Source organism: Gordonia sp. GONU, assembly GCF_024733855.1.
Taxonomy (GTDB): Bacteria; Actinomycetota; Actinomycetes; order Mycobacteriales; family Mycobacteriaceae; genus Gordonia; species Gordonia amicalis.
The window spans coordinates 1-57,671 of the sequence record NZ_JANRHB010000013.1; the positions used below are offsets into that span (position 1 = coordinate 1).

Annotated in this window: 53 protein-coding genes and 3 pseudogenes (1 of these 56 running past the window's edge); 35 read left to right on the top strand and 21 right to left on the bottom strand. The window is 67.9% G+C overall.

The features are described 5' to 3' along the window. Positions 1–104, bottom strand: a pseudogene (locus NWF34_RS25380) (RNA polymerase sigma factor SigE); the annotation flags it as partial. 289 nt (positions 105–393) lie between these two features. On the opposite strand from NWF34_RS25380, the gene NWF34_RS13585 reads away from it, so the two are divergent. Further along, the gene (locus NWF34_RS13585) at positions 394–1,041 is read left to right on the top strand and encodes an O-methyltransferase (protein WP_006360466.1); all 648 of its coding nucleotides are present in this window, start codon (positions 394–396) and stop codon (positions 1,039–1,041) included. 113 nt (positions 1,042–1,154) lie between these two features. Here the strand turns inward: NWF34_RS13585 and NWF34_RS13590 are convergent, their stop codons facing one another. Genes NWF34_RS13590 through rfbD form a run of 3 tightly spaced genes read right to left on the bottom strand, consistent with a single transcriptional unit; the run spans position 1,155 to position 4,184 of the window. Then, positions 1,155–2,288 carry a sugar phosphate nucleotidyltransferase gene (locus NWF34_RS13590; protein ID WP_024497294.1) on the bottom strand — a complete coding sequence of 378 codons (1,134 nt, stop codon included), beginning with the start codon at positions 2,286–2,288 and terminating at the stop codon, positions 1,155–1,157. A gap of 44 nt (positions 2,289–2,332) precedes the next feature. Next, entirely contained in the window at positions 2,333–3,229 is an 897-nt protein-coding gene (locus NWF34_RS13595; protein ID WP_024497293.1) for a glycosyltransferase family 2 protein, read from the bottom strand. Between the two features lie 4 nt (positions 3,230–3,233). Further along, entirely contained in the window at positions 3,234–4,184 is a 951-nt protein-coding gene (gene rfbD / locus NWF34_RS13600; RefSeq protein WP_035760069.1) for a dTDP-4-dehydrorhamnose reductase, read from the bottom strand. Positions 4,185–4,509: 325 nt separating this feature from the next. Here rfbD and NWF34_RS13605 point away from each other — a divergent pair, with 325 nt between their 5' ends. The 4 genes from NWF34_RS13605 (at position 4,510) to NWF34_RS13620 (ending at position 8,700) form a co-directional block, all read left to right on the top strand. Next, positions 4,510–6,552 carry an LCP family protein gene (locus tag NWF34_RS13605; RefSeq protein ID WP_375295674.1) on the top strand — a complete coding sequence of 681 codons (2,043 nt, stop codon included), beginning with the start codon at positions 4,510–4,512 and terminating at the stop codon, positions 6,550–6,552. Next, on the top strand, positions 6,540–7,289 hold the full coding sequence (locus tag NWF34_RS13610; protein ID WP_258325305.1) for a TIGR03089 family protein: 750 nt from the start codon (positions 6,540–6,542) through the stop codon (positions 7,287–7,289). Before NWF34_RS13605 ends, NWF34_RS13610 begins: the two co-directional genes overlap by 13 nt. Positions 7,290–7,464: 175 nt before the next feature. After that, positions 7,465–7,839, top strand: coding sequence for a nitroreductase family deazaflavin-dependent oxidoreductase (locus NWF34_RS13615; RefSeq protein WP_024497289.1), 375 nt, complete (start codon positions 7,465–7,467; stop codon positions 7,837–7,839). A 6-nt stretch (positions 7,840–7,845) separates the two neighbouring features. Beyond that, positions 7,846–8,700 carry a dienelactone hydrolase family protein gene (locus NWF34_RS13620; RefSeq protein WP_258325306.1) on the top strand — a complete coding sequence of 285 codons (855 nt, stop codon included), beginning with the start codon at positions 7,846–7,848 and terminating at the stop codon, positions 8,698–8,700. Here NWF34_RS13620 and purE read toward each other — a convergent pair. Together purE and NWF34_RS13630 are read right to left on the bottom strand one after the other, a co-directional pair. Then, positions 8,697–9,209: a 5-(carboxyamino)imidazole ribonucleotide mutase gene (gene purE, locus NWF34_RS13625; RefSeq protein ID WP_006437231.1), complete on the bottom strand. Its 513-nt coding sequence runs from the start codon at positions 9,207–9,209 to the stop codon at positions 8,697–8,699. The two genes, NWF34_RS13620 and purE, sit on opposite strands and share 4 nt — an antisense overlap. Continuing rightward, entirely contained in the window at positions 9,206–10,465 is a 1,260-nt protein-coding gene (locus tag NWF34_RS13630) for a 5-(carboxyamino)imidazole ribonucleotide synthase (protein ID WP_258325307.1), read from the bottom strand. The genes purE and NWF34_RS13630 overlap by 4 nt, the downstream gene beginning before the upstream one ends. A 129-nt stretch (positions 10,466–10,594) precedes the next feature. Between NWF34_RS13630 and NWF34_RS13635 the strand changes: the two genes are divergently transcribed. After that, positions 10,595–11,155: a GtrA family protein gene (locus NWF34_RS13635; RefSeq protein WP_024497286.1), complete on the top strand. Its 561-nt coding sequence runs from the start codon at positions 10,595–10,597 to the stop codon at positions 11,153–11,155. Here the strand turns inward: NWF34_RS13635 and NWF34_RS13640 are convergent. The 3 genes from NWF34_RS13640 to NWF34_RS13650 are packed head-to-tail and all read right to left on the bottom strand — an operon-like array spanning position 11,127 to position 13,788. Beyond that, positions 11,127–12,497 (bottom strand): sensor histidine kinase KdpD, encoded by a 1,371-nt coding sequence (locus tag NWF34_RS13640; protein ID WP_024497285.1) that lies wholly within the window; start codon positions 12,495–12,497, stop codon positions 11,127–11,129. The genes NWF34_RS13635 and NWF34_RS13640 overlap by 29 nt on opposite strands. A gap of 38 nt (positions 12,498–12,535) precedes the next feature. After that, a complete protein-coding gene (locus NWF34_RS13645) occupies positions 12,536–13,216 on the bottom strand; it encodes a response regulator transcription factor (RefSeq protein WP_024497284.1) in 681 nt (226 codons plus the stop codon). Further along, positions 13,213–13,788: a PH domain-containing protein gene (locus tag NWF34_RS13650; RefSeq protein ID WP_232513094.1), complete on the bottom strand. Its 576-nt coding sequence runs from the start codon at positions 13,786–13,788 to the stop codon at positions 13,213–13,215. The genes NWF34_RS13645 and NWF34_RS13650 overlap by 4 nt, the downstream gene beginning before the upstream one ends. A 112-nt stretch (positions 13,789–13,900) precedes the next feature. Between NWF34_RS13650 and NWF34_RS13655 the strand changes: the two genes are divergently transcribed. Beyond that, positions 13,901–14,524 (top strand): hypothetical protein, encoded by a 624-nt coding sequence (locus NWF34_RS13655; RefSeq protein WP_258325308.1) that lies wholly within the window; start codon positions 13,901–13,903, stop codon positions 14,522–14,524. 33 nt (positions 14,525–14,557) lie between these two features. Here the strand turns inward: NWF34_RS13655 and NWF34_RS13660 are convergent, their stop codons facing one another. Beyond that, the gene (locus NWF34_RS13660; protein WP_258325309.1) at positions 14,558–15,349 is read right to left on the bottom strand and encodes a biotin--[acetyl-CoA-carboxylase] ligase; all 792 of its coding nucleotides are present in this window, start codon (positions 15,347–15,349) and stop codon (positions 14,558–14,560) included. A gap of 114 nt (positions 15,350–15,463) precedes the next feature. Here NWF34_RS13660 and NWF34_RS13665 point away from each other — a divergent pair, with 114 nt between their 5' ends. From NWF34_RS13665 to NWF34_RS13675, 3 genes are read left to right on the top strand one after another with little or no spacing between them, the layout of a single operon-like run. Further along, the gene (locus NWF34_RS13665) at positions 15,464–17,092 is read left to right on the top strand and encodes an acyl-CoA carboxylase subunit beta (protein WP_024497280.1); all 1,629 of its coding nucleotides are present in this window, start codon (positions 15,464–15,466) and stop codon (positions 17,090–17,092) included. Continuing rightward, complete coding sequence (locus tag NWF34_RS13670) at positions 17,089–17,340, top strand: acyl-CoA carboxylase subunit epsilon (protein ID WP_258325310.1); 252 nt, start codon at positions 17,089–17,091, stop codon at positions 17,338–17,340. Before NWF34_RS13665 ends, NWF34_RS13670 begins: the two co-directional genes overlap by 4 nt. A gap of 2 nt (positions 17,341–17,342) precedes the next feature. After that, positions 17,343–18,038 carry a nucleoside triphosphate pyrophosphatase gene (locus tag NWF34_RS13675; RefSeq protein WP_024497278.1) on the top strand — a complete coding sequence of 232 codons (696 nt, stop codon included), beginning with the start codon at positions 17,343–17,345 and terminating at the stop codon, positions 18,036–18,038. A 32-nt stretch (positions 18,039–18,070) separates the two neighbouring features. Here the strand turns inward: NWF34_RS13675 and NWF34_RS13680 are convergent, their stop codons facing one another. Next, positions 18,071–18,796, bottom strand: coding sequence for a metalloprotease (locus NWF34_RS13680; RefSeq protein WP_024497277.1), 726 nt, complete (start codon positions 18,794–18,796; stop codon positions 18,071–18,073). Here NWF34_RS13680 and NWF34_RS13685 point away from each other — a divergent pair. The 9 genes from NWF34_RS13685 (at position 18,795) to NWF34_RS13725 (ending at position 28,699) form a co-directional block, all read left to right on the top strand. Further along, complete coding sequence (locus tag NWF34_RS13685) at positions 18,795–19,106, top strand: hypothetical protein (RefSeq protein ID WP_006434575.1); 312 nt, start codon at positions 18,795–18,797, stop codon at positions 19,104–19,106. The genes NWF34_RS13680 and NWF34_RS13685 overlap by 2 nt on opposite strands. A gap of 190 nt (positions 19,107–19,296) precedes the next feature. Next, a complete protein-coding gene (locus tag NWF34_RS13690; protein WP_258325311.1) occupies positions 19,297–20,193 on the top strand; it encodes a sulfurtransferase in 897 nt (298 codons plus the stop codon). A 13-nt stretch (positions 20,194–20,206) separates the two neighbouring features. Beyond that, positions 20,207–20,656 (top strand): SufE family protein, encoded by a 450-nt coding sequence (locus tag NWF34_RS13695; protein ID WP_006434573.1) that lies wholly within the window; start codon positions 20,207–20,209, stop codon positions 20,654–20,656. Continuing rightward, positions 20,653–22,200, top strand: a complete 1,548-nt coding sequence (locus NWF34_RS13700) for a condensation domain-containing protein (protein ID WP_024497274.1) — start codon at positions 20,653–20,655, stop codon at positions 22,198–22,200. Before NWF34_RS13695 ends, NWF34_RS13700 begins: the two co-directional genes overlap by 4 nt. Positions 22,201–22,409: 209 nt before the next feature. Further along, positions 22,410–24,194 (top strand): acetyl/propionyl/methylcrotonyl-CoA carboxylase subunit alpha, encoded by a 1,785-nt coding sequence (locus NWF34_RS13705; protein ID WP_024497273.1) that lies wholly within the window; start codon positions 22,410–22,412, stop codon positions 24,192–24,194. 267 nt (positions 24,195–24,461) lie between these two features. Further along, positions 24,462–24,824, top strand: a complete 363-nt coding sequence (locus NWF34_RS13710) for a hypothetical protein (protein ID WP_024497272.1) — start codon at positions 24,462–24,464, stop codon at positions 24,822–24,824. A gap of 186 nt (positions 24,825–25,010) precedes the next feature. After that, complete coding sequence (locus tag NWF34_RS13715) at positions 25,011–25,460, top strand: hypothetical protein (protein WP_024497271.1); 450 nt, start codon at positions 25,011–25,013, stop codon at positions 25,458–25,460. A gap of 164 nt (positions 25,461–25,624) precedes the next feature. Next, on the top strand, positions 25,625–27,238 hold the full coding sequence (locus NWF34_RS13720) for a DUF222 domain-containing protein (RefSeq protein WP_375295673.1): 1,614 nt from the start codon (positions 25,625–25,627) through the stop codon (positions 27,236–27,238). Positions 27,239–27,328: 90 nt separating this feature from the next. After that, positions 27,329–28,699, top strand: a complete 1,371-nt coding sequence (locus NWF34_RS13725; protein ID WP_258325313.1) for an NAD(P)/FAD-dependent oxidoreductase — start codon at positions 27,329–27,331, stop codon at positions 28,697–28,699. Positions 28,700–28,717: 18 nt separating this feature from the next. On the opposite strand, the gene NWF34_RS13730 is transcribed toward NWF34_RS13725, so the two are convergent. Next, positions 28,718–29,845 carry a nitronate monooxygenase gene (locus NWF34_RS13730; protein ID WP_024497257.1) on the bottom strand — a complete coding sequence of 376 codons (1,128 nt, stop codon included), beginning with the start codon at positions 29,843–29,845 and terminating at the stop codon, positions 28,718–28,720. A 551-nt stretch (positions 29,846–30,396) separates the two neighbouring features. Further along, positions 30,397–30,858 (bottom strand): hypothetical protein, encoded by a 462-nt coding sequence (locus NWF34_RS13735; protein WP_024497256.1) that lies wholly within the window; start codon positions 30,856–30,858, stop codon positions 30,397–30,399. Between the two features lie 236 nt (positions 30,859–31,094). Here NWF34_RS13735 and NWF34_RS13740 point away from each other — a divergent pair, with 236 nt between their 5' ends. Together NWF34_RS13740 and NWF34_RS13745 are read left to right on the top strand one after the other, a co-directional pair. After that, the gene (locus tag NWF34_RS13740; RefSeq protein WP_258325314.1) at positions 31,095–31,217 is read left to right on the top strand and encodes a hypothetical protein; all 123 of its coding nucleotides are present in this window, start codon (positions 31,095–31,097) and stop codon (positions 31,215–31,217) included. A gap of 39 nt (positions 31,218–31,256) precedes the next feature. Next, positions 31,257–31,880: pseudogene (locus tag NWF34_RS13745) on the top strand (dienelactone hydrolase family protein); the annotation flags it as partial. Positions 31,881–32,011: 131 nt separating this feature from the next. Here the strand turns inward: NWF34_RS13745 and NWF34_RS13750 are convergent. Further along, the gene (locus NWF34_RS13750) at positions 32,012–33,334 is read right to left on the bottom strand and encodes an NAD(P)/FAD-dependent oxidoreductase (RefSeq protein ID WP_024497255.1); all 1,323 of its coding nucleotides are present in this window, start codon (positions 33,332–33,334) and stop codon (positions 32,012–32,014) included. Between the two features lie 128 nt (positions 33,335–33,462). On the opposite strand from NWF34_RS13750, the gene NWF34_RS13755 reads away from it, so the two are divergent. From NWF34_RS13755 to NWF34_RS13765, 3 genes are read left to right on the top strand one after another with little or no spacing between them, the layout of a single operon-like run. Continuing rightward, positions 33,463–33,978, top strand: a complete 516-nt coding sequence (locus NWF34_RS13755; RefSeq protein ID WP_024497254.1) for a 2Fe-2S iron-sulfur cluster-binding protein — start codon at positions 33,463–33,465, stop codon at positions 33,976–33,978. Next, entirely contained in the window at positions 33,975–34,973 is a 999-nt protein-coding gene (locus tag NWF34_RS13760; RefSeq protein ID WP_024497253.1) for a xanthine dehydrogenase family protein subunit M, read from the top strand. Before NWF34_RS13755 ends, NWF34_RS13760 begins: the two co-directional genes overlap by 4 nt. Beyond that, complete coding sequence (locus NWF34_RS13765; RefSeq protein WP_024497252.1) at positions 34,970–37,075, top strand: xanthine dehydrogenase family protein molybdopterin-binding subunit; 2,106 nt, start codon at positions 34,970–34,972, stop codon at positions 37,073–37,075. The genes NWF34_RS13760 and NWF34_RS13765 overlap by 4 nt, the downstream gene beginning before the upstream one ends. Positions 37,076–37,082: 7 nt before the next feature. Here the strand turns inward: NWF34_RS13765 and NWF34_RS13770 are convergent, their stop codons facing one another. Together NWF34_RS13770 and NWF34_RS13775 are read right to left on the bottom strand one after the other, a co-directional pair. After that, a complete protein-coding gene (locus NWF34_RS13770) occupies positions 37,083–37,820 on the bottom strand; it encodes a hypothetical protein (RefSeq protein WP_024497251.1) in 738 nt (245 codons plus the stop codon). 218 nt (positions 37,821–38,038) lie between these two features. Further along, complete coding sequence (locus NWF34_RS13775; RefSeq protein ID WP_024497250.1) at positions 38,039–38,626, bottom strand: NTP transferase domain-containing protein; 588 nt, start codon at positions 38,624–38,626, stop codon at positions 38,039–38,041. Positions 38,627–38,680: 54 nt separating this feature from the next. Between NWF34_RS13775 and uraD the strand changes: the two genes are divergently transcribed. The 3 genes from uraD to NWF34_RS13790 are packed head-to-tail and all read left to right on the top strand — an operon-like array spanning position 38,681 to position 40,160. Beyond that, positions 38,681–39,226, top strand: a complete 546-nt coding sequence (uraD, locus tag NWF34_RS13780; RefSeq protein WP_024497249.1) for a 2-oxo-4-hydroxy-4-carboxy-5-ureidoimidazoline decarboxylase — start codon at positions 38,681–38,683, stop codon at positions 39,224–39,226. Further along, on the top strand, positions 39,223–39,549 hold the full coding sequence (gene uraH / locus NWF34_RS13785) for a hydroxyisourate hydrolase (protein WP_024497248.1): 327 nt from the start codon (positions 39,223–39,225) through the stop codon (positions 39,547–39,549). Before uraD ends, uraH begins: the two co-directional genes overlap by 4 nt. Further along, positions 39,549–40,160, top strand: a complete 612-nt coding sequence (locus NWF34_RS13790; protein WP_024497247.1) for a nucleoside/nucleotide kinase family protein — start codon at positions 39,549–39,551, stop codon at positions 40,158–40,160. Before uraH ends, NWF34_RS13790 begins: the two co-directional genes overlap by 1 nt. Before the next feature lie 97 nt (positions 40,161–40,257). Here NWF34_RS13790 and NWF34_RS13795 read toward each other — a convergent pair whose 3' ends face one another. Further along, positions 40,258–43,647, bottom strand: a complete 3,390-nt coding sequence (locus NWF34_RS13795; protein WP_024497246.1) for a pyruvate carboxylase — start codon at positions 43,645–43,647, stop codon at positions 40,258–40,260. Positions 43,648–44,113: 466 nt separating this feature from the next. Between NWF34_RS13795 and NWF34_RS13800 the strand changes: the two genes are divergently transcribed. The 8 genes from NWF34_RS13800 to NWF34_RS13835 all read left to right on the top strand — a co-directional run bounded on the left by NWF34_RS13800 (position 44,114) and on the right by NWF34_RS13835 (position 53,805). Next, entirely contained in the window at positions 44,114–44,890 is a 777-nt protein-coding gene (locus NWF34_RS13800; RefSeq protein ID WP_024497245.1) for an SGNH/GDSL hydrolase family protein, read from the top strand. Positions 44,891–45,008: 118 nt separating this feature from the next. After that, a complete protein-coding gene (locus tag NWF34_RS13805) occupies positions 45,009–46,538 on the top strand; it encodes an MFS transporter (RefSeq protein ID WP_024497244.1) in 1,530 nt (509 codons plus the stop codon). A gap of 83 nt (positions 46,539–46,621) precedes the next feature. Next, entirely contained in the window at positions 46,622–46,858 is a 237-nt protein-coding gene (locus NWF34_RS13810) for a hypothetical protein (protein ID WP_024497243.1), read from the top strand. Beyond that, positions 46,858–47,670, top strand: a complete 813-nt coding sequence (locus tag NWF34_RS13815; RefSeq protein WP_024497242.1) for a xanthine dehydrogenase family protein subunit M — start codon at positions 46,858–46,860, stop codon at positions 47,668–47,670. Before NWF34_RS13810 ends, NWF34_RS13815 begins: the two co-directional genes overlap by 1 nt. Before the next feature lie 4 nt (positions 47,671–47,674). Continuing rightward, positions 47,675–50,443: a molybdopterin cofactor-binding domain-containing protein gene (locus NWF34_RS13820; RefSeq protein WP_024497241.1), complete on the top strand. Its 2,769-nt coding sequence runs from the start codon at positions 47,675–47,677 to the stop codon at positions 50,441–50,443. 186 nt (positions 50,444–50,629) lie between these two features. After that, entirely contained in the window at positions 50,630–51,058 is a 429-nt protein-coding gene (locus tag NWF34_RS13825) for a hypothetical protein (protein ID WP_024497240.1), read from the top strand. Between the two features lie 18 nt (positions 51,059–51,076). After that, positions 51,077–52,471, top strand: coding sequence for a hypothetical protein (locus NWF34_RS13830; RefSeq protein ID WP_024497239.1), 1,395 nt, complete (start codon positions 51,077–51,079; stop codon positions 52,469–52,471). Beyond that, entirely contained in the window at positions 52,468–53,805 is a 1,338-nt protein-coding gene (locus NWF34_RS13835; RefSeq protein ID WP_024497238.1) for a diacylglycerol kinase family protein, read from the top strand. Before NWF34_RS13830 ends, NWF34_RS13835 begins: the two co-directional genes overlap by 4 nt. Here the strand turns inward: NWF34_RS13835 and NWF34_RS13840 are convergent. From NWF34_RS13840 to NWF34_RS13855, 4 genes and pseudogenes are all read right to left on the bottom strand, one after another. After that, positions 53,767–55,491 (bottom strand): SulP family inorganic anion transporter, encoded by a 1,725-nt coding sequence (locus tag NWF34_RS13840; RefSeq protein WP_024497237.1) that lies wholly within the window; start codon positions 55,489–55,491, stop codon positions 53,767–53,769. The genes NWF34_RS13835 and NWF34_RS13840 overlap by 39 nt on opposite strands. 75 nt (positions 55,492–55,566) lie before the next feature. After that, positions 55,567–55,851: pseudogene (locus NWF34_RS13845) on the bottom strand (polyphosphate kinase 2); the annotation flags it as partial. 325 nt (positions 55,852–56,176) lie between these two features. Next, entirely contained in the window at positions 56,177–57,400 is a 1,224-nt protein-coding gene (locus NWF34_RS13850; protein ID WP_024497235.1) for an acyl-CoA dehydrogenase family protein, read from the bottom strand. Between the two features lie 112 nt (positions 57,401–57,512). Then, positions 57,513–57,671: the 3' portion of a histidine phosphatase family protein gene (locus NWF34_RS13855; RefSeq protein WP_024497234.1), read on the bottom strand. It continues 327 nt past the right edge of the window; only the last 159 of its 486 coding nucleotides appear in the window; the start codon falls outside the window, past its right edge; the stop codon is at positions 57,513–57,515.

Here is a 57,671-nt window from a genome sequence, read left to right on the forward strand (position 1 = left end):
TCATCCCATGACGGCATCAGCTGTTCGTCGCCGGTGGCGTCGAAACCTGCGGTGCCCGCCGGAACGGCGGGCACTTCGTCGGTGGAATCGCGGGAATCGGTCATGGTGGGTGGTCGGTTCCTCTCTCGTGAACACAGCCCGGTGACCCAGAGCACTCACCGTGTCGAACAACGTCTCACCGGTCCGGTATTCCCAACGCGCCGGGGCTTCACACCGACTCGCCGGGCAGTACCGTCAACCGGACGCACTCACCCTCTCGTATCGGAGTGTGGTCGCCGTATGAGTCCCCTGAGTGTTCCCTGAGGATGTGACGGGCTCCGACCGCGGCCCGGGATTCGCGCAGGTCGGCGTGCCATGTCCGCGTTGACCGGACCTGCGGTCTAACCTCGACGCGTGACCGAGTCAACCCCGTCCGCCGGCCCCGATCTGATCGCCTACGCCGAGTCGGCGATCGTCGAGGACGACGCCGTCATCGCCGCCCGCGCCCGCGCAGAGGAACTGGGTGCCACGCCCGTGAGCCCAGCGGTCGGTGCGCTGCTCGCACTTCTGGCCCGCACCGCCGACGCCAAGGCCGTGGCCGAGATCGGCACCGGCACGGGCGTGAGCGGTCTGTGGTTGCTCAACGGCATGGCCGCCGACGGGGTCCTGACCACCATCGACCCCGAACCCGAGCACCATCGTGCGGCGCGGGCGTCGTTCGCCGGGGCCGACATCTCCCCCGGCCGCACGCGCCTGATCAACGGCACACCCACCGACGTGCTGCCGCGCCTCTCGGACTCGTCCTACGATCTGGTCTTCATCGACGGTCCGTTGCTGGACCTGCCGCGGTTCGTGACCGAGGCCGTCCGCATGCTGCGCGACGGCGGTGTCGTCGTGGTGCACAACGCGACGGCCGACGGCACCGTGGGCGATCCGTCCCGCACCGACCCGCCGACCGCGGCCGCGCGCGAGGCGGCCCTGCTGATCGCCGACGACGAGCGCCTCCTGCCGGTCGTGATCCCGCTCGGGCCCGGTGTGCTCGCGGCGGTCAAGACCCGCTGACCACAACGCAAACCCACCCTTTTTCGGCAGGTCCACCCCCTGAGAGGGGGTGCTGGGTTTGCCGAAAAACGGTGGGTTTGCGTGGTCACACGCGTGCCGAGTTCGCGAACGCCTCACACGTCCGTCGAGAAGCGGATTCCGTTGTCCGGGATCTCGATTCCCGGCCACACGCGTGCGCCGCGCAGGAGTTCGCAGCGCGCGCCGATGTCCGCGCCGTCGCCGATGACGGTGTCGCGGATCAATGCCCGCGGACCGATTCGTGCGCCGAAACCGATGATCGAGCGTTCGACGACCGCACCGGCCTCGATGACCGCGCCGTCGAAGACCACCGCACCGTCGAGGCGGGCGCGGGGCCCGACCTCGGCGCCTCGGCCGACGACGGTGCCGCCGATCAGCAGGGCACCCGGGCCGACGCCGGCACCCTCGTGGACCAGCGACTCGCCGTGGCGGTCACCGAGCGCCGGTGACGGTGCGATGCCGCGCACCAGGTCGGCCGAGCCGCGGACGAAGTCCTCCGGGGTGCCCATGTCGCGCCAGTAGGCGTGGTCGACGTGGGCGTGGACGTGCTTGCCCTCGGTGAGCAGGCGCGGGAAGACCTCGCGCTCCACCGAGACGGGCACGCCATACGGGATCGACTCTATGATCTTGCGCTTGAAAACATATGTGCCGGCATTGATCTGATCAGTCGGCGGGTCCTGGGTCTTCTCCAGGAAGGCGGTGACGCGGCCGTCGCCGTCGGTCGGCACGCAGCCGAACGCCCGCGGATCGCTCACCCGGACGAGGTGGATGGTCACGTCCGCGTCGGCCGCGCGATGGCTGTCGATGACGTCGCGCACATCGGTGCCGCCGAGCACGTCGCCGTTGAACACGACGATGGTGTCGGCGGTCAGCTCGTCGAGGACGTTGCGGATGCCGCCGCCGGTGCCGAGCGGCTCGTCCTCGGTGACGTAGCGCAGACGCAGGCCCAGCTTGGAGCCGTCGCCGTAGTACTCGCTGAACACCTCGGCCTTGAACGAGGTACTGAGGACGACGTCGCGGATCCCGGCCGCGTGGATGCGCGACAGCAGGTGTGTGAGGAAGGGCAGGCCCGCGGTGGGCAGCATCGGCTTGGGTGCCGAGAGCGTGAGCGGACGGAGCCGGGTGCCCTTGCCGCCGACGAGGACGACCGCCTCGACGCCCTCGGCAACAGGCGCCGATCCGCCGACGGACGCGCGCCCCACCGACTCGCGCACGGTGTACTGATCCACTTGATCGGTCCCTTCTTCGTGATGTCCGGTATTCACTTCAGCACTCATCCGTTGTCTTCGCTCGTCGAGGTGTTCTCCGTCGACGTGGTCCGGCGGGCCGCTCGGACCGCAAGACGCGACCGCGCGGCCAGGCCGACGCGCAGCGCGAGCCGCAGCGGTGCACGCCACACACCGGGGTTGCGGTCGGCCTGGAACCGATAGGCACTCTCGTGGTGTGCGGGCAGCATCTTCTCGGGGTTCCGACCGGCGCTGTGTCCCTTGGTGTGCACGATCTCGGCGGAGGGGACGTAGACGTTCTGCCAGCCGGCCTTGCCCAGGCGGTCGCCCAGGTCGACGTCCTCCATGTACATGAAATAGCGGGGGTCGAAGCCGCCGACGGCGTCGAATGCCTCCCGTCGAACCAGCAGGCACGACCCCGAGAGCCAGCCGACCGCCCGTTCCGACGGCGCCTCGTCGTCGGCGCGATAGGCCGCAGTCCACGGATTCGATTTCCACACCGTGCCGAGGATGGCGTGACCGGTGCCGGAGACGAGGTCGGGAACGCGTCGCGCCGACGGGTAGATGGTGCCGTCGGGTTCCCGGATGAGCGGTCCCAGCGATCCCGCACGCGGCCAGCGCCGCGCAGCGTCGAGGAGTTCGTCGATCGAGCCCGGCTTCCACTCGACGTCCGGGTTGGCGATGAGCACGAACTCGATGTCGGGATCGATCTCGGCGACCCCGCGGTTCATCGCGCGGCCGTAGCCGAGGTTGCCGCCGGTGCGGACCAGCGTCACCGACTCGTAGTCCTTCTCGGCCTGTTCGGGTGCACCGTCGTCGGAGCCGTTGTCTGCGATGACGACCTGCGGCATCACATCGGTCACGGCGTCGAGACTGCGAAGGAAGGTCGCGAGGTGATCACCGGAGAAGTAGGTCACCGTCACGACGGCTAGCTGAGCGGGCACCGGCTCAGGGTAACGAACCGCCCGGCTCGGCTATCGACGCGTGCAGCGCGGCGCGCCAGTCCCGTAACGGCGTCAGCCCCGCCGCGGCCCAGGAGCGTCCGGAGAGCACCGAATACGCCGGACGCGGTGCCGGGCGCCGGAACTCCGCCGTGGTGGTGGGCAGCACGCGTGAACGTTCGGCGCCGACCTCCTCGAAGACGGCCGCCGCCACCTCGAACCACGTCGCACGGCCCGCATTGGTGGCGTGCAGGACGGTTCCGGTGACCTCGGGGCGGGGCCCGGCGGCCACCAGTTCCCACAGCCCGTCGGCGAGGTCGATGCAGTAGGTGGGCGAACCGAGCTGGTCGTCGACGACCGACACGGTGTCGCGTGTCTGCTCGAGTCGACGCATCGTCCCGACGAAGTCGCGGCTCTCGGGTCCGCCGGTGTAGACCCACGCGGTGCGCACGACGGTGGCACGCGGGTCCGCGTCGAGTGCGGCGCGTTCACCGGCGAGTTTGGTTGCCCCGTAGACGGTTGCCGGTTCGCCGCTCACGTCATCGGGCTCGTAGCCGTCGGGACGGTCGCCCGCTGAGCCCGGGCCGTCGAGCGGGGTACCGGGAAAGACGTAGTCGGTGGAGACATGGATCAACCACGCCCCCGCGGCGGCGGTCTGGGCGGCGAGCAGTGCCGGACCGGTGACGTTGACCCGGCGCGCACCCTCCGGATCAGACTCGGCTCCGTCGACGTCGGTGTAGGCGGCGCAATTGACCACGACGTCGTCGGCGCCGAGGTCGCCCAGCGCGGCCGCGACCGATGTCTCGTCGGTGATGTCGATGTCGGCGGAGGTCAGCGGACGCCACACCACGGAGTCGGGTGCCTGGGCAGACCTCTCCTGGAGTGCGGTGCCGAGCTGCCCGCCGGCGCCGACGATGTACACGGTGGGGGTGCTGGGCGTGACACGCATGGCCACCATCGTGCCGCAGACCCCGGCGTGCCACGACTCGGCCGTCCATCAACACGTGACGACCGCTACTCGACTTCTCGGCGTTGCGTTCTCGAATTCCCGAATCACTTCAGTAGCCTGGCGACAGCAACATCAGCTTTCACTCCTGCACCGACAATCCCATGGCGCGGACCGACCGGGCGCCACCGTCGAGCAGCACGACGACCACGAAAGGGACCGCGGACCAGTGGATTCACCATCCGACGGCGCACGTGGGCGGCCGCGCCCCCGGCGTGCGGTACCGCCGGAGCCGGGCAGCCGGCGCACTCCGGATGCCGATCACGGCCGACGGCCGGTGCGCGGCGAACGCACTGGTGAACCGGGGCGGCCGCCTCAGGGCGCCCGCCCGCGTCCCGCCGACCCCGAGCCCGGCGCTCCCCGACGCCGGGTGGTGCGTGGTGCTCCCACGACGCAGTCGCGAGCGGAGTCCGCACAACACGCACGGCGCCAGCCGCCGCCCGAACGGATCCCCGCCCGGGATGCCGAAGGCAGGCCTCGTCGACGCCCCGCGGAGCCGCGCGACCCCCGCAGGCGTGTGCCCCCGCAGGAACCGGCGTCTCCCCGCCGGCCGCGGCGCGGCGACGAACCTCTCGGCCGACGCTCGTCCGGCGAGATCCACACGCGGTCGGCACCCGCCGAACGTAAGCGTTCCGCGTCACCGGATCCCGCCCGCAAGCGCGTCCCTCGACCCGACGCCGAGAATGCTCCCGCGAAGAAGGCCGCGCCGAAGAAGGCCGCACCGCGGAGAACCCCACCGAAGAAGCCTGCAACCGGGAAGCACGCTTCGGCAGGAGCAGCTCGCAGTGCTGCCGCGGTGACCGAAAAGCCGTCGGCCACCGCGAGATCCACCGCACCGACCGCGCCGCCGACCGCTCCGCCCGGCACCGCCACTCACCCTCGCGCCGGATGGTCGTCGGGCGCCGGATGGGGCCGCGCGTTGATCGCGGTCGCATCGGTCGCCGTGCTGCTGTGCACCGGTTACGCGTGGAACACGATGTCCGACCTGGAGACCCGCATCACGCAGCTCGGCGGACTCGGTCTGGGTGGTGCGAAGGACGGCGCCGTCGACATCCTGTTGGTGGGCACCGACTCCCGTACCGACGCGAAGGGCAACCCGCTCTCGCCGGAGGAGGTCAAGCTCCTGCGGTCGGGCGAGGAGGTCGCCACCAACACCGACACCATCCTGCTGGTGCGCATCCCCGAGGACGGTTCGTCGGCCACCGCGATCTCGATCCCGCGTGACTCGTACGTCGACGTACCCGGTATCGGCATGAGCAAGATCAACGCGGCCTACGGCACCACCCGCGAAGGCGTGCGCGCCCGTGCCGTGGAAGCCGGGCAGTCGCCCGAGGAGGCGGAGAAGGAAGGCACGCTGGCCGGCCGGAAGGCGTTGGTGGACACCGTCGCCAACCTCACCGGCGTCCAGGTCGACCACTATGCGGAGGTCGGTCTGCTCGGCTTCGTCCTGCTGACCAATGCGGTCGGCGGCATCGACGTCTGCCTCAACGCCCCGGTCCGGGATCCGTTCAGCGGCGCGCGTTTCCGCAAGGGTGTCCAGACCCTCGACGGGCCCAGGGCATTGAGCTTCGTGCGCCAGCGTCACGGACTCCCGCGCGGCGACCTCGACCGCATCACACGTCAGCAGGCCTTCATGGCGTCATTGACCCAGAAGGTGTTGTCCGCAGGCACTCTCACCGATCCGGGAAAGCTCTCGGAGATGCAGAACGCGGTGGCGCGGTCGATCGTCATCGACGACGGCTGGAACATCATCAACTTCGCGGAGCAACTCAAGGACCTCAGCGGCGGACGCGTGAAGTTCTCCACCATCCCGATCGTCACCGAACAGGGCTGGAGCGAGGACGGTCTGCAGAGCGTCGTCCAGGTGGATCCGCAGGCGGTGAAGACGTACACCAGTGACCTCCTCACCCCGAAGCAGGCCGGAGCCGACGCCCAGCGCGGCGATTTCAAGGTCGACGTCGTCAACGCGGGCACCATCGACGGACTGGGTTCGAACGTGGCGAACATCCTGACCAACAAGGGTTATCAGTCCGGTGAGACCTCCAGCGGCAAGGCCGACACCAAGGACTCGGTGATCTACGCGAAGGAGAACGGCGACGCCGCGCGGCTGCTCGCCAAGGACCTCGGCGGCGTGAAGGTCGTCGAGGACCCGAACCTCGCCGACGACCAGCTCAAGGTGGTCCTCACCAACACCTACGCCGGACCGGGCGGGCTCGGCGACACCGGCGACCAGTCCGACAACACCCCGGCCAGTGAGCGTGTCGGCAACAAGCGCCCGCCGATCACCGCCGCGAACAAGGGGCCGATGTGCGTGAACTGAGCAGTCCGAACACCGTCGCCGACGCGATCTTCGGTGCGGTGGCCGATCATTCGCGTCCGCTGCTGACGTACTACGACGAGGCGACCGGCGAGCGCACCGAACTGTCGGCGGCCACCCTCGGCAACTGGGCGGCCAAGACCGCCAACTATCTCGTCGACGAGATCGGGGTGGGCGCCGGGGATGTCGTGGTGGTGGATCTCCCCGAGCACTGGCAGACCGCCGGGATCGTGATCGGCTCACTGTGGGCCGGCGCCGACGTCCACCTCGCGGACGCCGATGCCGCGGAGGCCGCTTCGGAGCCACGGGTGGTCTTCACCTCGCGCGACCGGCTCGACGACCATCCCGACGCCGACGAGGTCGTGGTGGCGTCACTCGATCCGTTCGCGCTGCCGTTGCGTGATCTCCCGCCCGGGGTCGGCGACTACGGGAGCGTCGTGCGGGTGCACGGCGACCAGTTCGTCTCGCGGTCCCCGGCGGTCGAGGCGCTCGACGGGATGCCGACCGCCGAGGTGGTCACCGAGGCACGCACCGTCGCGGAACGCGACGGCATCGCCGCCGGTACCCGCGTGGTGTCGACGCGTCCCTGGCACACCGCGCCCGGCGTGCTCGCACACCTGCTCGCACCTCTGGTCGCCGGTGGCAGTCTGGTGCACGTCGCGAACGCCTCCGCCGAGCGGGTGGCCGCGATCGCGGAGGTCGAGAAGGCCGGAGTCGTCCTCGGAACACCCTCCGAATAGCCGCAATTGCCGCACGGCCCGCGTCGCAATTACCGCACGGCCCGCGGGAGCGCAGTGCACAAGAACCTGCGGGATCGCAGTTGATACGGCCCTGCGAGATCGCAGTGCGCACGGCCCGCGGGAGCGCAGTGCACAAGAACCTGCGGGATCGCAGTTGATACGGCACAGTGGGGACATGCGACTGCCCAACGCACTGGCCCGTTTCAACAAGATCGTCACCAATCCGATCCAGCGGCAGTGGGCACCCCACCTGCCGCCCTTCGCGATGGTGGAGCACGTCGGCCGCAAGTCCGGAAAGACCTACTCGAATCCGGTGCTGGCCTGGGTCGATCGTGACAAACTCACGATCATCCTCACCTACGGCCGGCACACCGACTGGGTGCGCAACGTTCAGGCGGCCGGGTCCTTCGCCATCGTCCGCAAGAACGAGCGTTATCAGGTCACCGGTCCGCGCATCGTCCCGTCGGACTCCCCCGACATCGCCTCCGGCGCGAAGATCCCCGCACGGCTCTTCGAGTCGGCTCTCCTCGGCACCCTGCACAAGGCCTGAACCCCGGTGGCCGACGACCCGCTCGACGATTTCACCGCCGAGGACGTGACCCTGCGCGGCGACACCCGCCGCGTCTACCGCAAGGGCACGGGTCCCGCGGTCATCGTGATCGCCGAGATGCCCGGGATCAGCCCGAAGGTCGCCGACGTCGCGCGGCGCATCGCCGATCTGGGGGCGACCGCCGTCATGCCGTCGCTGTTCGGCGTCGACGGGCGCGATCCTCGCCCGGACAACCTCGGCCGGGTCGGCTCGATGCGGTCGATGCTGGGCACCATCGCCAAGACCTGCATCACCCGCGAATTCACCATTCTCGCAACGGGAAAGACCTCACCGGTCACGGCGTGGCTGCGCGAGCTCGCCGCCCGCGAGCACGACCGTTGCGGCGGTCCCGGGGTGGGTGCGGTCGGAATGTGTTTCACCGGCGGCTTCGCGCTCGCGATGGCCACCGACGAACGGATGCTGGCGCCGGTGCTCTCGCAGCCGTCGCTGCCGTTCGCGGTCCTCCCCGGACGCGCACGCGCGATCGACGTCGGCGACGCCGACCTCGCGAAAGTGCAGGCACGATGCGCCCGCGGCCTGGAGGTGATGGGTCTGCGTTTCGCCGGTGATCAGCTCTCGCCGCGTTCGCGATTCACCTATCTCCAGGAACTTCTCGGCGACTCGTTCATCGGCATCGAACTCCCCGACGACGCCGCGAACCCGGATTCGATGTTCCCCCGGCCGCATTCGGTGCTGACCGAGGACCTCTACGACGAACCCGGACAACCCACGAGGGAAGCCTTCGACCGGGTGCTGGACTTCTTCACCGACAAACTCGGCTTGTCGCCCGCCACTCCGGGATCGCCTGCGGCAGAGGGCTAGTCGCCGAGCAGTTCCTGCTGGAGCGCGGCGTCCTTGTCGAGGACCATCTGCTCGAGGCCCTTCTGGAACGACACCATCCGTTCCTGGAGGACGGGGTCGGAGGAGGCGAGGATGCGCACGGCGAGCAGTCCGGCGTTGCGGGCGCCGCCGACCGAAACCGTCGCGACGGGCACACCGGCGGGCATCTGCACGATGGACAGCAACGAGTCGAGGCCGTCGAGGTGTCGCAGCGGCACCGGCACACCGATCACCGGCAACGGCGTCGCCGAGGCGACCATGCCCGGAAGGTGCGCTGCCCCACCGGCTCCCGCGATGATGACCTCGATGCCGTTGGCGGCGGCACCGGCCGCGTAGTCGAGCATCCGCTGCGGTGTGCGGTGTGCCGAGACGACACCCACCTGGAATGGCACGTCGAACTCGGCGAGTGCCTCCGCGGCCGCCTTCATCGTCGGCCAGTCGGAGTCGCTGCCCATGATCAGGCCGACACGAGGGCCCCTGTTCTCGGTCATGAATGCACATCCCATCCGTCGGTCCACGTCGCGTGCGACATCCACTGCGCAGCACGCTCGGCGCGCTCGCGCACCGAGTCCATCGATTCACCCGGCCGGCCGACGATGTTCACGTGGCCGATCTTTCGGTCGCGCCGCTCACCCTTGCCGTAGAGGTGCACCTTGGCCTCGGGCATCCGCGCCATCAGGTGGTGCAGGCGCTCGTCCATGGACATCTCCGGTGCGCTCGGCGCGCCCAGGATGTTGGCCATCACGGTCAGCGGCGCGGTCGGCGCGGTGTTGCCGAGCGGGTAGTCGAGAACGGCGCGCAGATGCTGCTCGAACTGCGAGGTGACCGCGCCGTCCATCGTCCAGTGCCCGCTGTTGTGCGGACGCATCGCGAGTTCGTTGACGACGAGTTCGCCGTCGACGGTCTCGAAGAGTTCCATCGCCATCACACCGACCACGCCGAGTTCGCCGGCGAGACGCAACGCCATCTGCTGCGCCTGCTTCGCGACGTCGTCGGAGAGATCCGGTGCGGGCGCGAGCACGACGGCGCACTGGCCGTGACGCTGGATGGTCTCCACCACCGGCCACGCCGCACCCTGCCCGAACGGGGACCGGGCGATCATGGCCGACAGTTCGCGCCGCATCGGCACCTTCTGTTCGGCCAGCAGCGCCGGCGCGTCGGACGGGTACTCGTCGAAGACCGCGAGGGCCTCGTCGGCGCCGTCGACGAGCCAGACCCCGCGACCGTCGTATCCACCGCGGACCGCCTTGATGACGATCTCCCAGTCGTTGGCCGCGCCGAACTCGGCGAGACGCGCGCGGGCGGCCGTCCGGTCGCCGGCGAGATCGGCGAACTCCGGGACCGGCAGACCCAGCTCGGCCAGGCGAACCCGCATCGCCAGCTTGTCCTGGGCGAAGTGCAGCGCCTTCGACGGCGGGAGGACCGCCACTCCTTCGGCTTCGAGTGCCTGGAGGTGATGCAGCGGCACACCTTCGTGGTCGAAGGTCAGTGCGGCGGCACCGGCGGCGGCGCGGCGCAGGTCGTCGAGTTCGTCGTGTGAGCCGAGGACGATGTCGGCACTCACCTGCGCGGCCGGGTCCGAATCCGACGCGGCCAGCACGCGCAGACACTGTCCGAGTGTGATCGCGGCCTGATGCGTCATCCGCGCGAGCTGTCCGCCACCGATCATCGTGACCTTCGGCATACCCGACGCCGCGCCGGCGCTACGCGCCGCTTCCGGGGTGGGTGGCGCGGAATTCGAGGTCATCGGCCCGTTCACTGGCGCTCCATCCGCCTCGCGTGGATTCACGCGAACCATCGTGGCACGTCCGCTCTGTCATCCGCACAACCGCCCGGAGAACTCCCCCGGCGCTGTTGTTTCGTACACTCGGATCTTGTGCCATTGATCGACGAGCTGATCGCTCGCCTCCCAGCGCCGGTCCGACGGCTCGTGATGCGGCACCACGAACTCATCAAGTTCGCCATGGTCGGCGGTACCACCTTCATCTTCGATCTCGCGATCTTCTACAGCCTCAGCCTCACGATCCTCGAGCCGAAGCCGGTGATCGCCAAGATCATCGCCGGGGTGCTGGCGACGATCCTCAGCTACATCCTCAACCGCGAGTGGGCCTTCAAGAACCGCGGCGGCCGTGAACGCCACCACGAGGCACTGCTGTTCTTCTTCATCAGCGGGATCGGCGTCATCCTGCAGGCCGCACCGCTGTTCGTCGGCAACAACGTCTTCGACATGCGGTCCAACCTGAGTGTGTCCGAGGTCGTCGTCGTCGACTTCGTCCTCGGCTACATCATCGGCAACCTGATGCAGATGGCCTTCCGCTTCTGGGCGCTGCGCAAATTCGCGTTCCCCGAGGAACTCCTCCGCGGTGGCGAAGCCGGGTCCACCGACCTGCACCCCTCGCTCGCCGAGCTCAACGATGAGGAACTCGGTCACGCCTGACGTCGGTGTCCGTGCCGCCGGGACCCGGGTCGTCCTGCTCGTTCGGTTCCTCGCCGTATCCGCTCGCATATCGGGCCGGGACGACGATGGCGAACACCGGGGGACGTCGGACCGTGAGTTCCAGGCGCCCGCCGTCGGCCTCGATCAACGCCCGCGCCAGCGACAGTCCGACGCCGCTGCGCCCGGCACCGGGCCGCTTCCCGGCCGAGAAACCGCGGCGGAAGATGTGCGCGGAGATCTCGTCGGCGACGCCGTCGCCCTCGTCGGCGACCGTGATGCGGACCAGATCGCCGGCCTGCAGGGTGCTCACCTCGATCCGGCACGTCCCGCGACCGTGCTGTAGCGCGTTGTCGACCAGCACACTGACCGCCTCCCGCAGGCGTCCGGACTGCGAGGTGAGCGCCTGCGGTGCACCCTCGACCACCGCGATCAGCTGCCGACCCTGCGCCTCGAAGGCGTGACGGAAGTCCTCGACGAGTGTGGCGAGCATGTCGCCGACGTCGATGAAATGTGGTTCGGGTTCGTCGGCACGCGAGGCTTCCACCAGTTCGTCGAGATCGGTGGCCAGTCGCTCCACCTGGTCGAGTGCTTCCTCGGCTTCGCTGACGACCGCCGGATCGTCGTGCAGCGCCAGCTCGTCGAGCCGCAGCTGGATGGCGGTCAGCCGGCTGCGGAGCTGATGCGACGCATCGCCGGCGATCTCGCGTTCGCGTTCGAGCCTCAGGGCCTGCGCGGTGTTGGCGTCGGCGAGCGCTCGCGACACCCGATCGAGTTCGGCGATGCCGTACATCTTCCATTCGGTACGGAAGTCGGCACGGCCGAGAGTCGCCGCGCGGTCGGCCAGATCGGTCAGGGGGTCGACGATCCGGCCCGCCGACACCGCCGCCACCACCGAGCCGCCGATCACCGAGGCGACGACCACGAGCAGGACGACGCCGGCCGCGGTCATCTGGTCGTCCCGGACCTCGTTGCGCGGGATGGACAGGGTCAGCGTGCCGGCGGTGCCCAGACCGATGGATTCCGAGAGTCGGGGCCCATCGATGTCGGCTCCGACGACCATCCGCCGATCGACTCCCCCGAGATCCGGGTAGGTGATGGTCAGCTGGCCGTCGGGTGGCAGCAGCAGTTCGAAGGACTGCCGGTTGACGGCCTCGGACGGGATGCGACCGTCGGCCCCCTCCTGCCGGATGAGCTGGTCGGCGACGATCTTGAGCCGGTTGTCGAGAGCCTGATTCGCGTTGTCGGCCACCCACCACCAGGCCACGACGCTCAACGGGATGCCCAGCAGACAGCCGACCGCGATCAGGACGGCGGTCATCGTGGTGAGCAGGCGCCGGCGCATGGAAGCCGGTCGCATCGATGCCGGTCGCATGGAACTTCCTAGGGGTCGAACCGGAAGCCGACGCCGCGCACCGTCACGATGTGCCGCGGGCGGTTGTGGCGGTCGTCGCCGATCTTCCGGCGAAGCCACGAGATGTGCATGTCGAGGGTCTTCGACGACCGCAGATCCGCCGAACCCCAGACCTCGGTGAGGATCTCCTCACGGGTCACCACCTGACCCGCACGCTCCATGAGGAATCGCAAGAGATCGAACTCGCGGTTCGCGAGGGTGAGGTCCTCCCCGTCCACCAGGACTCGCCGCGCCCGCGCGTCGAGTCGGATCGCGCCGCCCTCGAGTACGGGCTCGCCGTCGTCGGGCTGACGCCGGCGGAGCAACGCCCGCACACGGGCGAGGAGCTCGGCGAGGCGGAACGGTTTACCCACGTAGTCGTCCGCACCGGCGTCGAGGCCGACCACGAAGTCGACCTCGTCGGTGCGCGCGGTGAGCATGAGGACCGCGAGCGCGGGACGCTGGGCGCGCACCCGCCGGCACACCTCGAGGCCGTCGAGGACCGGGAGTCCGAGGTCGAGGATGAGCAACTCGTAGCGGCTGTCGAGGGCCTTCTCGAGCGCGTCGGCACCGGTGCTCACGACATCGCACCCGTATCCCTCGCGGGAGAGGGCCCGCGCGAGCGGTTCGGCGATCGCGGCGTCGTCCTCGGCGAGCAGCACGTTGGTCAACGCTCCCGCGCCCCTCTGCTCTCGGGACGGTCGGCGGGGCCGCCCGGGACGCCGTAGTCGTCTTCCGCGTCGTCGCCGTACATCTCGAGCACTTCGTGGTAGAGCAGCGAATGGACCTTCTCCACCTGCGGGATGTCGTCGAAGGACAGCGGTTCGTCGGAGGCCGACTCGATGACCAGCGTGCCGGTCCGGAGCATCCGGTCGATGACGCCGTGGCGGAACTCGACGGTGTTGATCCGCCGGATCGGGATGTCGATACCCGACCGGGTGAGGATTCCGTTGCGGAACATCACCCGGCGGTCGGTCAGGACGAAGTGCGTCGTCTTCCAGGACAGCAACGGCCGGACGAAATACCAGACGAGGCCGAGTGCCCACACCACGCCGACGACGAGCAGCAGCACCGTCCGCGGGGTCGAGCCCAGCGACGATCCGGCGATCACGCCCGCGAGGACACCCGCGGCCGCGGTGATGATCCCGAACAACAGGAACGGACCGAGCAGACACTTCCAATGAGGGTGCCGGTGGAGAACGACACGTTCACCGGGCGCCAGGTTCTCCCGCGGGTAAGCCATGCGGCTCAGCATAATCGGGACGGCCCTGCCCGGGGCCACGCTGAGTAGACTGCGAGACACCAATACCGATCGACTGCCGGGCACGTTGGGGCGGTCGGCGAGGAGAATTGTCATGACCTACCAGGACCCGCGGGGCCCGCACCGCGATCCCGACCCACGGACCGCTCGCTACGAATCCGGGTACAACCCCGACTCGCGTGCCTACAGCCGGCAGGATCCGTATGCCGAGCCTTACCGGGATCCGTACCCGGCCGACGGGCCCGCCGCACCGGGCGGGTACGTCGAGCAACCACGGCCGGACCGGGCGCCGCGACGCGGACCCGACGTCAACCCGGTCACCTTCGCCGGTGGCGTGGTGATGACCGGTGTGGTCACCGGCCTCGCTGCGTGGCTGGTCGCCTGGATCATCGCGGCGTTCGTCGAGAAGGTGAACGAGTCCGGCAAGCTCGGTGTCTGGAACCCGGTGGCGGCCAGCGAGATCTGGTTCGGTGTCGTGGGATTCCTGTGCGCACTCGCCGCCGGCGCGCTCTGGTATGTGCTGCAGCTCATCACGCCGGCGCCCAACCAGTTCTATCGCTGGATCGTGGGGCTGCTCCTGGTGGCGGCGGTGCTGATCCCGATCCTCACCTATCAGCAGACCTCGGTCGGCATCGAGACCGCGATCCTGCATTTCGTCATCGGTCTTCCGCCGTTGACGATCATCCCGGCGATGGGCGTCAAGAGTCTGCAGCGCTAGGCCCCGTCTGTCGCCGGCTGAGCCCCGTCGAAGTCAGACCGGCCGCAGGTGCGTGACGTCCCCGGCGGCCGCGATCACCTGACGGCCGTCGGCGTCGACGACGATCCGCCCGGACGCGTCGACGCCGGTTGCGGTCCCGATGACCTCCTCGTCGCCCGGCAGCACCAGGCGTACGCGGCGCCCGATGGTGTCACTGTCCTCCCGGTAGCGCGCCGCGAGTCCGTCGACGTCGTTCGGCCACCGGTCGAGCAGATCCGACAGTGCCCGCAGGTACGACGCCGCCAGCTCGGTGAGCGGGACGTCCTCACCGGTCGCCAACTGCAGCGAGGTGGCGGTCGGGACCGGGAGCTGGTCCTCGGACATCGTCGTGTTGAGGCCGGTGCCGATCACGGCCACCCCTCCGTCCCCGTGCCGGGTGTGGGGTGAACGCGTGTACTCCGAGAGGATTCCGGCGGTCTTGCGCCCGTCGATCAGCACGTCGTTGGGCCACTTGAGACCCGGCCGCACGCCGATCGCCTCACTGATTCCCTGCGCCGCGGCGAGCCCGGCCAGCAATGACAACCAGCCGAGGTGTTCGGTGTGCTCGCCGACGTCGACCGCCGCCGACATCGCCAGCTGCGTCCCGCGCGGCGCGGTCCAGGCCCTCGCGTGCCGTCCGCGACCTGCGGTCTGGTCGGTGGTCAGGCGCACCGTGCCGTCGACCGGTTCGGTCGCCGCGCGGGTCACCAGATCGGCGTTGGTCGACCCGGTGGAATCGACCACCTCGATCCGGTGCCAGCGCGTGTCGGCGAGTCGGGTCCGGAGCAGGTCGGCGTCGAGGGACATGTCTGAAGAACCTAACAAATGAACAACCACCGACCGATCGCTCGGGAACCTGAGGGATATCTCACGTTGATCCGGTTGACGTGGCTCACACTCGGGTAGTTAGCATCGACAGTCATGACCACAGCTTCACGCGACGATGCCGCCGCTCCCGACATCCACACGACAGCGGGGAAGCTCGCCGATCTGCGCAATCGCCTCGAAGAGGCGAAGCACCCCGTGGGCGAGGCCGCCGTCGAGAAGACTCATGCGAAGGGCAAGCTGACCGCCCGTGAGCGGATCACCCACCTGCTCGACGAGGGCTCGTTCGTCGAACTCGACGCGCTCGCCAAGCATCGCAGCACCAACTTCGGTCTCGCCGAGCGTCGACCGGTCGGAGACGGTGTGGTCACCGGCTACGGCACGATCGACGGCCGCGAGGTCTGCGTGTTCTCGCAGGATTCCACCGTCTTCGGCGGCAGCCTGGGCGAGGTCTACGGCGAGAAGATCGTGAAGGTCATGGACCTCGCCATCAAGACCGGCCGCCCGCTGATCGGCATCAACGACGGCGCCGGCGCCCGTATCCAGGAAGGCGTGGTCTCGCTCGGCCTGTACGGCGAGATCTTCCACCGCAACGTCCGCGCTTCCGGTGTCATCCCCCAGATCTCGCTGATCATGGGTGCAGCCGCCGGCGGCCACGTGTACTCCCCGGCGCTGACCGACTTCGTGGTCATGGTCGACCAGACCAGCCAGATGTTCATCACCGGCCCGGACGTCATCAAGACCGTCACCGGCGAAGAGGTCACCCAGGAAGAACTCGGCGGCGCGAGTACCCACATGGCGAAGTCGGGCACCGCGCACTACGTCGCCTCCGACGAAGAGGACGCGCTCGAGTACGTCAAGGAACTCCTGAGCTACCTGCCGAGCAACAACCGTGCCGATGCCCCGCGTCTGCCGGTCGCGCAGCCGGCCGCCGGCTCCATCGAGGACACCCTGACCGACGAGGACCTCGAGCTCGACACGCTCATCCCGGATTCGCCGAACCAGCCGTACGACATGCACGAGGTCATCCGTCGCATCCTCGACGACGACGAGTTCCTCGAGATCCAGGCCGATTACGCGAAGAACATCGTCGTCGGTTACGGCCGCGTCGACGGCCGCAGTGTGGGCATCGTCGCCAACCAGCCCACCCAGTTCGCCGGCTGCCTCGACATCGACGCCTCGGAGAAGGCCGCACGTTTCGTGCGCACCTGCGACGCCTTCAACATCCCGATCGTCACCCTGGTCGACGTCCCCGGCTTCCTGCCCGGCACCGACCAGGAGTACCGCGGCATCATTCGCCGCGGCGCCAAGCTGCTCTACGCCTACGGCGAGGCGACGGTCGGCAAGATCACCGTCATCACCCGTAAGGCCTACGGCGGCGCCTACGACGTCATGGGCTCCAAGCACATGGGTGCCGACGTGAACCTCGCATGGCCCACGGCGCAGATCGCTGTCATGGGTGCCTCCGGCGCCGTCGGATTCGTCTACCGCAATCAGCTCAAGGAGGCCGCTGCGAAGGGCGAGGACGTCGACGCACTGCGCCTCGAGCTGCAGCAGGAGTACGAGGACACCCTCGTCAACCCGTACGTCGCCGCCGCCCGCGGTTACGTCGACGCGGTCATCCCGCCGAGCCACACCCGCGGCCAGATCGCGACCGCACTCAAGCTGCTCGAGCGCAAGATGGTCAACCTGCCGCCGAAGAAGCACGGGAACATCCCCCTGTGAGTGAGAGCCCAGCGAACGAGGCATCCGTGAACGAGAGCACCGAGAAGGCAGCCGAGAAGCCGTTCCTGACCGTCGTCAACGGCAACCCGACCGATGAGGACCTCGCCGTGCTGGTGAGCGTCCTGGCCGGCGCGGGTGCCGGCGGTGGTGAGCCGGAACCGGAGATCCGCAACGACTGGGGTCGCCCGGTCGATCGACTCCGTCCCCAGTGGGGCGCACCGTCGAGCTTCACCAATCTGCGCTACTGACAGTGCCTGATTCCCAGATCGGGTCGAACACACACGAGACCGGGCCGGCCACCGCCGGCCCGGTCTTCGTGCTCGGATCCGCCTCCCCGGCCCGCCTGCGGGTCCTGCGCGCCGCCGGTGTCGAACCGGTGGTGCGCGTTTCCGACGTGGACGAGGACGCGCTGCTCGAACAGTTGCCGCCGGCCACTCCCGCCGACGCCGTCGTCGCCGAGCTGGCACGGGCGAAGGCCGAGTCGGTCGCCGCACTGCCGGAGATCGCCGGTGCGGCCGAGAACGGCGAGACGGTCGTGGTCATCGGCTGTGACTCGATGCTGCATCTCGACGACCGCCTGCTCGGCAAGCCGCACACGCCCGAACGTGCACTCGCGCAGTGGGCCGAGATGCGCGGCCGCAACGCCGACCTGCTCACCGGCCACCACCTGATCCGGCTCGATCCCGATGGCGGCTCGACCAGCGCGACCGGGACGAGTTCCACGACAATCCATTTCACCGATGCCGACGACGACGTGGTCGCTCGCTATGTGGACAGCGGCGAACCGCTACAGGTCGCGGGTGCGTTCACCCTCGACGGACTCGGCGGCTGGCTGGTCGAACGCATCGAGGGCGATCCGTCGTCGGTCATCGGGATCGGTCTGCCGCTCGTCCACCGGCTCCTGACCGAGGTCGGGTTGTCGGTCACCGACTTCTGGAAGCACTGACCACCCACACCCATTCTCACTGCCTCGAAGGGTCACCCCACCTCGAAGAACTCCGGCCAGTACCGCTGCAGGCAGTCCACCGGCTGTCCCTGACGATTGAACTGCGGTCCGGTCAGGCCGATGGTCAGCGCCCGCGCGCGTTCGGTCGCCGACCCGTGCCCCATCGCGCCGCCGGTGTCACCGATGATCGGGAGCAGGGTCGCGACCTGCAGGATCTCCTTGGCGCCCAACGCATCACGCTGGTAGGCCGTGGCCGCCCAGTTGGATGCGAGGCAGTCGGCGATCAGTTCGCTGTTCTTACCCTGAGGCAGTCGCCGCTCCGGGATGCCGAACGCCTCGGCCATCCGGAACACCACGTTGTGTCCGTACTCGTGGGCGACGACGATCGCGGCGGTGAAGTCCCCGACGATCGGCGACGGCACCCCGAAGACGTTCCCGTCCCAGATGGCGGCGAAGGTGTCGACCGGCAGCACGATGCTGCCCTCGGTCTCCTGGCCGTCGCCGTTGGGTTCCTCGTCGACCCCGCAGAAGAAGGCGTTCGCCTCGTCGGACGGAATCCGGTTGGACGCCCCGTCCTCGTCGATGCATTCGGTGGCGAACGACGTGCCCGACTCGATCAGGGCCCGTCCCGGTGCGGGGTCACCCCAACCGAGTTCACCGAACCATCCACCCCACGTCTGGTCGAGGTCGTCGAGCAGCGTGGTGAGGTACTTCGGTACCGCGGTGTCGACGTTGGACGAATTCACCCCGCTGGTCATGAGTTCCGCCGTCGGCGTCGCCAGCTTCGGGCAGTCGTCCGGACGGCATCCCCTGGGGTCGGCGTCGCCCGGCGTCGACGACGGGATGCTCGACCGTGTACTCGGTGTCGGCGATCCCGGTGACGAGGAGGTCGACGTCGAGGCCGACGCCGACGGCGCCGGGCTCGACGGGTCGTCGGAGGAGATGAGCGAACATCCACTCGTGACGGCGAGCACCAGCACCGCCAACGGAACGCTCCACCGGACCATTCGCGAGACATCCCGGCGCTCCACGCGAGCCCCACGTCGATCGATCATTGGGCGAACTTAGCAGGCAACCACCCGTTGACCTGGGGTTTGTCATCCGTCCGAAGCACGCCCTCACCAGCTGCGACGGACGGGAGCCCATCTGCCACCGGGCAGTCGGACGCGCCCATGCCCTACCCTTTGTATCCGGGACCGGTCACGGTCCGCGCGATGTATGTCGAGACGCCCGAACGCACCAAGCTGGAGAACAGACCGTGAGTGTTGAAACCGACCCGAATCCGGCCTTCGCCGAGTACGCCCACCCCGAGCGGTTGGTGACCACCCAGTGGCTGTCGGCTCATCTCGGCGCCAAGGGCCTCAAGATCATCGAATCCGATGAGGACGTGCTGCTCTACGACATCGGCCACATCCCGACCGCGCAGAAGATCGACTGGCACCTGCACCTCAACGACCCGGTCACCCGCGACTACATCGACGGCGAACAGTTCGCAGAACTGATGCGCAGCAAGGGAATCGAGCGCGACGACACCGTCGTCATCTACGGCGACAAGAGCAACTGGTGGGCGGCGTACGCACTCTGGGTGTTCACGCTGTTCGGTCACGAGGACGTGCGCCTGCTCGACGGTGGTCGCGACGCGTGGATGGCCGAGGACCGGGACACCTCCTTCGACGTCCCCGAGTACCCGCGGTCGGACTACCCCGTCGTCGAGCGCGACGACACGAAGATCCGTGCCTTCGCCCCGCAGGTCCTCGAGGCGCTCGGCACCGAGCCGCTCGTGGATGTCCGCTCGCCGCAGGAGTACACCGGCGAGCGCACCCACATGCCCGACTACCCCGAGGAGGGCGCGCTGCGCGGCGGTCACATCCCCACCGCGGTGTCGATCCCGTGGGCCAAGGCCGCCGCTCCGGACGGCCGTTTCCGTCCCCGCGCCGAGCTCGACGAGATCTACGGCGACTTCGACAAGGGCACCCCGATGATCGCCTACTGCCGCATCGGCGAGCGTTCCAGCCACACCTGGTTCGTGCTGACCCATCTGCTTGGGCACACCAGGGTTCGCAACTACGACGGATCGTGGACCGAGTGGGGCAACGCGGTTCGCGTACCCATCGCCGTCGGCGACGAGCCGGGTGCCGCGCCCGGCCGCAAGTGAGCCCTGACCGACGATGAGCTTGCCCCCAGCCCTGGCAGAAATCGTCGAAGACTTTGCCGCACTTGGTGATTCCGACAAGATCACCTTGCTCCTGGAATTCGCCGGCGAACTCCCCGACCTCCCTGAGCATCTGCAACAGGAGGCGATGGAACCGGTACCCGAGTGCCAGTCACCGGTGTTCCTGTCCGTCGACGCCGGCGATCCGGAATCGGTACGGCTGTACTTCACCGCGCCGCGCGAGGCGCCGACGACGCGCGGATTCGCGGCGATCCTGCACCAGGGTCTCGACACCGCGTCGGCGCAGGAGATCCTCGACGTCCCGTCGGACTTCTACTACGACCTCGGTCTGGGCAGCGCGGTCAGTCTGCTCCGCCTCCGGGGTATGGCGGGCATGCTCGGCCGGATCAAGGCGCAGGTGCGCGATCAGACGGCCGGTTCCGGGTCCGACACACCCGGGGTATGAAGTTCATCCAGATCCGCGACGAGCCGATCGCACCGGGGGGTCTCGTCGAGTGGACCCCCTATGTCTCGGGCGGGTTGGGCGCCTGGCGTCCTGATCCCCGCCTGACCTCGCACAACCACGAACAGCATCTGCGTGCCGCCTTCGACTATCGGGTGCGGACCCAGCGCGAGGGTGGGCGGGAGGCCTGGCTGGGCCTGTCGATCGAGTTCGACGAACCATTGTCGATCCCGGCGATCCGCTCGGTGCTGACCCAGTGGATCGACCGTCACGAGGTCCTGCGCAGCCACGTCGTGATCAAGGGGACGGGCCTGCAGCGGCTCACCACCGACCCCGGCACCGTGAAACTCAAGATGGGACGCATCGGCTGGTTCGCCGAGCCCGGCCCCCTCGTCGAGCAGCTGGGCGGCTCCTTCGACCGTGCCACCGCGCCGCTGCACTGGCCCGCCTACCTGTTCGCGACGGTGGGACGCGCCGACTCGTTCACCCTGCTGTTCGCCGCGGACCACTCCCTGGTCGACGGCTACTCGCTGATCATGGCCCAGCAGGAGCTCGTCTCGCTGTACCGCGCGGCGCGCGAACACCGGACCGCCAACCTGCCCGCGGTCGGCAGCTACGTCGACTTCAGCGCCGAGGAACGACGCCGCGCCGACCAGACCGGCGGCGACCATCCGGCGGTGGCCCTGTGGTCGGAGTTCCTGCGCACGGGCGCCGGCGACATGCCGGCCCTGCTGCGGTCCCCGGAGGGCACCAGCGGCGGAATCGGGGACGAGGCCGATCAGGAGTACTTCGAGGAGACGACGATCCCGCAGGAGTCGCTGTGGGGCGTCGTCGCCGACGACGAGACCGCCAACCGGTTCACCGCGATCTGTTCGGAGGCCGGCGGAACGCTGACCGCGGGCATCCTCGCCGCGTTCGCGATGGTCCATCACGAGATGACCGACGACGCGGAGTTCCGCTGCGTGCTGCCCCGGCACACCCGTGACGACACGCAGTGGCTGACCGCGCTGGGGTGGTTCGTGGGCGTCGCGCCGTTCTGGATGGACATGTCCGACTCCCCGACCTTCGATCAGGCGGTCACCCGCGCCACGGCCGTCCTCAAGCGCGGTCGCCGGGGCGCCTCGCTACCCTTCCTTCGCGTGGCCGACCTGATCGGCCACCACGGTGAGCCGCGGTTCGTGATCTCGTTCATCGACACCCGGTACGCGCCGGGCGCCGGGGCGGCCGACGCCGGCCGCGCAAAGGTGATTCGCAGCCACAGCTACTCCCCGCACGAGGTCTACATCTGGATCAACCGGACCCCGTCCGGTTTGCGCTATTCGGCCCGTTTCCCGCGCGAATCCCCGCTCCGCGAACTCGGCGTCGCCGAGTCGTCGACCGACATTCCCCCCGTCGGGGCCCCGATGCCGGATGCGTCACCTTTTCCGCTCGACGCGGAGGCGAGTGACATCGACCCGACCCTCGGTCCCGTACACGCCTACCTGCACAATTTCGCCGAACTCGTACGGCGCCTCGGTGATGCGAGCACATTCTCCCGCGCGTTGTGACCCACGGCTCCACCGAACGATTGCTCGGTGGGCTACTGTATTTGCCGGAAGGTCGCGACGCCCGGACTCCCGGCGTCGTCCGCGCCCTCACCGTCCGCATCCCGGCCGGCGAAGGCTGCACCACCGTCTTGACCGTTGTCCGACAACCGTGTCGCACGCGCCACCGCGCGTCGTGAGCACCTGAGTACGAGTAAGGCCCAGGAGAACAAGTGCCCAGTACCGCAATCAGCAAGGTCCTCATCGCCAATCGAGGCGAGATCGCTGTCCGTGTGATCCGCGCAGCCCGGGATGCGGGCCTCGCGAGCGTCGCCGTGTACGCCGAGCCCGACGCGGACGCACTGTTCGTCAAGCTCGCCGACGAGGCTTTCGCACTGGGCGGCCAGACCTCGGCCGAGTCGTACCTGGTCTTCGACAAGATCCTCGACGCCGCCGCCAAGTCGGGCGCCGACGCGATCCACCCCGGTTACGGCTTCCTGTCCGAGAACGCCGACTTCGCCCAGGCCGTCATCGACGCCGGGCTGATCTGGATCGGACCGTCACCCCAGTCGATCCGTGACCTCGGCGACAAGGTCACCGCCCGTCACATCGCGCTGAAGGCCGACGCACCGATGGCGCCCGGCACCAAGGACCCGGTCAAGGACGCCGACGAGGTCGTCGCCTTCGCCAAGGAGCACGGCGTGCCCGTCGCGATCAAGGCCGCCTTCGGCGGTGGCGGTCGCGGCATGAAGGTCGCCTACACCATCGAAGAGATCCCGCACCTGTTCGAGTCGGCGACGCGTGAGGCCATCGCCGCGTTCGGTCGCGGTGAGTGCTTCGTGGAGCGCTACCTGGACAAGGCCCGCCACGTCGAGGCGCAGGTTATCGCCGACCAGCACGGCAACGTCATCGTCGCCGGTACCCGCGACTGCTCGCTGCAGCGTCGTTTCCAGAAGCTCGTCGAGGAGGCCCCGGCGCCGTTCCTGACCGACGAGCAGCGCACCAAGATCCACGAGTCCGCCAAGGCCATCTGCCGCGAGGCCGGCTACTACGGCGCGGGCACCGTCGAGTTCCTGGTCGGCAACGACGGCCTGGTCTCGTTCCTCGAGGTCAACACCCGTCTGCAGGTCGAGCACCCGGTCACCGAGGAGACCGCGGGCATCGACCTCGTCCGTCAGCAGTTCCGCATCGCCAACGGCGAGAAGCTCGAGTTCACCGAGGATCCGACCCCGCGCGGCCACGCCTTCGAGTTCCGCATCAACGGCGAGGACGCCGGCCGCAACTTCCTGCCGGCCCCCGGCCCCATCTCGGTCTACAAGGAGCCCACCGGACCCGGCGTGCGCGTCGACTCCGGTGTTGTCGAGGGCGACGTCATCGGCGGCCAGTTCGACTCGATGCTGGCCAAGCTGATCGTCACCGGCGAGACCCGCGAGCAGGCGCTCGAGCGTTCGCGTCGCGCACTCGCCGAGTTCCAGGTCGAGGGCCTCGCCACGGTCATCCCGTTCCACCGCCACATCGTCTCCAACCCGGCGTTCATCGGCGACGGCGAGAAGTTCGACGTCTACACCAAGTGGATCGAGACCGATTGGGAGAACCCGATCGAGCCGTACACCGGTGGAGAGCCGATCGAGGAAGACGACGCCGCACCGCGTCAGAAGGTCGTGGTCGAGGTCGGCGGACGCCGCGTCGAGGTCTCGCTGCCGGGTGATCTCGCCCTTGGTGGCGGCGGCGGCTCGACGAACGGTGTCATCCGCAAGAAGCCGAAGGCCCGCTCGCGCAAGAAGGGCGGCGGCGCAGCCGTCTCCGGTGACGCCGTGGCCGCTCCGATGCAGGGCACCGTCGTCAAGGTCGCCGTGGAAGAGGGCCAGGAAGTCTCCGCCGGTGATCTGGTCGTCGTCCTCGAGGCGATGAAGATGGAGAACCCGGTCACCGCCCACAAGGACGGCGTGGTCACCGGTCTGGCCATCGAGGCCGGCGCCGCGGTCACCCAGGGCACCGTGCTGCTCGAGCTGAAGTAACCCACTCGCTGCCTGAGGTGCGAGCGACCACCCTAGCTGCCTGAGGTGCGAGGAACCACCCTTGCTGCCTGAGGTCCGAGTAACCACCCTGCTGCCTGAGGTGCGAGCGACCACCCTCGCTGCCTGAGGTGCGAGGAGCGATAGCGACGAGCCACGAAGGCCTGGTGAGGCAACCTCGCCGGCCTTCGTGGCTCGCTCCCCGAGTAGCGAGCTTGCGAGCCACCCGCTCCCTGAGTAGCGAGCCTGCGAGCGTATCGAAGGGACATCGTGCAACCAGTCGAGATCAACGCCGGGACGTGGTATCTGCGTTCGCTTCGTGCGGACGACCGGATCACCGACGTCCCGGCGTTGTCTCTTCTCGGGGTCGACTCCCCCGCCGACTACGTCGAGGCAGCGAACTCCGACTGGGAGGCCGAGACGCGTTTCGTGTGGGCCATCTGCATCCCCACAACCGGTGAACTCATCGCGTTGATCGGAGTCACGCCGGACGGCGCCGCCGGCCATCTGTGGGGTCAGGCGCGCGACGGCTACGACGCGGCGCTCGACGCTGCGATCGGGCCAGTGTCACGGTTTGCCGAAGGTGCGCTGGATCTCACTGTGGCCGAACCCCTCTCGCGTTCGATCGGCTGAATCGACCGCGAGTGTCAGGTGTCGCTCTCCCCTCCGGGCTTTCAGCGCCTGTCTGCATTGGCCCGTTCGGCACGGCCCAGAATGCGTTCAGGATGCTCTGACGCCCTCGTCTCGAACCCACATGCCCGCAAGCCGACATAGCTGCGACGGCGTTGGTAATAGGTCGTTGGTAATAGGTTCAGAGACATGAACCAGATCGACCCGGAAATCGACGACTACCTGACCCGCTATGCCGCTACGCTGAGTGCCTTCGACTCGACCGCGGCTGCACAGTTGTGGGCCATCCCGGGCATGATCATCGATGATCGTTTCGCCGGTGTCGTCGACGACCGCGAGACCATGGCACACAGCCTTGAGCAGTCCTACCCGCTCTACCGCGAACTCGGCTTGGCATCGGTCAGCCACGAATGCCTGAACGTCGAACACCTCACCACCGCGATCAGCCTGGTCAAGGTGCGGTGGATCTTCTACGGCGCCAACGGTGATCAACTCACCGACAGCAACGCCTACTACATCGTGCGCCGCGACGACGATGGCCTACACGCCTGCGTCTGCATCCAACTCGACGACGCCGAGAAGCTCCGAGCACTGGCCGCCGAACACGACATCGACATCGCCGAGTACACCCGCGAGTAGTCGAAACCAACGGTCGCCGGCAACGGGTGAGGGCGTGTTCGGCGTCGGTCACAGCTTCTTTTCAAGTCCCTGCGCGTCAAGATCCTGCACTCAGCGAGCCCGCCAGAAGGCTTGACGCACTGGAGACCACTTGACTCGAACACATATTCGAGTACGGTTGTGTCATGGCGCGGGGGGCGGGCATCGAATCCACGGATTCGGCAGGCATCACAGAAGACTCTGTCGAGCCCACGCTGCGTCCCGATACCGAACTCTCAGCCCCTGAGCTGATCGAGGTCTTGAATCACTGCGCCGGGCTCGCCGCGTCGACAGCCCACCGAATGATGACCGTTGCCAGCCTCATTCACGACGAACGGGAAATGGACTATGCCGCGCGTCGCGCCGAGGTGCACAGCGGACAGCTCGACTCGATCGAGGCGTTCGACGAGCTGGCTGCTCGAGCGGCCGCCGGTGAGGACCCGTACGCACAGTTCGGGCCGAACGGTCTCGAGCAGGCCATCGCCGAGGTCGGCGCCACCCTGACCATGACGCCGGCAGAGGCCCGAGAACTCATCATGGCCGGTGACGCCCTGCGGTATCGACTGTCGTTCACCGGTCACGCACTGGCCTGCGGCCGCATCGACAAGAAGCGTTTCCTCATCGCGATCAAGCGAACCGACCTCGTCACCGACGCCGATGAGATGCAGACGGTGGATGCACATCTGGCCGAGGCGATCTTCGCCCGCGCACCGATGTCGACGACCCGGTTCACCGCCATGGTCGACGCCATCGTCGCCAAGTGGGCACCCGAGGCAGTGCGCAGGCGTCGCGAGCGAGCCACCGACGACCGCAAGGTCACCGTCGGACCCGATCGGTTCAACCCCGGACAATCCCGCCTGTCCGGGACACTACCGATCGCCGACGCTGCCGCGTTCGACGCCCGCTTGTCCGCGATGGCGGCCGAAGTACATGCCGCCGACCCTCGCACTGTTGCACAACGTCGCGCCGATGCGCTGGTCGCACTGGCTCGCGGCGCGACTTCACTAGCCTGCACATGCAACGATTGTTCGTCTTCCGCAACAGAATTCGGGGAGACCGCTGTACCCGAGGATGCCCCGACGGTCGACCCTCACCACGTCGACCCAGGACCCATGCCGTGCTCCTGCGCCGCCGACAAGACAGCTCCGCGGGCGAACTACTTCATCATCGCCAATCTTTCCACCCTCATGGGCCTCGACGACGATCCGGCGTTTCTCGATGGCCAGGGCATCATCGACGCCGAAACCGCACGCAAGCTGCTCGCCGAAGCCCGACGCACCTACCTGCACCCCACCGTCGCGCCCAGCCCGGAATCGGCGCTGCGTTACGTTCCGTCGAAGAAGCTGCAAGCCCTGGTGCGGGCCGGCGAACTGTGCTGCACCTTCCCGGGATGCAATGCGCCGGTGTGGCAGATCGACCTCGATCACACCCGGCCGTTCGACCATCAGCATCCCGACCGTGGTGGACGCACCCTCGAACGCAACCTGAAACCACTCTGCCGGTTTCACCACCGGATCAAGACCTTCACCAGCTGGCAGGACTACCAGGACGAGTTCCTGACCGCCTGGTTCACCACACCCACCGGACACCTGTTCGTGGGCAACGCCTACAACGGCCGTGATCTGTTCGGCCATCTCGCACCGATTCGCTCACCCGATCATCCGGCGCGCGTCCGGCACGCCACTCAGCGAGACACGAGGTCCCGCCGGGCCCGACGCGCCGAACAGCGTTGGAACCAAGCAAACCCGCCACCCTTCTGACAGGCAATCGGACAGAAGTCGCCACGCACCTGTGCGTTCGGCGACTACTGTTCGTTGACCAGAGGCCGGTCCGAGCCGATGGAGGTCGCGGTGAGCCACACCGGAGTGAACGCAGCCGAGGAGTTCGACGCCATCATCGTCGGCGCGCGCTGCGCCGGATCTGCCACCGCGATCGCACTCGCCGGCCGCGGATTGCACGTCCTGGTCATCGATTCGGCGCGCTTCCCCTCCGACACACTCTCCACGCATCTGCTGTGGCCGTCGACCCTGGCCGAGATCCACGCACTCGGCGCCCTGCCCGCCGTCGAGGAGGCGGGCGCGCCACGTCTTCCCATCGCCGAGGCCATCCTCGACGAGATCGGCTGGCGCACCGGGTATTCGCCGGTGTCCGATATCGACTACGGAATGTGTCTGCGGCGTTCACATCTCGACGACGCCCTCGTCCGGACGGCGTCGTCCCTCGGAGCCGACATCCGGCAACAGTGTCGGGCAACGGGATTGATCTCCGATGACGGGCGCGTCACCGGCATCCGTTATACCGATCCCGACGACCACGAACGGGCGGCGATTGCTCCCATCGTCATCGGAGCCGACGGCCGCAAGAGCGTCGTGGCCCGCGAGGTGGGAGCGCAGACCCCGCTGATTTCCTCCCGGAGTGGCCGATCGTGCTACTTCGCCTACTGGACGGACCCACGAGACGACCTGCGCCACATCGCCTCCCAATGGCGGGTCGACGGGTTGCTCGGCACCGCATTCCCCTGCGACGCCGGCCAGACGCTGTGCCTGCTGCAACCGCCTGTCGAGCTCGATGACGAGTTCCACGGGCGTAAGGTCACCGATGCCTACCGCGCGGGCGTCGCAGCGCTGCCCGGCCTGGCACGACGCCTCGAGGGCGCGGAAATGGTGTCCCGGGTGCGGTCGTGCACCGGAATCGAGTCGTACTTCCGCCGGTCGAGCGGACCGGGATGGGCACTGCCCGGCGACGCCGGCCACTTCAAGGATCCGGTCACCGCACAGGGAATCCGCGACGCCTACCGGTACGGCCGGTTGCTCGGCGAGCGACTCGCCCCGATTCTCGGCTCTCGCGGTGGTCCCGACCCCGACGCGGTCGACGCCGCCACCGCGGAATGGGCCGCTCGACGCGAGCAGGACTGCGTCGAGATCTACCAGTGGACGAACGTGCTGGCGTCCGGCTTGCCGCCCTCCCCACTCGAATACGAGCTCTACCACCGCGCTCGGGATCGCCCCGAGTACGCACAGATCCTGAGCGACATCTACAACCGCGTCCAGGCGCCGTCGTCGATGCTCCCGCTGACCGCTCTCCCCAGCCTCATCCTCGGCGCACTCCGCCAACCCGCGTCGTCGACGCGGGAGGTCGTCGCCGATGTGCGAACCCAGGTCCGGCGTATCCGCGATGACCGGAACGAAAGGCGAGCCCTGGTCCGAGCATCCGCCGGATGAGCCCGCCCCTCGTCCGGTCTAGGTCGTCGCGTTGGCGAACGTGTCCAGATTGCCGGTCGCCTCGATGTACTCGGTCACCCAGCGCTCGATGACCGCCGACGTCTTCTCGACCTTGCGGAACTGCCCGACCACCTGACCGACGGGATTGAAGGCGACGTCGATGCTCTCGTCGGGATGCTTGTGCGTCGCGGCGACCGCCATACCGGAGACCATGTACTGCAACGGCATCCCCAGCGGATCGGGGTTCTCCGGGTTTTCCCACGCCTCGGTCCAGTCGTTGCGCAGCATGCGACACGGTTTGCCGGTGAACGAGCGACTGCGTACGGTGTCACGGCTCGACGCATCGATGTAGGTCTGCTGCTGGACAGGGGTGTTCTCGGCCTCTTCGACCATCAGCCACTGCGATCCGCTCCACGCGCCCTGCGCGCCGAGCGCGAGCGCAGCCGCGATCTGCTCGCCGCTGCCGATACCACCGGCAGCCAGAACCGGCACGGGCGCAACCTCTTTGACGACCTGCGGCCACAGCACGATCGAACCGACCTCACCACAGTGACCACCGCCCTCTCCGCCCTGGGCGATGATGATGTCGACCCCGGCGTCGGCATGCTTGCGCGCCTGCTTCGGGGAGCCGCACAGCGCCGCGACCTTGCGACCGGCCGCCTGGATCTTCTCGATCATGTCCTTCGGGGGCGTGCCGAGCGCGTTGGCGATCAGCGTGACCTTCGGATGCTGCAGCGCGATCTCCACCTGCGGTGTCGCGGTGGCCTCGGTCCAACCGAGCAGCTGCAGCGAGTTGTCGTCGTCCTCGGCGAGGGGCACCCCGTGGTCGCGGAGCAGCTTGCGTCCGAATTCCAGGGTCTCGTTCGGCACCATCGACTGGAGCAGCTTGGTCAGCTCCTCGCCCGACATGTTCGAGTCCATGCCCTCGTACTTGTTGGGGATCACGATGTCGACACCGTACGGGTGGTCGCCGATGTGCTCGTCGATCCAGTTCAACTCGATCTCGAGCTGCTCCGGCGTGAAGCCCACCGCGCCGAGTACTCCGTAGCCACCCGCCTTGCTGACCGCGACCACCACGTCACGACAGTGGGTGAACGCGAAGATCGGGAACTCGATACCGAGTTCGTCGCAGATCGGGGTGTGCATACAGACTCCTCGCCAGGTCAGAATTAGAACGTGTTCTAATCTGAATACCAGGCTCCGCGACGACGGACAAGCGTTCCGCGGAACAGTCTGACGGGGCCTGCCAGACGACATCGTCTGCCAGGCGTCAGGTACTGCTGTGCACCAGTGGTCACATGTGTATCGGATACCCGACCGGGTCCGGCCACTCGACGGTTTTCAGACCAAGACCGTCCCTCCGGACAGTCGACGTGGTTGAATCCGAAGACGTCACCGGAAACAACTCAACCGACCGCCGGCCGGTTCGGCTCATCGAACGATGTGAGTGCCGGTCCAGACGGTGCGGAACTATCCCACGGAGGTTCAGATGCCCCGGAACGCCGGAGACCGCTACGAGTGCCAAGGGTGTGGAGCGCGGCTCGTCTATGAGAAAGAGTGCCCATGCCCCGAAGGAATGGAACACCGGGAGATCTGTTGCGGCAAGCAGATGACGCCGGTGAAGGACTGACTACCCTGACCTTCGTCTGACCTGGCCTTCGTGTCTTACGCCGAGCCCGACGACTCGGCTGACGGACTCAGAGCGAGGGGTAGCTGCTGATCGAGATCACCGATCCGTCGGTGCCGGGGGCCACGTTGATGGACGCTCCCCTGCCCCTCTTCTTGACCGTGATGCTGGCCGCAAACCGTGACACCGTCTCCGACACGATGTCCCAGTCCCCGTCCCGGACTGCGTTCTTGTAGAACTCGCCGATCTTCTCCACCGAGTCCGGCGAGGTGAGAACCAGCGATCCGGGCGCCTTGCTGACCTGATCGGACGGCTCGTAAACAGGCAGACCACCGAAGGTCTCGCCGCCCGAGTCGTCGCCGTTCCCCGTCGTCGCAGAACCCGTCGTCGCAGAACCCGTCTCGGTACTCACCGCAGTGGTCGCCGAAGTGGTGCCCTCAGATGACGTGGTGTCGCTGCCACAACCCACGACGGCGACCCCGATCGTGATCGCGGCAAAGGACGAAACCAGCGCTTTCTGACGTCGGTTCATGATCAGGGCTCCTCAGGGATGTGCCGCAATCCTCTTACGCCTCTATCCGTAGCATGCGATCAGCCCGCTCGACACGCCGTTCGGACATTTTGGGCCCGGAGTCCGCACGGCCTCCGGGTCAGGCCGCATGCTCCCGCCCGCCGAGCTCTCCGGTGAGCGATTCGGTGACATTGCCCCTCTCGACCGATGGATACTGCAAGGACCGGACACCCCTCACGGCACGGACGGAGGCGAACATGCAGTTGAATCGGGCCGACGCCTGCCGCCACCTGGCCGTCCATCTCGACGATGAGGTCGGCAGTCTGCTCGACCGGGCGCGCACGACAGCCCGCAACCGAACCAGACAACCTGAATGGTGAGAAGACATGAACTCTCAAGCCGACGGTCACCGCGCGGGTGACCACGAGGTCGAGGTGGAAGCGGGACCGGTCAAGGTCGCGGGACACCTCACCGTTCCCGAGAACGCCAAAGGAGTGGTCGTTTTCGCGCATGGCAGCGGAAGCAGCCGGTTCAGCTCCCGCAACATCTACGTGGCCGACGTCCTCAACGCGGCCGGGATCGCCACCTTGCTGTTCGACCTGCTGACGCCGGAGGAAGAACTCACCCGCGCCAACGTCTTCGACATCGACCTGCTGGCGCGAAGATTGGTCGATGTCACCACCTGGCTCGCCGCCCGAACGGACGTGGGGTCGTTGCCGGTCGGCTACTTCGGCGCGAGTACCGGGGCGGGCGCCGCGTTGCGTGCCGCCACCGACCCTGGTGTGGATGTCCAGGCGATAGTGTCGCGCGGCGGTCGGCCGGATCTCGCCGGCGACGCACTGGCCATGACCACAGCGCCCACCCTGCTGATCGTCGGCGGACGAGACGAACTGGTCCTCGACCTGAATCAGCGTGCTCGAGAATCGATCACCGCCGAATGTGAGATCACCGTGGTACCCGGTGCCACCCACCTCTTCGAGGAGACGGGTGCGCTCGAGCAGGTCGCGGTCCTGGCCCGCGACTGGTTTCTGAGCCATCTCTGAACCGGGCGCGGCGGTCGCGGCGTTCACGCGCCGGAGTCGTCGCCGACTCCCAGACTTCATCTCCGATCGAGGTCTGGAAGTCGAAATGAGGTCGACCGGACGACAACCTCTCAACGGACGACGCGGCGGACCTATTTCGGTTCCCGGCGCGCGTACGGTGTCCGGGCGGTCTCGGTGTCGCCGTAGATGATCGCCCGTTCCCGGCGGGAATCGGTCATCAGGGTTGCGCCCCACGTCATCACGGTTCCCAGGCGGTTTCGGACGCCGGCCAGGAAGGCGATGTGGATGGCGCCCCACGCGACCCATCCGGTGAACCCCGACATCTGGAAACGCCCCGACTGCACGATGGCGTGGCGCCGCGCGATGTAGGCGGCGGTCCCGAGGTCCCGGTACTTGAACGGCGCCCGTTCCCGCTGCCCTGCAACGCTTTCCGCGATCACCCGACCGACGTGGTGACCGCCCTGCATGGCGACCTCGGCGACACCGGCCAGGTCCTTGTACGCCATCATGTCGCCGGCCACGAACACGTCGGGATGGCCGGGCACCGAGAGGTCTGATTCCACCGGGATCCTCCCTGACCGATCCTGCTCGACGCCGAGGGCCGTGGCCAGGGTGGTGGCGAACGGGACGGCCTCGACGCCGGTGGTCCACAGCGTCGTCCGCGCCGGATACACCTCTTTGTGCTTGTCGGCTTTGCGGGTCGTCTCCACGTAGTCGTCGCCCACACCGGTCACGTGCACCCCGAGGTGCGTCTCGACGCCCAGGGCGTCGAGGGTTCGCTGTGCACTCGCCGACAGTCGTGCATCGAATGACGGCAGCACCCGATCCCCGCCGTGCAGCAACAGCACTCGTGCCTGGGCGGGATCGATGGCGTCGTATTCACGCTCGAGGGCGCGGGTCGCGAGCTCACGGATCTGCCCGGCCAACTCGACCCCCGTCGGTCCTCCGCCCGCGACCGCGAAGGTCAGCCAGGATCGCTGTTCCGCGGGATCGGTGATCGTCTCCGCCATCTCGAAGGCGGCCATGATCTTGCGGCGGATCGTCAGCGCGTCGTCGAGCGACTTCATCCCCGGTGCGTATTTCGCGAACTGATCGTTGCCTCGATACGCGGTACGCATACCGGCTCCGACGACGAGGTAGTCGTAGGGCAGACGGAACGACGACCGGTCGAGACGGTCCACGATGATCTCGCGTGTCTCGACGTCGATGCCGGCGGCCTCACCCAGTACGACATCGAGATTGCGCTGACGCCGGGTCAGGTGCCGGATCGGGCTGGAGATCGCACCTTCGGACAGCAACCCGGTGGCGCATTGGTAGAGCAGCGGCTGGAAGACGTGGCTGGTTCCGCGGTCGACCAGGGTCACGTCGACCGCGGCCTTCCGCAGTCGACGGACGCAGTGCATGCCCGCGAATCCTGCTCCGATGACGACGACTCTGGGTCTCGAGGGGGCCATTCCGCCGATTGTTCCAGACGGATCGACCCTCGGGCTGAACATCGCGGCGCGCCACCGCACCGGCCGGATACCGCGGGAGACGCCGTAAACCGTGGTTTAACCCCCATGCCGACGGGTATCCGCGCCCTGTGGAAGCCAGGGTTTCTCTGTCGGTCAACGGTGTCGCCCGCGATGTCGTGGTGGACACGCGCACCACCCTCCTGGACGGCCTCCGGGACCGTCTGGGCATCTTCTCGCCCAAGAAGGGTTGTGATCACGGTCAGTGCGGCTCGTGCACCGTCCTCGTCGATGGTCGCCGCATCATCAGTTGCCTGTCGTTCGCCGTCAGCTACGAGGGCACCGAGATCGTGACCGCCGAGGGACTCGCCGACGCCGACGACCTCCACCCACTCCAGCAGGCGTTCATCGATCAGGACGCCTTCCAGTGCGGGTACTGCACGCCGGGCCAGGTGTGTTCGGCCGCCGGCATGCTCGACGAGGCCAAGAACGGGCACCCGAGTCACGCCACCGACGACCTCGACCCCGACACCTCGGACGAACCCCTCAGCGATGACGAGATCCGGGAACGGATGAGCGGCAACCTGTGTCGCTGCGCGGCCTATCCCAACATCGTCGTGGCGATCCGGCAGGCGGCGGGACGTTGATCCCCTTCACCTACGAACGCGCCGACGACGTGGCCGGCGCGGTCGACTTCCTCCGCGACCATCCCGGCGCGAAGCTGCTCGCGGGCGGCACGAACCTCGTCGACCACATGAAGCTGGGCATCGCCAACCCGCCTGCACTGGTGGACATCTCACGACTTCCTCTGGACCAGATCGGCGAAAATCCGGATGGTTCACTGCGTCTCGGCGCGACGGCGCGCAACGCCGACACCGCCGCCCATCCCCTGGTCCGCCGTCGCTACCCCATGCTTGCACGCGCCCTGCTCTCGGGCGCATCCCCTCAGCTGCGCAACCTGGCGACCAACGCCGGAAACCTGCTGCAGCGGACACGATGCGTCTACTTCCAGGACGTCACGACCCCGTGCAACAAACGCACACCCGGCAGCGGGTGCTCGGCGATCGGCGGCTACACGCGCTATCACGCCGTGCTCGGGGCGCCCGACACCGATGCCCAGGCAATCTGCGTGGCCACCCACCCGTCGGACCTGGCCGTGGCGCTCACCGCCCTGGACGCACGCGTCGTGGTGCAGGGCCCGGACGGTGAACGTGACTTCGACGTGCGTGCGCTGTACCGGCTACCCGGTGAACATCCCGACCGCGACACGGTTCTCGAGCCCCACGACGTGATCGTCGCGATCGACCTGCCCGCCCCGACCCCCGGATCGGCGTCGACCTATCGCAAGGTCCGCGACCGTACATCGTATGCGTTCGCGCTGGTCTCGGTCGGCGCCGAGATCAGTCTGAACGATGGGACGATCGCGGATGCGCGGGTCGCATTCGGCGGCGTCGCCCACAAGCCGTGGCGCGCCGAACGGGCCGAGGCCGTGCTCCGCGGGCAGCAACCCTCGCGCGAACTGTTCGCCGAGGCCGCCGACGCCGAACTCGCCGCCGCCCGGCCGCTCGACGGAAACGAATTCAAGATCCCCCTCGTCCGACGCACCCTGACCGCTGTTCTCGAGGAGCTGACCACCCGATGAGCGTCGTCGGATCGTCTCCAGCCCCGATCGGCCACGCCCGGATCGACGGCGTCGAAAAAGTCCGCGGCACAGCTCCGTACGCCTACGAACACGTCACCGACGCGGTGTACCTGTGGCCGGTCACCGCGACCGTCGCCCGGGGCCGGGTCACCTCGATGGACACCGCGGCGGCCGAGTCGACCGACGGCGTCGTCACGGTCCTCACCGTCGACAACGCGCCGCGTCTCGCCGACACCTCCGACGGCGATCTCACGATCCTGCAGTCCCCGGAGGTCTCCTACCGCGGCCAGCTCATCGGCGCGGTGATCGCGGAGTCACCCGAAATCGCCCGGGAGGCAGCCGCATCCGTGACGGTGTCCTACGACGAGGCTCCCCACGACACCGCATTCCGCGTCGACCACCCCAATCGCTACCGGCCCGCGAAGGTCAACGGCGGATTCGAAACCACCTCCGAGACAGGAGAACCCGAACGAATTCTGGCGGATCCGCCGGAGGGCACCGTCGTGGTCGACGAGTGGTATTCGACGCCCGAAGAGCACAACAATCCGATGGAGCCACACACCGTGGTCGCATTGTGGGCGCCCGACGAGGAGCTCCTCACCCTGTACGACTCGACGCAGTCGACGCAGGGCGTGGTCTCCGCGTTGGCTCCCGTCCTTGGACTCGAACCCGCACAGATGCGGGTGATCGCCCCGCATGTCGGGGGCGGGTTCGGGTCCAAGGGTTCACCCCACTCACACGACGTCCTGGCCGCCATGGCCGCGATGAGGGTGCCCGGCCGGGCCGTGAAGTTCGCGGTCACACGCCAGCACATGTTCGCCTACGTCGGCCACCGCGCGCCCACGCGATCCCGACTCCGCATCGCCGCGGACGCCGACGGCAACATCACCGCGCTGATCCACGAGGCGCACACCCACAGCGCACATGCCAAGGAGTTCGCCGAGCAGGCCGCCGTCTCGTCGCGGATGATGTACACCGCGCCGCACCGCCGCACCGATCACCACGTCGTACCACTCGACGTCCCGCCGCCGTTCTGGATGCGTGCGCCGGGCGAGGCGCCGGGGATGTATGCCGGCGAGGTGGCGATGGACGAACTCGCCCATGCCGTGGGGCTCGACCCGATCGAGCTGCGTATCCGCAACGAACCCGCCGACGATCCCGAGACCGGGAAGCCGTGGTCGTCGCGACAGCTCGTCGAATGCCTCCGCGCGGGCGCCGAACGATTCGGCTGGGACCGTCGTCGTCCAGAACCCGGGACACACCGGGACGGCCGGCATCTCGTCGGATTCGGTGTCGCCTCCTCGACATACCCGCACATGGTGAACCCGGGCAACGAAGCCTCGATCTCGTACCGGGGCACCCGGTATTCGGTGAGCATCGCGGCCACCGACATCGGGACCGGCGCCTGGACCGCGCTGACACTCATCGCCGCCGACGCGCTGGGAGTCGAGCCGGACCGCATCGACCTCCAGATCGGTGACAGCACCCTGCCGAGCGCCACCGTCGCGGGCGGCTCGTCGGGCACCTCGTCGTGGGGTTCGGCGATAGTCACCGCGGCACAACGCTTCCGGACACGTTTCGGCGACGATCCCGCGGACGGCGCCGAGGTCAGCGCGAGGACCGACGAGAACCCCGATCTGGAGAAATTCACCATCGCCTCGTTCGGCGCCCACTTCGTCGAGGTCCACGTCGACGTCGACACCGGTGAGATCCGCATCCCCCGCATGCTCGGCGTGTTCTCGATAGGACGCGCCATCAACCCGCGGACGGTGCGATCACAGCTCATCGGCGGCATGACCTTCGGCATCTCGATGGCCTTGTACGAGGAGAGCGTCCGGGACCCGCGTTTCGGTCACGTCGTCACCCAGGACCTGGCCGAGTACCACGTCCCCGTGCACGCGGACATCGCCGACGTCGACGCCATCTGGCTCGACGACCCCGACGAACACGCGACGCCGATGGGTTCCCGAGGTGCCGGTGAGATCGGCATCGTCGGCAGCGCCGCAGCAGTCGTCAACGCCGTCTACAACGCAACAGGTGTGCGCGTCCGAGACCTGCCCGTCCACCTCGACGACCTGCTGGAGGGACTGCCGGACAACTGAGCGGGCCTCAGCCGACGCCCGGGTAGGCTGACCAGCCCGGGACCGCCGGTGACACCGGCCACGGGTCGTCGCCCTGCGTCGGCAGCCAGTGCGGCATCCCCGCCTGTCGCGTTGCCGCACAGACCTTCTGGTCAGTCGTCGGCGTCGGATACAGCGCAGCGAAGTCGTATCGCGAGGTGTACCAGCCGCCGAAGACATTCACCTCCGGCGTCCGTTGACCACCACGCGGGGCTGCCGGTGGCCGGTCGCCGGTGCGCCGGATGTCGATCTCGACGGGCCGGGACGTGTCGTATCCGATCGCCCAGCTCCGGTCGGGTCCGGCCCCGTCACGCTCGACCGAGTGATATCCCTGTCGGCACAGCACGATTCGCGTCCAGTCGGCGTCGTCGGTGCGCCGCATGCCCGTATAGAACGCACTGCCCACCTGACGTCGGGCGTCCGAGACGCCGGACGGGTAGGCCGTCACCATCTGGTCGATGTTCGACGGTGAGGCCTCGGCGAATCCCGGATAACCCCACTCGACCGAGGCGCCGGCGTTGGCGAGCTCGAAGGACTCGACGTAGGCGCGCACGAAGGTCCCCTCGGCCGACTGCGGGTCGAGCACCGGCGTGGCCGACCAGCGGAAGGTGGTGTCGAAGCCCGGTGGCAGATGGGCGTCCTGCGTGGCGGCGGGCGACGCGGCCTGCGGTTCCGGCGACACCGAGCACGCGGCCACTCCGAGACCCGCGGCCAGCGCGGCGATCATCGCGACGATTCGACGGTGGTGTCCTCGCGCCACGTGATCACCTTCTTCGCCGGTGATGGTCCTTACGGCCCGGTGTGCACCGGTTCTGGCTGTACCGATGCGGGCTCTGTCTGCACCCTATGCACCCTCGCTCGCCAGGAGCGGGATCCCCATGCACCGGAACGGCGACGAGAAGGTCTCGAAATGGGCACGCTCCGAATGGGCATGTCACCGCCGGTTCATCCCCTGGTGTCGACGTCCTCACCCGACGCGAGATCCCCGCACTCGACCGCCGTCACCTCCCGGCTCCTCAGATAGGCCTGCGCACCGACGTCGCCGCAGATGACCTCGAGCGCAGGGCCGAGATGATCCGCACCGATGTACACCGGATGGCCCGGCCGGCCGTCGAAGACCGCACGCACCAGACGCTCGCGCCGACCTTCGGATGTCTCGAGGATGCGTCGCACCACGTCGGCTCCGACGTCGGGGGTGTCGACCACGGTGAGCAACAGCCCGCCCATCCCGGGCCGACGCGACGCCCATCTCAGCGCCGCCGACACCGACGCACCTATTCCCTCGGCCCAATCGTCGACGACGAGCGCGGTGGCGCCGACCGGCGGCTCGACGACCGCCGCGCCCATGGTCACCGCGATGTCCACGCAACCGCCAGCCCGCAGCGCGTTCGTCGCCGCATCCAGCCAGTCACCGCCGTGGGCGAGAATCTTCGGCATTCCGTACCGGGTACCGGCGCCGGCGGCGAGCACCACACCGAGAACCGAACCGGTCGTGCTGTCCTCCGGCAACGCTTTCACCGTTCCATCTTCCATGTGTCCGCCGCCCGTGAACCGGCGATACTCGGGTCGACCTCCTAAGCTGGACGCGTGCGCCCAGACGATCGCCGCGATGCCGCCGACGAAGGAGACGTCCGCCGCTTCAACGAGCTGAGCGTCGACGCATGCGTCGAACGGTTGCTCGCCTGTTGCAGCTCGCCGACCTGGGCGCGGCGAGTGGCGACGGCCCGCCCCTTCGTCGACGCGCAGGCCCTGCTGGACCGGGCGGATCAGATCCTGACCGAACTGACCGAGACGGACATCGACGAAGCTCTCGCCGGGCATCCCCGGATCGGCGATCGGCCCGACAACGCCTCGTCAGCGCGAGAACAGTCCGGCGTCGCCGGTGCCGACCCCTCGGTACTCGCCGAACTCGAGGAGTTCAACGCGGCGTACGAGCAGCGGTTCGGGCATGTCTATCTGGTCTTCGCCAACGGCCGCCCGGCGCACGAACTGCTCGGGATCCTCAAGAAGCGCATCGACAACGACGCCGAGACCGAACGCCGCGTGATGCGTGCCGAACTGGCGAAGATCAACCGCAGCCGCCTCATCCGTATGCTGGCGACACACGACACCGACGAGGGAGCTTCCGCATGACCGGCCTGTCCACCCATGTACTCGACGCGACGTCGGGCGCCCCGGCCGTCGGCGTCGAGGTGTCTCTGCAGGACGCCTCCGGCACCGAATTGTCCTCGGGACAGACCGATTCGGATGGTCGTATCGGCGAGATCAACCCCGAACCGCTTGTCCCGGGCATCTACCACCTGGTCTTCGACACCGGGAACTGGTTCTCCGACAACGACATCAAGGCGTTCTACCCCGAGATCGACATCTGCTTCGAGATCGACGCCGCCGATCACCACTACCATGTCCCGGTGCTGCTGAGCCCCTTCGCGTATTCGACGTACCGCGGCAGCTGATGCCCGTTCGAGAGGACATCTCGGCTCTCCTCGACACGGCCGACCGAGTGCTCGTCGGCGTCACCGGGCCTCCGGGCGCCGGGAAGACGACGCTCGCACGGACGCTCGTCGACGACTTCTCGTCGACACCGGGCGCCGACGCCGTCGGGTACGTGCCAATGGACGGCTTCCATCTGTCGAACGCCGTCCTCGATCGACTCGGCCACCGCGACCGCAAAGGCGCACCCGACACCTTCGACGCCGCGGGATTCGTTGCCGTGCTTCAGCGCATCGCCGACGGCAACGAGACCGTGTACGTACCCGACTTCGACCACACCGTCGGCGAGCCGATCGCGGCGTCGCTCATCGTGCCCACCACCGCACGACTCGTGATCGTCGAGGGCAACTACCTCGGGCTCGACGAACCCGGGTGGGACGGCGTGCGGCCCCTCCTCCATCGCCTCGTCTACGTCGACGCGGACGCGGAGGTCCGACGCGAGCGGCTGCTGAAACGGCACATCGCCGCCGGGAAGACCGAAGCCCAGGCGCGCGCCTGGATCGAGACCGTCGACGAACCCAACGCGGAACTCATCGCGGGTACGCGTCCCCGAGCAGACCTCGTGGTCGCCTGATCTCCCGCGCTTGCGTTTCCTTCCCGCCGATTGAGCTCGATCAGCGGGAAGGAAACGGATGCGTGGGACGGAAACGCCTACGCGGGGGCGAGTCTCGTCAGCTGAGCTCGATGAGCAGATCACCCGGCGAGACCTGGGCGACCGGGCCGACCGCGACCCGAGAGACCTTGCCGCCGACCGGTGCGGTGATGGCCGCTTCCATCTTCATCGCCTCGATGGTGCCGATCGTGGCGCCTGCGGCGACCTCGTCACCCTCGTCGACCGACAGGGACACGACCCCGGCGAACGGCGCCGCGATGTGCTTCGGGTTGGAGCGATCGGCCTTCTCGGCGGCGGCGACAGCGGAGTCGATGCTGTGGTCGCGCACCGCAATCGGACGGAGCTGACCGTTGAGCACACACATCACTGTGCGCATGCCCTTCTCGTCCGGCTCGCTGATCGCTTCGAGACCGATCATCAACTCCACACCCGGCTCGAGCGAGACGCGATGCTCCTCGCCGTACCGCAGGCCGTAGAAGAATTGATTCGCCGACAACCGTGAGGTGTCGCCGTAGGTCTCGTAGTGCTCCTCGAACTCCTTTGTGGGACCGGGGAACAGCAGGTGGTTGAGCCGGACCTGACGATCGCGGCCGGGCTTGTCCAGGATCGCCTCGTCGTCGGTCGTCAGCGTCGCCATCTCCGGCGCGGGTGCACGGCCCTGCAGCGCCAGGGTGCGCAACGGCTCCGGCCATCCACCGGGCGGGTCACCGAGTTCGCCACGCAGGAACCCGATCACCGAATCGGGGATGTCGTAGGAACTCGGGTCGGCGGCGAAATCCGACGCGGTGATCCCGCGACCGACCAGCGCCAGGGCCAGGTCACCGACGACCTTCGACGACGGCGTCACCTTGACCAGACGGCCCAGCATCGAGTCGGCGGCGGCATAGGCCTGCTCGACGGCCTCGAAGCGGTTGCCCAGCCCCAGCGAGATGGCCTGCTGCCGCAGGTTCGACAACTGACCGCCGGGGATCTCGTGCGAGTACACGCGACCGGTCGGAGCCGGCAGACCGGATTCGAACGGCGCGTACACCTTTCGCAGCGCCTCCCAGTACGGCTCGAGATCACAGACCCGGGCCAGGTCCAGACCGCTGTCACGGTCGGTGTGCGCAGTGGCGGCCACGATCGCCGACAGCGGCGGCTGACTGGTGGTACCGGCCAGCGCCGCACTCGCACCGTCCACCGCGTCCGCGCCGGCCTGCCAGGCCGCCATGTAGGTCGCGAGCTGACCACCCGGGGTGTCGTGGGTGTGCACATGGATCGGGAGGTCGAAGTTCTTGCGCAAGGCCGAGACCAGCGTGGTCGCCGCCGGCGCGCGCAACAGACCGGCCATGTCCTTGATGGCCAGCACATGCGCACCGGCCTCGACGATCTGCTCGGCCAGACGCAGGTAGTAGTCGAGGGTGTAGAGATCCTCCGACGGCGACGACAGGTCGCCGGTGTAGCTCATCGCCACCTCGGCCACCGCGGTCCCCGTCTCGCGGACCGCGTCGATCGCCGGACGCATCGCGTCGATGTTGTTGAGCGCGTCGAAGATCCGGAAGATGTCGATACCCACATCGGTCGCCTCGGAGACGAACGCGGTGGTGACCTTCGTCGGGTACGGCGTGTACCCGACGGTGTTGGCACCCCGCAGGAGCATCTGCAGACAGATGTTCGGGATCGCTTCGCGCAACTGCGCCAGCCGATCCCACGGATCTTCTTTCAGGAAGCGAAGGGCCACGTCGTAAGTCGCGCCGCCCCAGCACTCCACCGACAACAATTCAGGAGTCAGCGCCGCGACATACGGTGCGACGTTGACCAGACCGGTGGTGCGCACGCGCGTCGCCAGCAGCGACTGATGCGCGTCGCGGAAGGTCGTGTCGGTGATGCCGAGACGCGGGTTCTCGCGCAGGTCGCGGGCGAAGCCCTCGGGTCCGAGCTGCAGAAGACGCTGACGCGAACCATCGGGCGGCGACGCGAGCACCGAACGCTCGACGGTGGGCAGCTTGTCTCGCGGGTACACCGTCGTCGGACGCTCGCCGTGCGGCTTGTTGACCGTCACGTCGGCCAGGTACGAGATGATCTTGGTGCCGCGGTCCGCCGACGACCGCGAGGTCAGCAATTCCGGGCGCTCGTCGATGAACGATGTCGTGACCCGACCGGCGCGGAAGTCCGGATCGTCGAGCACGGCCTGCAGGAACGGGATGTTGGTCGCCACACCGCGGATGCGGAACTCGGCCACCGCACGCCGCGCGCGCCGCACCGCGGTCGGGAAATCTCTTCCACGACAAGTCAACTTGACCAGCATCGAGTCGAAGTGCCCGCTCACCTCGGCACCCAGGTTGGCGCCACCGTCGAGGCGCACACCCGCGCCGCCCGGGCTGCGGTAGGCGGTGATGCGACCCACATCGGGACGGAATCCGTTGGACGGATCCTCAGTGGTGATGCGGCACTGCAGCGCGGCACCGCGAATGCGGACGGACTCCTGCGACAACCCGAGATCGTCCAGGGACTCCCCCGCCGCGATGCGCAGCTGCGAGCTCACCAGGTCGACGTCGGTGATCTCCTCGGTCACGGTGTGCTCGACCTGGATGCGCGGGTTCATCTCGATGAAGACGTGGCGTCCCTGCTCGTCGAGGAGGAACTCGACGGTGCCCGCACAGGTGTAACCGATGTGGCGGGCGAAGGCCACGGCGTCGGCGCAGATCTTCTCCCGCAGCTCGTCGGAGAGGTTGGGCGCCGGCGCGAGCTCGATGACCTTCTGATGGCGGCGCTGCAGACTGCAGTCGCGCTCGTAGAGGTGGATCACGTTGCCGTAAGTGTCGGCGAGGATCTGCACCTCGATGTGGCGCGGGTTGACCACGGCCTGCTCCAGGAACACCGTGGCGTCGCCGAACGCGGACTCCGCCTCGCGCGATGCCGCGGCGATCGACTCGGCCAGGTCGGCACGATCGTCGACGCGCCGCATACCGCGACCGCCACCACCGGCGACCGCCTTCACGAACACCGGGAACTGCATGTCCTCGGCAGCGGCGAGCAGCTCGTCGAGATCCGACGACGGCGCCGAGGACGCCAGCACCGGAATGCCCGCAGCCTTCGCCGCGGCCACCGCGGTGGCCTTGTTGCCGGTCATCTCCAGGATGTCGGCGCTGGGTCCGACGAAGGTGATGCCGGCCTCGGCACACGCAGCCGCGAGACCCTGGTTCTCCGACAGGAAGCCGTAGCCGGGATAGATCGCATCGGCGCCACAGCGCACCGCCGCGGACACCACTTCGTCGACCGACAGGTACGCCCGCACCGGATGGCCCGGCAGACCGATCTGATACGACTCGTCGGCCTTCAGGCGATGCACCGAGTTGCGGTCCTCATACGGGAACACCGCGACCGTGCGCGCACCCAGCTCGTAGGCGGCGCGGAACGCGCGGATCGCGATCTCACCCCGGTTGGCAACCAGAACCTTCTCGAACATCGGGTGTTCCCTTTTCTCCCGCTGCGACATTTGTATCGAGTTATCTCGGGTCCGTTCACTCGACGGACCTGTGCAGTACATCACGTGATCCTACTCACGACACAACCCACCCCGAGCATCCCGCGACACCTCCCCGGCGAGCACCGAAACAGACTGCCGGACAACATAACCGGGAGAGATTGCACAGGGGTTGTGAAATGCTCTCACCGCAGGTTGGCACGGTGAGAGATCACCAGCGCTGAATATGCCCGAAAACCGACCGATCGCTCTGTCGAGAATTGTTGCCGCGCAGTATCCGGATTACGAATAAATCGATCCGAATCGCGCAACCCGAGCCCTCGCCTGGGCGAGTGACGCACGCCGCAGACTTTGGTTCGGCAGGCCCGGCACAACTAGCGTCGACCCCGGATTCGCCGTCGCCGTTCGTCACCGGCATTCGTCACCGCCGACCAGGAGGGTCAACATCGTGGGCTTCACACGCTTCGTCGCGCTCGGGGATTCCTTCACCGAGGGTGTCGGCGACACGGACCCGGCCCGACCGAACGGTCTGCGCGGCTGGGCCGACCGCGTCGCCGAACAACTCGCCGCCCGAGACGAGAACTTCAGCTACGCGAACCTGGCGATCCGCGGCCGGCTGCTCGACGCCGTGATCGCCGAGCAGCTCGACGCGGCGGTCGCCATGAACCCCGATCTCATCACCCTCTACGCCGGCGGTAACGACATCATGCGGCCGTCGATCGACCTCGACGCGCTGATGGCCCGATACGACGCCGCGCTCGGCAAGCTGGTCGCCACCGGCACCACGGTCGTCGTCTTCACCGCCTACGACACGGGCTGGGCCCCGGTCTTCCGCACGCTGCGCGGCCGCATCGCCATCTACAACGAACTGCTCCGCGAGGTCGCCGAGCGGCACGACGTCGTCGTCTTCGACTACTGGCGACTCAAGGGCTACGACGACTACCGGATGTGGGACACCGACCGCCTGCACATGTCACCTCTGGGCCACACCCGGATGGCCGCCGAGGTCCTGGACCTCCTCGGTGTCGACCACGACATCACCCCCGTCGAGCTCGAGGCCGCGGCCGAGCTGACCCGCCGCGAGCAGCGTCGACAGAACGCCGAATGGGCGCGCACCTTCCTCGGCCCCTGGGTGATGCGGCGGGTGCGCGGCATCTCCTCCGGCGACGGCGTGACGCCCCGCTGGCCCGAACCCGTGTCGGGTGCGGCCCTGATCGCACGCTGAGACCGTTTCCTCCGGACGTCCCAGGCCGGGACGCAAACGTTCTCCGGCGACCGGGCCGGGATAGTCTGACCTTTCGGAGGTGTGAACGACACATGAAGACAACGGGTCGGACGAGCGAGTGACCAGCAGGACCGAGACCAACGGATCGCAGGGCGAAGAAGACCCGCACACCTCGCCGGACATCCACCCCTCGCTCGACGCCACCGACGAACACGTCCACCCCCGTGCCGCGGTCACGGTGCTCTGCCTGGCAGGCATCGTCGTCGCGCTGATGCAGACGATCATCGTCCCGCTGATCCCCCAACTCCCCACCCTTCTCAACGCCGACGCGTCGAACACCACCTGGGCCATCACCATCACCCTGTTGGTGGGAGCCGTCGCGACCCCGATCGGCGGCCGCATCGGCGACATGTACGGCAAACGGCTCGCGATCCTCGCCAGCCTCGGGTTCGTCGCGGTCGGTTCGATCACCTGCGCCCTGTCCACCTCACTGCCGCTCTTCATCCTGGGGCGAGGTCTCCAGGGCCTCGGATTCGGCATCATCGCACTGGGCATCAGCGTCATGCGCGACATCGTCCCGGCCCGCTACCTCGGCTCGGCGGTCGGCACGATGAGCGCCTCGCTCGGGATCGGCGGCGCGCTCGGACTCCCGTTCGCCGCGGCCATCGCCCAGCACGTCAGCTGGCACGCCCTGTTCTGGTCGTGTGGCGCCGTCGCCGCCCTGGCGGCCGTCGGCGTCGTGTTGACGGTCCCCAAGAGCTCCTCCGCATCCGGTGGACGATTCGATCTCCTCGGTGCGCTCGGCCTGGCCGGGGTCCTGGTCTGCCTCCTCCTGCCGTTGTCGAAGGGCGCGGTGTGGGGTTGGACCGCCCCGCTCACCCTCGGCTGCTTCGGCGGCTTCGTCGTGCTCCTCGGTGTCTGGTCCGTTGTCGAACTACGACGCCCGAACCCGCTGATCGATCTCCGCATCCTCGGCGAGCGTCCCCTGCTCCTGACCAACCTGGCGTCGATCGCGACCGGTTTCGCCTTCTACGCCATGCAGCTCATCCCGATCCAGCTGCTCATGGCACCCACCAACAGTCCCAACGGCTTCGGCTACGACATGGTCCACGCGAGTCTGATCCTCGCCCCGAGCGGCCTGGTCATGTTCGCGCTGTCCAACCTCAGCGGTCGCATCAACGCCGCACTCGGCGCGCGGGTGTCACTCGCCCTCGGCGGCGCCGTGATCGGCATCGGATACGTCGTCTTCATCGTCGGACTCGCGGGCCCGTGGGCCCTGACCTGGATCCACATGCTGGTGATCGCCTGCTGCATCGGCGCCGGACTGGGGATCGCCTACTCGGCGATGCCCGCACTCATCATGCAGTCGGTGAGCATCGAGCAGACCGGTGAGTCGAACGGCGTCAACGCCCTCATGCGCATCATCGGCACCTCGACCGCCGCGGCCGTCGTCGGCATGCTCCTCACCTGGTCGATGATCACGGTCACCGGACCCGATGGCACCGATCCCGACGGGGGCGTGATCTCGGTCCCGGCCAGCGAAGGCTATCTGTGGGCGTCCGGTATCGCGCTGGCCGCCTGTGTCGTGGCGTCGGTGGTCGCGATGGCCATCCCGGGGCGGCGCGGCCTCACCGAAACCCCCGTGTGACACCGGACCTCGCCGAACCCGACGTCGCCGACGTCACCGGTCACCGAGATGCGCGGCCGGGCCGATCCACGTAGCGTGACGCCGTGCCCCCTGCGACGCTCATCGAGAACGCCTACGCCGCCGAACCTTTCGGCTGCACCCCACCGGACGACATGGAATCGGCCGGCCGGGTCGGGCCCGGCGCCGAGCGGTGCGTGTGGTCGGCACCGCGTCGTCGAATCGCGTCGATCGAACCCGGCGAGTTCACCGACCTCGTACTGTGGGACCTGACCACCGCGGTCGCGACGCAGCTCCGCCGCCTTCTCGACAAGGCACACTGATGGATCTCACCGCCGTCACCCAGTACCGATTCGCGCGTTCTCGTGGCGACGTGTTCGCGGGCCCCGGCGAACAACTCGTCGCCGGCGGAACCTGGGTCTTCTCCGAACCCCAGCCGGCCACCACCGGTCTCATCGACCTCAGCGAAATGGGTTGGGAATCGGTCGAAGACCTACCCGACGGCGGTCTCCGCATCGGCGCCACCTGCACCATCGCGGAGCTGGTCGCACTGCCGCCACGCCCCGGCTTCCGCGCCCATCCCCTCTTCGCCCAGTGCGCGAACGCCCTTCTCGCGTCGTTCAAGATCTGGAACATGGCCACGGTCGGCGGCAACATCTGCCGGTCCTTCGCGGCGGCGTCGATGGTGTCACTGGCCGTCGCACTCGACGCCACGGCGCTCATCTGGAATCCCGACGGTGCCGACCGGTGTGTGCCGGTCGCCGAACTGGTGATCGGCAACGGCATCAACCTCCTGGGCCCCGGGGAAGTCCTCCGCGCCGTCGACTTCCCGGCGCACGCACTGGCCGCGGTGACCGGGTTCCGGAAGATCGCCCTCGTCGACCTGGGACGTTCCGGGGCCGTCGTGACCGGCCGCATCGACCCCGACGCCACCACGGTCTTCGGGATCACGGCCGCAACGGAGTGGCCCACGGTTCTGCGGTATCCCCGTCCGCCGACCGCGGACCGGCTGCATCACGACATCACCACCGCCCCCGGCTACTACACCGATCCGCTCGGGTCCGCCGACTGGCGGCGCGGGGTGTCGGCGGTCCTCGCCGAGGAGATCCGCCTCGAGCTCACCGGGACGGGGTAGAACGATGGAGTTCGAGGTCAACGGCGAGACGATCGACGCCGAACCCGCTGCTGGACAGTGCCTCCGGATGCTGCTCCGCCAGCACGGCCACTTCGAGGTGAAGAAGGGTTGCGACGCAGGCGATTGCGGTGCGTGTTCGGTACTCGTCGACGGACAACCCGTGCACTCGTGCATCTTTCCCGCACAGCGCGCCGCCGGGAAGTCGGTGACCACGGTCGCCGGCCTCGGCACACCCGACGATCTGCATCCCGTGCAGCAGTCCTTCGTCGACAGCTTCGGCTTCCAATGCGGGTTCTGCACCGCGGGCATGGTCGTCACCGCCTCGACGCTCACCCCGGACGACCTCGGTGACCTGCCGCGGCGGATGAAGGGAAACCTCTGCCGCTGCACCGGTTACCGTTCGATCCGGGACGCCATCGGCAACACCCTGGCGCCTGCCCGTCCCCGTCCGGCGGTCGGCGCCGGCGTGGGCACCTCGGTCAATCCGCCCGCGGCGCGACGCGTGGTGACCGGTACCGAGGCGTACACCTTCGACATCCCGGTCGACGGCGCACTGCACATCCACGTACTCGGTTCGCCGCACCCACACGCCCGCATCCTCGCGATCGACACCTCCGACGCCTCGGCCCTCCCCGGCGTCGAAGTGATCCTCACCCACGAGAACGTCTCGACGCCAAGGTTTTCCACCGGACGTCATCAGAACCGGCTAGAGGACCCCGACGACACCCTCATCTTCGATCCCGTAGTTCGCTTCGTCGGACAGCGCGTCGCCGCCGTCGTCGCCTCGACACCGGGGATCGCCGAGCAGGCCGCGGCGCTGATCCGCGTCACCTACGAGGAACTGCCCGCGGTCTTCGACCCGGAGGATGCACGCACGCCCGGGTCCCCCGTCATCCATCCCGACCGCACCGTCGACGACCGGGTGATGGAGGCCGAACGCAACATCGTCGCCACCTTCCACGAGGGTTTCGGCGGTGACGTCGACGACGCACTCGCGGCATCGTCGACGACGGTGCACGGGACATGGCGCAACGGTCGGGTCTCCCACGCGCAGCTCGAGACCCACGGTTCGGTCGCCTGGACCGATGCCACCGGACGTCTGGTGGTCCGCACGAGCACACAGGTCCCGTTCCTCGTACGCGACGAACTCGCCCGAATCCTTGATCTCCCACCCGAGAAGGTCCGGGTGTTCAGCGGCCGCGTGGGCGGCGGATTCGGCGGCAAACAGGAGATGCTGACCGAGGATCTCGCCGCCGTCGCCACACTGCGCACCGGGCGTCCCTGCGTCTACGAGATGACACGCACCGACGAGATGACGCGAACGACCTATCGCCACCCGATGCGGGTGACGGTGGATCTCGGGGCCGACGACGGCGGCCGGCTCACCGCGCTGCGAGTCGACGTGTTGTCGGACACCGGTGCGTACGGCAACCACGCGATCGGCGTGATGTTCCATGCCTGCGCCGAGTCGGTCTCGGTGTACAACTGCCCGGTCAAGAGGATCGACGCCGAGGTCGTCTACACCAACAACCCGCCGTCGGGCGCGTTCCGCGGCTACGGTCTCGGGCAGGTGATCTTCGCCGTCGAGTGCGCGATGGACGAGCTCGCGGTCCGCCTCGGCCTCGACCCCTTCGAACTCCGGCGTCGCAATGCCGTGGCCGACGGCGATCCGCTACTCATCGCACGTCCCGACCCCGAGGTGGACCTGGTCTACGGCAGTTACGGTCTCGACCAGTGCCTCGACCTGGCCGAGTCCGCCCTGCGGCGGGGCAACGGTGCCGTCGTCCCGCCCGGACCACGGTGGCGCATCGGCGAAGGGATGGCGATCTCCGCGATCGCCACCATGGCCCCACGCGGTCATTTCGCGGATGTCACCGTGGCGGTCGACTCCGCCGGCACCTATCACGTCGGTGTCGGGACCTGTGAGTTCGGCAACGGCACCACGACGGTCCACACGCAGATCGTCGCGACCGCGCTGTCGACCGAACCGGGCCGGGTCTCGTTGTGGCACGGGGACACCGACGCCGTCACACACGACACCGGAGCGTTCGCCTCTGCGGGTACCACCGTCGCCGGCAAGGCCGTGTACGGCGCCTGCCTCGCACTCCGCGACATTCTCGTCGGGGCCGCGAGCCGACTCACCGGTGTCGATCCCGCCCACATCCAAATGCGTTCGGACGGAGCCCTTGCCGATGATCGGCTGATCGGGTTCCGACACCTGATCGACACGGTCGACGACCGTCACCGGGTGCTGCATCCGGACGGCCCGCGCGCCATCGCCGCCGGCGAGGAACGGGGCGAGATGCGTTCCATCGCATTCGATGTGCAGGCCTTCCGGGTGGCGGTGGACACCGAGACCGGGACCGTCGCGATCCTGCAATCCGTCCACGCGGCCGACGCCGGCACCGTGATGAATCCCGAACAGTGCCGGGGTCAGGTGGAAGGCGGTGTGGCGCAGGGCATCGGCTCTGCCCTCTACGAGGAGATCATGTTCGACGACCACGGCGCACCGCTGACCAAGGTGTTCCGCACCTACCGTGTTCCCCAGATGGCCGACATCCCGTTCACCGAGGTCTACTTCGCCGACACCGCCGACGAACTCGGTCCGTTCGGGGCCAAATCGATGTCGGAGTCCCCCTTCAACCCGGTCGCTCCCGCGCTGGCGAACGCCATCCGACGTGCCCTCGACGTCCGCCCGTACGAGACGCCGATGTCACGGGACCGGATCTGGCGGCTCACGCACCCCGAATTCGGCGACAAACGCCGAAGTTAAAGAGCTGACAAACAGGCGTTCAACATCGGATAAAGAATTCTTTGGTTCCCTAACAAGTCTGGTGCACAAGACATTTCATTTGGAAGGCAATTGGGAACAAAGAACAAACATTTCGGCAGAATTCCTGCGAGATCGCCACGCCGAGACGCACACTCCTCATTATCCGACAGTCCAGAGGAGGGCACCATGACACATACTGCACCCGTAGACGACGGCGGAACCCTTTCTGCCAAGCAGGGTATCGCCGCCGGAACGTCCATCGGCGCGGCGATCATCCTGATCGTCGTCGGTGTCGTCCAACTCGCACAGGGCATCGCGGCCGTGGCCAAGGACGAGGTCTTCGTCCGCGGAGTCGACTACGTGTACAAGTTCGACTTCACGACCTGGGGCTGGATCCACATCGTGCTGGGCGCCATCGCGATCATCGTCGGCGCCGGACTCGTCAGCGGTGCCGGCTGGGCCAGATTCACCGCCATCGTGATCGCCGCCCTCTCCATCATCGCCAACTTCCTGTGGCTGCCGTACTACCCGTGGTGGTCGGTGCTGATCATCGCGCTCGATGTGGTCGTCATCTGGGCGGTCTCGACCTGGAATCCCCGGGCCGACTACCGCTGACGCAGACCGGCGCCATCGGTGAACACGGAAACCCCTGGGGGCGATCAGGAACCGCCCGGGGGTTTCCCCATCAGCACCTCCGAACGTGCCGAACTCGAGCAGCTGCGCGCCGAGGTTGCCCGGCTCCGCGAACGGGCCGAGACGGGCGAACCAGCGTCGGCCGGCGCCGCGAAACGGCGGTCCGGCTGGCGCTGGTTCGCGGTCGGGGTCCTGTGCGTCCTCGTCGCACTGCTGGCGATCACCTCGGTCACCTCCCGCTTCGTGCGCGGGGAGATCCTCGACACCGACCGCTATCTGACGACGGTCGCACCGCTGGCCTCGGAACCCACGTTGCAGGCCGAGATCACCGACACGGTCACCGACGAGATCTTCCAGCGGATCGACGTCGAGGCGCTGACGGCGAACGCCCTCAACGCGCTGAGCGATGCGGCTCCCGCCACCGCGAACGCGCCCCGCGTGGATCGTGCGATCGACGGACTCGCACCGGTCCTCGCCGGCCAGGCCCGCACCTTCGTACAGCAGACGGTGTCGTCCCTGGTCACCAGCGACCAGTTCGAAACGCTCTGGGTGGAGGCCAATCGCAGGGCGCATGCCGCTCTCGTCGCCGTGGTGACCGGAGACGTCGGACCGTCCTCGGTGACCGTCGATGAGTCGGGAACCGTGAGCATCTCGCTCGGGACGGTGATCGAGAACGTCAAGAAGCGCCTCCTGGACAGCGGGTTCACCTTCGCCGAGAAGATCCCCGCCGTCGACAAGCAGTTCGTGCTGTTCCGGTCACCGGAACTGATCCGCGCGCAACGCGCGGTCTCCACGCTCGACACCGTCGCCGACGTCCTGCCGTGGCTCGCGATCGCATGTGCCCTGGGCGCCGTCGCGATCGCACCACGAGGTCGACGACTCCGCGCGCTCTCCCTCGCCGGACTGTCGTTGGTGGTGGGCATGCTCGTCCTGGCGATCTCGCTGATCGTCGTCCGCGCACTGTATCTCGATGACATACCGGCGGAGGTGTTGTCGCCCGACGCAGCAGCCGTCATCGCCGACACCGTGACCGAACCACTCCGACTCGCACTGCGAGCCGTTGCCGTGCTGGGACTCGTGATCGCGATCGGCGCCTATCTGATCGGCGGTTCGTCGTCTGCCGCCGCGGTGCGGCACGGGTTCTCACACGGTCTCGACTCCCTGCAACATCTACGGAAGGCACGCCCACCGAATGCCTTCGAGACAACCGCCTACCGTGCGCGCATCGCGCTGCGGGCGACCGTCATCGGCATCGCCGCGGTGCTGCTCATGTTCTGGAACTACCCGACCGGCCTCGTCGTCCTGCTCATCGCGTTCTTCGCACTCGTCACGTTGCTGGTGATCGAGATCGTGATCCGGCCGGCACGGGCGTGGCAGGACGACGCGACGGTATGAGGCAGGAGCCGGGTACGGCCGTCGACGAGGAACCGGTCTCTCGTCGATGGTGGGCGCGTGCGGCAGTCGCGGCGGTGATCGTCGCGCTGCTGCTCCCGGTCGCCATGTCGGGACTGCGGGCACTGGTGTTACTGCTGCTGGTCTGTATCGCGTGTGCCGTGGTCATCGTCGTGGCGATCTACTGGTTCCTCATCAGCCGCGGCGCGATCCGCGCACTGGCCGCTGTCGTCGCCGTCATCCAGCTTCCACTTCTGGCAGTCTTCTTGATCCGCGAACGCCAGCTCTGGGTCGTGATCGCTTCAGGGGCACTGGTCGTTGTCGCGATCGCCTGCGCCCGACGAGCATTGCGACCGCCTCGGGCACAGTCACTCATGCCGGAACATCCGGCGACGCCGGTGAGCCGTCCCTTCCTGGTGATGAATCCACGGTCGGGCGGCGGCAAGGTCGGCCGCTTCGACCTGCAGCGCCGGGCCGAGGAACTCGGCGCCGAGGTCGCCTTGCTGAGCGGGCCGGAACAGGTCGACGTCACCGAACTGGCCAGGGATGCGGTGAGACGAGGAGCCGACCTCCTCGGGGTGGCAGGCGGTGACGGCACGCAGGCCCTGGTGGCCGCCGTGGCCGCCGAACAACAGGTGCCGTTCCTCGTGATCAGCGCGGGCACCCGAAATCACTTCGCGCTCGACCTCGGGCTGGACCGGCGCGATCCCACCCGATGTCTGGACGCACTTCACGACGGAATCGAGTTGCACGTCGACCTCGGCTGGATCAATGGGCGCCCGTTCGTCAACAACGCGTCATTCGGCGTCTATGCGGAGGTCGTGCAGAGTCCGCAGTACCGCGACGACAAGACCGGAACGGTCCTGCGGATGCTGCCGGACCTGCTCGGCGCGGACTCCGGGCCGGGCTTGCGAGCCCGGATCGGCGACGACACCGTGACCGGGCCACAGGCGATCCTGGTGAGCAACGGTCCCTACGCCACCAATGACCTGGCGGGGCTTGGACGCCGAACGCGCATCGACTCCGGATTACTCGGCGTGGTCACCGTCTCGGTCGCCGACACCCGCCAGGCCGTGGGCCTGCTCCGGCGCGGCCACCAACAAGGCCTCGTACAGCGCACGGCGACGCAGGTCATCGTCGACGCCGACGCCGCCGAGATCCCGGTCGGTATCGACGGCGAGTCGGTGCGACTCCGGACTCCGGTGCGCTGCACCATCGCCCCGGGTGCGTTGCGTGTCCGTGTCCCTCGAGAGCGTCCCGAGATCCGTGTCGCACCGCCGCAACTCGACTGGGTCCGGTTACGGGATCTGCTCCGGCCGCGGCTCAGCGGTGGCTGAACCACGGTTCCGGTACGCCTCGACCGCCGACTCGACCGTGGGATAGAACCGCGATTCGTCGAATCGGTCATCGGTTTCGAACCGAATGAGCTTGTCCTTGACCGGCCCCTTGAGCTCCGCGAACACCAGTCGGACCGAAGACGACTCGAGCGAGCGGTCGAGATCGACGAGTTCATCTGCGGCGGTCGTGTCGAGACCGGTGATCGGTTCGGCGGCGACGATGACCCAGTCGACCGGTGACCCGCGGCGCGCCAACGTTTCCCGAACGTGTGAGGCGAAGATCTTGCCGTTGGCGAAGAACAGCGGCGCGTCGAAACGGACCAGCACGAGCCCGGGAATCCGGTGGCCCTCCGGATGCCGGACGACGTCGTGAAAGCCGGTGTCCCCCAACTCCACCAGTTCTGTTCGGTACGGCTGCCAGGCGCGCGCCACCACGGCGACGAAGGACAGTCCGATCGCGACCAGGATGCCCTGGAGAACACCCACGAGCGCAACGCCGAGGAATGCCGCCGCGGCCAAGCCGAATTCGATCTTGCTCAACTTCCACACCCGGACCATCCCGGGTATGTCGATGAGCGCGGTCGCCGCGACGATGACGACTGCCGCCAGCGTCGCGTCGGGCAGATAGGCGGTCACGCCGGGAGCCGCCAGGACGAACACCAGTACCGCGGCCGCTCCCACGACGCCCGCGAGCTGGGTGTGCGCACCGGCCTGTTCGGCGACCGGCGTTCGGGAACCGCTCGCCGAGATGGGGAATCCACCGAAGAGTCCACTGGCGAGGTTGGCCGTGCCGATCGCCTTCATCTCCGTGCTGCCGTCGACGTCCTCACCGCGCCGGGCGGCGAAGGTCCGCGACAGCACCCCGGAGTCGGCGAAGGCGATCAGCGCGATCCCCGCGGCGGGTCCGACGAGGGACAGCACGTCGTCCCAGTCGATGCCGCCGTACTGCGGAAGGGGCAGTCCCGCCGGCAGCGCGCCGACCATCCCGATGTCGTCGTCGAGTCCGAACAGGGCGATCACCACGATCGAACCCACCACCGCGACAAGAACCCCCGGTATCCGCGGGAGCCAGCGTCGAAAGGCCACGATGACCACGAGACAGGCGATCCCCATCGCGGCGGCGACCGGGTCGACGTCACCGGCGACCACGGAGGTGACGATCTCACCGATCTCCTGGAACAACCCCGAGGCGTCGACCGAGAAGCCGAGCAGTTTCGGCAACTGTCCCACGACGACGATGAGCGCTATCGCGTTCAGATAGCCGAGTCGCAGCGGCTTGGACAGGAGTTCGGTGACGAATCCGAGCCGAAGAAAGCCGCCCAGGAGGAGAATTGCGCCGACGAGCACGGCGAGGATCCCGGCGAGTGCGAGGGCGTCCTCCGGGTCACCGACCGCGGCCAGTGGCAGGACCGCCGCGGCGATCAGCGGCGCGAGCGACGAATCCGGGCCGAGCACAAGGATCTTCGACGGGCCGACCACGGCATAGGCGAGCAGCGGCACGATCGTCGCCCACAGGCCCGCATAGGCGGGCAGCCCGGCGGCTTCGGCGTAGCCCATCCCGGCGGGGATGAGCAGCGCGGTGAGCACCAGACCGGCGGTGACGTCGGTACGAAGCCACTCGCGCTTGTATCCCCGGGCCGTCGCGAGACCTGGAAGGCGCCAGAGCGCCGACCTGCCGACGCTCATGCGCGCGCTCGCCGCGGTGCGACCGCGTCCAGGCAACGCCACACCGCTGATTGGTCGGCGGTCACCTCACCGCTCCTGGTAGGGAAGATGGCTGATCACGTTGAGCCGGCCGCGCTTCTTGTCGTCGTTGGACACGACGTACCAAGGCGCCCAGCCGGTGTCGGTGTAACGGAACATCTCGTCGCGCGCCCGCGAGAAGTCGTACCAGCGGCTGTAGGACTCGAGGTCGACCTTCGACAGCTTCCAGATCTTGCGCGGATCGTCGATGCGACTCTGGAGGCGCAGCGTCTGCTGTTCCTGACTGACCTCGAGCCAGTACTTCAGGAGGAGGATTCCGGAATCGATCGTCGCCCGGTCGACCGCCGCCGGTTGATCGGTCGCGGCCACGCCCGAAAGACCACTGACGGAATTCTTCCCGCGATGCTTCTTGCCACCCATCGTTCACCTCACAGTCGCCCGCCGTCCTGGGCAGCGGATGCGGCGTCCTCGACCACTCGAAGACCTCACATTGCCATACCTCTCCTGAGGGGCATCGACGAATCACGTCGTATTGTCGACGGCCACGACTCATATCACGCGCGGTGACGCCGAAAAGGGCTCAGATCGATGCCTTCTCGCCACAAACAACGACGAGCGACGGCCCGGCAGGCTTCTGCCGGGGCCGTCGCTCGGTGCGGTTCGCCGGTCAGCCGCGCAGCAGCCCCTTGGCGACGTGGGTCACCTGGATCTCGTTGCTGCCGGCGTAGATCATGAGCGACTTCGCATCTCGCGCGAGCTGCTCGACCCGGTACTCGGCCATGTACCCGTTGCCGCCGAACAGCTGAACGGCTTCCATCGCCACGTCGGTGGCGGCCTTCGACGAGTAGAGCTTCATCGCCGACGCCTCCGACAGGCTCAGCGGCTTACCCGCCTTGCCCCGCTCGATCGTGCTGAAGAGCATGTTCTGCACGTTGATCCGGGCGATCTCCATCTCGGCGAGCTTGAGCTGGATGAGCTGGAACTGGGCGATCTCCTGACCCCACAGCTTGCGCGTCTTGGCGTAGTCGATCGACAGTCGCTGCGCCTCGTTGATGATGCCCAGCGACAGTGCGGCGATGCCGACACGTTCGGCGGTGAAGCCGGCCTTCGCGCCTTCGGAACCACGGGAATCTCCCCCGGTGTCCTCGGTCTCGCCGAGCAGACGGTCCTTGCCGACCCGGACGTTGTCGAAGAACAGCTCACCGGTCGGCGAACTCATCATGCCCATCTTCTTGAACGGCTTGCCCTGGGTGAGCCCCGGCATCCCCTTGTCGAGGACGAAGGACAGCACCTTGCGGTCACGCATCGGCGTTCCGCTGCCGTCGTCGAGTTTCGCGAACACGACGATGGTGTCGGCGTACGGGCCGTTGGTGATGAACGTCTTCTGCCCGTTCAGGATGTAGTCGTCACCATCGCGGCGGACGGTCGTCTTCATGCCGCCGAGCGCGTCGGAGCCCGAATCGGGTTCGGTGATCGCCCAGGCGCCGACCTTCTCCATCGTGACCAGCTCGGGCAGCCAGCGCTTCTTCTGCGCGAGCGTGCCCTTGCCGCGGATCGTCGAGGCGGTCAAGCCCATGCTCACACCCAGCGACGCGACGAGGCCCAGGCACACACCCGCGAGCTCGATGTTGACCATCATGAACATCGAGCCGCCCATACCGCCGCCGTCACCGGAAGATTTCTTCTCCCCGTTGGCTTCTGCGGCGAGTTCCTTCTCCAGCGCATCCTTGGCCATCGCATCGACCCCGAAGGTCGACAGCAGCTTGCGGGTGATGTCGTACGGGGGCAGTACGCCGGACTCGAGCTCGTCGAGATGTGGCCGGATCTCCTTGTCGATGAACGCGCGCAGCGCGTCCCGCACCATCAGATCTTCTTCGGACCACTCGAACATCGTCACTCTCCCAGACCGGTGCCCGCCGGGGCGAACACGTTTCAGTTTTGCCGACTCAACTGTGTCAGGAGTCACTCAGGATGTCTAGGTACGTCTGCGCGAATTCGTTTCTTCAGGGTCTCGACCAGAGGTAGGAGGCCGCCGGACGGACCTCGATCCCGAAGTATCGGCCCGGGTCGTCGCACAGGAGCGCCTGGGCGACGGGCATCGCGACCACGATCGAGGCCATCGCGGTGTCGTGGTGGTCGCGCCAGGCGTGCACCCTGCGCAC

Coding starts and splice junctions, on each gene's coding strand:
- NWF34_RS13775 (WP_024497250.1), bottom strand. CDS start 38,626: ATGGAAGATGGAACGGTGAAAGCGTTGCCGGAGGACAGCACGACCGGT.
- NWF34_RS13750 (WP_024497255.1), bottom strand. CDS start 33,334: ATGGCCCCCTCGAGACCCAGAGTCGTCGTCATCGGAGCAGGATTCGCG.
- NWF34_RS13740 (WP_258325314.1), top strand. CDS start 31,095: ATGCAGTTGAATCGGGCCGACGCCTGCCGCCACCTGGCCGTCCATCTC.
- NWF34_RS13615 (WP_024497289.1), top strand. CDS start 7,465: ATGCGACTGCCCAACGCACTGGCCCGTTTCAACAAGATCGTCACCAAT.
- NWF34_RS13700 (WP_024497274.1), top strand. CDS start 20,653: ATGAAGTTCATCCAGATCCGCGACGAGCCGATCGCACCGGGGGGTCTC.
- NWF34_RS13840 (WP_024497237.1), bottom strand. CDS start 55,491: ATGAGCGTCGGCAGGTCGGCGCTCTGGCGCCTTCCAGGTCTCGCGACG.
- NWF34_RS13790 (WP_024497247.1), top strand. CDS start 39,549: ATGCCCGTTCGAGAGGACATCTCGGCTCTCCTCGACACGGCCGACCGA.
- NWF34_RS13650 (WP_232513094.1), bottom strand. CDS start 13,788: ATGGCTTACCCGCGGGAGAACCTGGCGCCCGGTGAACGTGTCGTTCTC.
- NWF34_RS13640 (WP_024497285.1), bottom strand. CDS start 12,497: ATGCGCCGGCGCCTGCTCACCACGATGACCGCCGTCCTGATCGCGGTC.
- NWF34_RS13660 (WP_258325309.1), bottom strand. CDS start 15,349: ATGTCCCTCGACGCCGACCTGCTCCGGACCCGACTCGCCGACACGCGC.
- NWF34_RS13815 (WP_024497242.1), top strand. CDS start 46,858: ATGGATCTCACCGCCGTCACCCAGTACCGATTCGCGCGTTCTCGTGGC.
- NWF34_RS13730 (WP_024497257.1), bottom strand. CDS start 29,845: ATGCACACCCCGATCTGCGACGAACTCGGTATCGAGTTCCCGATCTTC.
- NWF34_RS13770 (WP_024497251.1), bottom strand. CDS start 37,820: ATGATCGCCGCGCTGGCCGCGGGTCTCGGAGTGGCCGCGTGCTCGGTG.
- rfbD (WP_035760069.1), bottom strand. CDS start 4,184: ATGGTGGCCATGCGTGTCACGCCCAGCACCCCCACCGTGTACATCGTC.
- NWF34_RS13825 (WP_024497240.1), top strand. CDS start 50,630: ATGACACATACTGCACCCGTAGACGACGGCGGAACCCTTTCTGCCAAG.
- purE (WP_006437231.1), bottom strand. CDS start 9,209: ATGACCGAGAACAGGGGCCCTCGTGTCGGCCTGATCATGGGCAGCGAC.
- NWF34_RS13665 (WP_024497280.1), top strand. CDS start 15,464: ATGACCACAGCTTCACGCGACGATGCCGCCGCTCCCGACATCCACACG.
- NWF34_RS13765 (WP_024497252.1), top strand. CDS start 34,970: ATGAGCGTCGTCGGATCGTCTCCAGCCCCGATCGGCCACGCCCGGATC.
- NWF34_RS13655 (WP_258325308.1), top strand. CDS start 13,901: ATGACCTACCAGGACCCGCGGGGCCCGCACCGCGATCCCGACCCACGG.
- NWF34_RS13685 (WP_006434575.1), top strand. CDS start 18,795: ATGAGTTCCGCCGTCGGCGTCGCCAGCTTCGGGCAGTCGTCCGGACGG.
- NWF34_RS13835 (WP_024497238.1), top strand. CDS start 52,468: ATGAGGCAGGAGCCGGGTACGGCCGTCGACGAGGAACCGGTCTCTCGT.
- NWF34_RS13695 (WP_006434573.1), top strand. CDS start 20,207: ATGAGCTTGCCCCCAGCCCTGGCAGAAATCGTCGAAGACTTTGCCGCA.
- NWF34_RS13630 (WP_258325307.1), bottom strand. CDS start 10,465: ATGACCTCGAATTCCGCGCCACCCACCCCGGAAGCGGCGCGTAGCGCC.
- NWF34_RS13735 (WP_024497256.1), bottom strand. CDS start 30,858: ATGAACCGACGTCAGAAAGCGCTGGTTTCGTCCTTTGCCGCGATCACG.
- NWF34_RS13680 (WP_024497277.1), bottom strand. CDS start 18,796: ATGACCAGCGGGGTGAATTCGTCCAACGTCGACACCGCGGTACCGAAG.
- NWF34_RS13715 (WP_024497271.1), top strand. CDS start 25,011: ATGAACCAGATCGACCCGGAAATCGACGACTACCTGACCCGCTATGCC.
- NWF34_RS13850 (WP_024497235.1), bottom strand. CDS start 57,400: ATGTTCGAGTGGTCCGAAGAAGATCTGATGGTGCGGGACGCGCTGCGC.
- NWF34_RS13820 (WP_024497241.1), top strand. CDS start 47,675: ATGGAGTTCGAGGTCAACGGCGAGACGATCGACGCCGAACCCGCTGCT.
- uraH (WP_024497248.1), top strand. CDS start 39,223: ATGACCGGCCTGTCCACCCATGTACTCGACGCGACGTCGGGCGCCCCG.
- NWF34_RS13720 (WP_375295673.1), top strand. CDS start 25,625: ATGGCGCGGGGGGCGGGCATCGAATCCACGGATTCGGCAGGCATCACA.
- NWF34_RS13795 (WP_024497246.1), bottom strand. CDS start 43,647: ATGTTCGAGAAGGTTCTGGTTGCCAACCGGGGTGAGATCGCGATCCGC.